The organism is Pedobacter terrae (assembly GCF_036946585.1).
Taxonomy (GTDB): domain Bacteria; phylum Bacteroidota; class Bacteroidia; order Sphingobacteriales; family Sphingobacteriaceae; genus Pedobacter; species Pedobacter terrae_C.
In genome coordinates this window covers 1-57,671 of record NZ_JAQIIV010000012.1, presented here as the reverse complement: position 1 = coordinate 57,671, position 57,671 = coordinate 1, and the positions used below count along the sequence as shown (strand labels likewise).

At 38.2% G+C, this 57,671-nt stretch carries 50 protein-coding genes; 19 read left to right on the top strand and 31 right to left on the bottom strand.

What is annotated here, in order from left to right; translation table 11 throughout:
• Positions 1 to 363 precede the first annotated feature (363 nt).
• From PGN18_RS15685 to PGN18_RS15665, 5 genes are all read right to left on the bottom strand, one after another.
• On the bottom strand, positions 364 to 1,203 hold the full coding sequence (locus tag PGN18_RS15685) for an energy transducer TonB (RefSeq protein WP_335320529.1): 840 nt from the start codon (positions 1,201 to 1,203) through the stop codon (positions 364 to 366).
• Positions 1,203 to 1,604 (bottom strand): ExbD/TolR family protein, encoded by a 402-nt coding sequence (locus PGN18_RS15680; protein WP_025144642.1) that lies wholly within the window; start codon positions 1,602 to 1,604, stop codon positions 1,203 to 1,205. Before PGN18_RS15680 ends, PGN18_RS15685 begins: the two co-directional genes overlap by 1 nt.
• Positions 1,604 to 2,308 (bottom strand): MotA/TolQ/ExbB proton channel family protein, encoded by a 705-nt coding sequence (locus PGN18_RS15675; protein ID WP_090504722.1) that lies wholly within the window; start codon positions 2,306 to 2,308, stop codon positions 1,604 to 1,606. Before PGN18_RS15675 ends, PGN18_RS15680 begins: the two co-directional genes overlap by 1 nt.
• Positions 2,308 to 4,128 (bottom strand): SPOR domain-containing protein, encoded by a 1,821-nt coding sequence (locus PGN18_RS15670; RefSeq protein ID WP_335320522.1) that lies wholly within the window; start codon positions 4,126 to 4,128, stop codon positions 2,308 to 2,310. Before PGN18_RS15670 ends, PGN18_RS15675 begins: the two co-directional genes overlap by 1 nt.
• Before the next feature lie 649 nt (positions 4,129 to 4,777).
• On the bottom strand, positions 4,778 to 5,680 hold the full coding sequence (locus PGN18_RS15665) for a class I SAM-dependent methyltransferase (protein ID WP_335320521.1): 903 nt from the start codon (positions 5,678 to 5,680) through the stop codon (positions 4,778 to 4,780).
• Between the two features lie 162 nt (positions 5,681 to 5,842).
• Here PGN18_RS15665 and PGN18_RS15660 point away from each other — a divergent pair, with 162 nt between their 5' ends.
• Entirely contained in the window at positions 5,843 to 6,418 is a 576-nt protein-coding gene (locus tag PGN18_RS15660; protein WP_335320520.1) for an RNA polymerase sigma factor, read from the top strand.
• A complete protein-coding gene (locus PGN18_RS15655) occupies positions 6,415 to 7,923 on the top strand; it encodes an outer membrane beta-barrel protein (RefSeq protein WP_335320519.1) in 1,509 nt (502 codons plus the stop codon). Before PGN18_RS15660 ends, PGN18_RS15655 begins: the two co-directional genes overlap by 4 nt.
• A gap of 176 nt (positions 7,924 to 8,099) precedes the next feature.
• Here the strand turns inward: PGN18_RS15655 and PGN18_RS15650 are convergent, their stop codons facing one another.
• The 5 genes from PGN18_RS15650 to map all read right to left on the bottom strand — a co-directional run bounded on the left by PGN18_RS15650 (position 8,100) and on the right by map (position 15,503).
• The gene (locus PGN18_RS15650) at positions 8,100 to 9,797 is read right to left on the bottom strand and encodes a hypothetical protein (RefSeq protein ID WP_335320518.1); all 1,698 of its coding nucleotides are present in this window, start codon (positions 9,795 to 9,797) and stop codon (positions 8,100 to 8,102) included.
• Between the two features lie 4 nt (positions 9,798 to 9,801).
• Positions 9,802 to 12,825: a tetratricopeptide repeat protein gene (locus tag PGN18_RS15645; protein ID WP_335320517.1), complete on the bottom strand. Its 3,024-nt coding sequence runs from the start codon at positions 12,823 to 12,825 to the stop codon at positions 9,802 to 9,804.
• Positions 12,826 to 13,187: 362 nt separating this feature from the next.
• Positions 13,188 to 14,117 carry an aspartate carbamoyltransferase catalytic subunit gene (locus PGN18_RS15640; RefSeq protein WP_335320516.1) on the bottom strand — a complete coding sequence of 310 codons (930 nt, stop codon included), beginning with the start codon at positions 14,115 to 14,117 and terminating at the stop codon, positions 13,188 to 13,190.
• A 2-nt stretch (positions 14,118 to 14,119) separates the two neighbouring features.
• A complete protein-coding gene (gene pyrR, locus PGN18_RS15635; RefSeq protein ID WP_335320515.1) occupies positions 14,120 to 14,668 on the bottom strand; it encodes a bifunctional pyr operon transcriptional regulator/uracil phosphoribosyltransferase PyrR in 549 nt (182 codons plus the stop codon).
• Between the two features lie 70 nt (positions 14,669 to 14,738).
• A complete protein-coding gene (map, locus tag PGN18_RS15630; protein WP_335320514.1) occupies positions 14,739 to 15,503 on the bottom strand; it encodes a type I methionyl aminopeptidase in 765 nt (254 codons plus the stop codon).
• Positions 15,504 to 15,569: 66 nt separating this feature from the next.
• Between map and PGN18_RS15625 the strand changes: the two genes are divergently transcribed.
• Positions 15,570 to 15,974, top strand: a complete 405-nt coding sequence (locus PGN18_RS15625; protein ID WP_335320513.1) for a thiol-disulfide oxidoreductase DCC family protein — start codon at positions 15,570 to 15,572, stop codon at positions 15,972 to 15,974.
• Here the strand turns inward: PGN18_RS15625 and PGN18_RS15620 are convergent.
• The 7 genes from PGN18_RS15620 to cmk all read right to left on the bottom strand — a co-directional run bounded on the left by PGN18_RS15620 (position 15,964) and on the right by cmk (position 25,299).
• Positions 15,964 to 16,176: a hypothetical protein gene (locus tag PGN18_RS15620; protein WP_335320512.1), complete on the bottom strand. Its 213-nt coding sequence runs from the start codon at positions 16,174 to 16,176 to the stop codon at positions 15,964 to 15,966. The genes PGN18_RS15625 and PGN18_RS15620 overlap by 11 nt on opposite strands.
• A gap of 103 nt (positions 16,177 to 16,279) precedes the next feature.
• Complete coding sequence (locus PGN18_RS15615; protein WP_335320510.1) at positions 16,280 to 17,941, bottom strand: beta-N-acetylhexosaminidase; 1,662 nt, start codon at positions 17,939 to 17,941, stop codon at positions 16,280 to 16,282.
• 375 nt (positions 17,942 to 18,316) lie between these two features.
• Positions 18,317 to 20,251, bottom strand: coding sequence for a 30S ribosomal protein S1 (rpsA, locus tag PGN18_RS15610; protein ID WP_039482263.1), 1,935 nt, complete (start codon positions 20,249 to 20,251; stop codon positions 18,317 to 18,319).
• Positions 20,252 to 20,845: 594 nt separating this feature from the next.
• Positions 20,846 to 21,826 carry an SH3 domain-containing protein gene (locus tag PGN18_RS15605; protein ID WP_335320506.1) on the bottom strand — a complete coding sequence of 327 codons (981 nt, stop codon included), beginning with the start codon at positions 21,824 to 21,826 and terminating at the stop codon, positions 20,846 to 20,848.
• A gap of 185 nt (positions 21,827 to 22,011) precedes the next feature.
• On the bottom strand, positions 22,012 to 23,508 hold the full coding sequence (locus PGN18_RS15600) for a TPM domain-containing protein (RefSeq protein WP_335320505.1): 1,497 nt from the start codon (positions 23,506 to 23,508) through the stop codon (positions 22,012 to 22,014).
• Between the two features lie 60 nt (positions 23,509 to 23,568).
• A complete protein-coding gene (locus tag PGN18_RS15595) occupies positions 23,569 to 24,399 on the bottom strand; it encodes a 3-keto-disaccharide hydrolase (protein ID WP_335320504.1) in 831 nt (276 codons plus the stop codon).
• Positions 24,400 to 24,618: 219 nt separating this feature from the next.
• Positions 24,619 to 25,299: a (d)CMP kinase gene (gene cmk / locus PGN18_RS15590; RefSeq protein ID WP_335320503.1), complete on the bottom strand. Its 681-nt coding sequence runs from the start codon at positions 25,297 to 25,299 to the stop codon at positions 24,619 to 24,621.
• 74 nt (positions 25,300 to 25,373) lie between these two features.
• Between cmk and arfB the strand changes: the two genes are divergently transcribed.
• Positions 25,374 to 25,781: an alternative ribosome rescue aminoacyl-tRNA hydrolase ArfB gene (gene arfB / locus PGN18_RS15585; RefSeq protein ID WP_335320501.1), complete on the top strand. Its 408-nt coding sequence runs from the start codon at positions 25,374 to 25,376 to the stop codon at positions 25,779 to 25,781.
• Between the two features lie 189 nt (positions 25,782 to 25,970).
• On the opposite strand, the gene PGN18_RS15580 is transcribed toward arfB, so the two are convergent.
• Together PGN18_RS15580 and lon are read right to left on the bottom strand one after the other, a co-directional pair.
• Positions 25,971 to 26,921, bottom strand: a complete 951-nt coding sequence (locus PGN18_RS15580; RefSeq protein WP_335320500.1) for a lipid A deacylase LpxR family protein — start codon at positions 26,919 to 26,921, stop codon at positions 25,971 to 25,973.
• 83 nt (positions 26,922 to 27,004) lie between these two features.
• Positions 27,005 to 29,476 carry an endopeptidase La gene (gene lon / locus PGN18_RS15575; protein WP_335320499.1) on the bottom strand — a complete coding sequence of 824 codons (2,472 nt, stop codon included), beginning with the start codon at positions 29,474 to 29,476 and terminating at the stop codon, positions 27,005 to 27,007.
• 321 nt (positions 29,477 to 29,797) lie between these two features.
• Here lon and PGN18_RS15570 point away from each other — a divergent pair, with 321 nt between their 5' ends.
• Complete coding sequence (locus PGN18_RS15570) at positions 29,798 to 30,418, top strand: tetratricopeptide repeat protein (protein ID WP_335320497.1); 621 nt, start codon at positions 29,798 to 29,800, stop codon at positions 30,416 to 30,418.
• Positions 30,419 to 30,468: 50 nt separating this feature from the next.
• Here the strand turns inward: PGN18_RS15570 and PGN18_RS15565 are convergent, their stop codons facing one another.
• Positions 30,469 to 30,999, bottom strand: coding sequence for a hypothetical protein (locus PGN18_RS15565; RefSeq protein WP_335320496.1), 531 nt, complete (start codon positions 30,997 to 30,999; stop codon positions 30,469 to 30,471).
• Positions 30,999 to 32,522, bottom strand: coding sequence for a 2,3-bisphosphoglycerate-independent phosphoglycerate mutase (gene gpmI, locus PGN18_RS15560; RefSeq protein WP_335320495.1), 1,524 nt, complete (start codon positions 32,520 to 32,522; stop codon positions 30,999 to 31,001). The genes PGN18_RS15565 and gpmI overlap by 1 nt, the downstream gene beginning before the upstream one ends.
• A 172-nt stretch (positions 32,523 to 32,694) precedes the next feature.
• On the opposite strand from gpmI, the gene PGN18_RS15555 reads away from it, so the two are divergent.
• The 4 genes from PGN18_RS15555 (at position 32,695) to PGN18_RS15540 (ending at position 35,662) form a co-directional block, all read left to right on the top strand.
• The gene (locus tag PGN18_RS15555; protein WP_335320494.1) at positions 32,695 to 33,093 is read left to right on the top strand and encodes a DUF4783 domain-containing protein; all 399 of its coding nucleotides are present in this window, start codon (positions 32,695 to 32,697) and stop codon (positions 33,091 to 33,093) included.
• 122 nt (positions 33,094 to 33,215) lie between these two features.
• On the top strand, positions 33,216 to 34,058 hold the full coding sequence (gene nadC, locus PGN18_RS15550; RefSeq protein WP_335320493.1) for a carboxylating nicotinate-nucleotide diphosphorylase: 843 nt from the start codon (positions 33,216 to 33,218) through the stop codon (positions 34,056 to 34,058).
• Positions 34,059 to 34,107: 49 nt separating this feature from the next.
• The gene (gene plsY, locus PGN18_RS15545; protein WP_335320492.1) at positions 34,108 to 34,755 is read left to right on the top strand and encodes a glycerol-3-phosphate 1-O-acyltransferase PlsY; all 648 of its coding nucleotides are present in this window, start codon (positions 34,108 to 34,110) and stop codon (positions 34,753 to 34,755) included.
• Between the two features lie 100 nt (positions 34,756 to 34,855).
• Complete coding sequence (locus PGN18_RS15540) at positions 34,856 to 35,662, top strand: M48 family metallopeptidase (RefSeq protein ID WP_335320491.1); 807 nt, start codon at positions 34,856 to 34,858, stop codon at positions 35,660 to 35,662.
• A gap of 426 nt (positions 35,663 to 36,088) precedes the next feature.
• Here the strand turns inward: PGN18_RS15540 and PGN18_RS15535 are convergent, their stop codons facing one another.
• The 4 genes from PGN18_RS15535 to PGN18_RS15520 form a co-directional block, all read right to left on the bottom strand.
• Positions 36,089 to 37,345, bottom strand: coding sequence for an anthranilate synthase component I family protein (locus PGN18_RS15535; protein ID WP_335320490.1), 1,257 nt, complete (start codon positions 37,343 to 37,345; stop codon positions 36,089 to 36,091).
• Between the two features lie 349 nt (positions 37,346 to 37,694).
• A complete protein-coding gene (locus tag PGN18_RS15530) occupies positions 37,695 to 38,975 on the bottom strand; it encodes an adenylosuccinate synthase (RefSeq protein ID WP_335320489.1) in 1,281 nt (426 codons plus the stop codon).
• Positions 38,976 to 39,013: 38 nt separating this feature from the next.
• Entirely contained in the window at positions 39,014 to 39,511 is a 498-nt protein-coding gene (locus PGN18_RS15525; RefSeq protein WP_335320487.1) for a Fur family transcriptional regulator, read from the bottom strand.
• A gap of 180 nt (positions 39,512 to 39,691) precedes the next feature.
• A complete protein-coding gene (locus PGN18_RS15520) occupies positions 39,692 to 41,899 on the bottom strand; it encodes a RelA/SpoT family protein (protein ID WP_335320486.1) in 2,208 nt (735 codons plus the stop codon).
• Between the two features lie 109 nt (positions 41,900 to 42,008).
• Here PGN18_RS15520 and PGN18_RS15515 point away from each other — a divergent pair, with 109 nt between their 5' ends.
• From PGN18_RS15515 to PGN18_RS15500, 4 genes are all read left to right on the top strand, one after another.
• Positions 42,009 to 42,623, top strand: a complete 615-nt coding sequence (locus PGN18_RS15515; protein WP_335320485.1) for a DUF4294 domain-containing protein — start codon at positions 42,009 to 42,011, stop codon at positions 42,621 to 42,623.
• Positions 42,624 to 42,629: 6 nt separating this feature from the next.
• Positions 42,630 to 43,142 carry a glutathione peroxidase gene (locus PGN18_RS15510; RefSeq protein ID WP_335320484.1) on the top strand — a complete coding sequence of 171 codons (513 nt, stop codon included), beginning with the start codon at positions 42,630 to 42,632 and terminating at the stop codon, positions 43,140 to 43,142.
• 108 nt (positions 43,143 to 43,250) lie between these two features.
• Positions 43,251 to 43,967 carry a bacillithiol biosynthesis deacetylase BshB1 gene (gene bshB1 / locus PGN18_RS15505; protein ID WP_335320483.1) on the top strand — a complete coding sequence of 239 codons (717 nt, stop codon included), beginning with the start codon at positions 43,251 to 43,253 and terminating at the stop codon, positions 43,965 to 43,967.
• Between the two features lie 172 nt (positions 43,968 to 44,139).
• Positions 44,140 to 45,501, top strand: a complete 1,362-nt coding sequence (locus tag PGN18_RS15500; protein ID WP_335320482.1) for an acyl-CoA dehydrogenase family protein — start codon at positions 44,140 to 44,142, stop codon at positions 45,499 to 45,501.
• A gap of 516 nt (positions 45,502 to 46,017) precedes the next feature.
• Here PGN18_RS15500 and PGN18_RS15495 read toward each other — a convergent pair.
• The 3 genes from PGN18_RS15495 to PGN18_RS15485 all read right to left on the bottom strand — a co-directional run bounded on the left by PGN18_RS15495 (position 46,018) and on the right by PGN18_RS15485 (position 48,518).
• Positions 46,018 to 46,419 (bottom strand): hypothetical protein, encoded by a 402-nt coding sequence (locus tag PGN18_RS15495; RefSeq protein WP_335320481.1) that lies wholly within the window; start codon positions 46,417 to 46,419, stop codon positions 46,018 to 46,020.
• 2 nt (positions 46,420 to 46,421) lie between these two features.
• On the bottom strand, positions 46,422 to 47,753 hold the full coding sequence (gene lat / locus PGN18_RS15490; RefSeq protein WP_335320480.1) for an L-lysine 6-transaminase: 1,332 nt from the start codon (positions 47,751 to 47,753) through the stop codon (positions 46,422 to 46,424).
• Positions 47,754 to 47,987: 234 nt separating this feature from the next.
• Complete coding sequence (locus PGN18_RS15485) at positions 47,988 to 48,518, bottom strand: NAD(P)H-dependent oxidoreductase (RefSeq protein WP_335320479.1); 531 nt, start codon at positions 48,516 to 48,518, stop codon at positions 47,988 to 47,990.
• A 96-nt stretch (positions 48,519 to 48,614) separates the two neighbouring features.
• On the opposite strand from PGN18_RS15485, the gene PGN18_RS15480 reads away from it, so the two are divergent.
• Positions 48,615 to 49,004, top strand: a complete 390-nt coding sequence (locus PGN18_RS15480; RefSeq protein ID WP_335320478.1) for a winged helix-turn-helix transcriptional regulator — start codon at positions 48,615 to 48,617, stop codon at positions 49,002 to 49,004.
• Between the two features lie 14 nt (positions 49,005 to 49,018).
• Here the strand turns inward: PGN18_RS15480 and PGN18_RS15475 are convergent, their stop codons facing one another.
• Both PGN18_RS15475 and PGN18_RS15470 read right to left on the bottom strand, forming a co-directional pair.
• Positions 49,019 to 49,888 carry a 1-aminocyclopropane-1-carboxylate deaminase/D-cysteine desulfhydrase gene (locus tag PGN18_RS15475; protein ID WP_335320477.1) on the bottom strand — a complete coding sequence of 290 codons (870 nt, stop codon included), beginning with the start codon at positions 49,886 to 49,888 and terminating at the stop codon, positions 49,019 to 49,021.
• 65 nt (positions 49,889 to 49,953) lie between these two features.
• Positions 49,954 to 50,985 carry a DUF6588 family protein gene (locus tag PGN18_RS15470; RefSeq protein WP_335320476.1) on the bottom strand — a complete coding sequence of 344 codons (1,032 nt, stop codon included), beginning with the start codon at positions 50,983 to 50,985 and terminating at the stop codon, positions 49,954 to 49,956.
• A gap of 104 nt (positions 50,986 to 51,089) precedes the next feature.
• Here PGN18_RS15470 and PGN18_RS15465 point away from each other — a divergent pair, with 104 nt between their 5' ends.
• Positions 51,090 to 52,118 (top strand): RluA family pseudouridine synthase, encoded by a 1,029-nt coding sequence (locus PGN18_RS15465; RefSeq protein ID WP_335320581.1) that lies wholly within the window; start codon positions 51,090 to 51,092, stop codon positions 52,116 to 52,118.
• A gap of 3 nt (positions 52,119 to 52,121) precedes the next feature.
• Positions 52,122 to 52,967, top strand: a complete 846-nt coding sequence (locus tag PGN18_RS15460; RefSeq protein WP_335320475.1) for an aminotransferase class IV — start codon at positions 52,122 to 52,124, stop codon at positions 52,965 to 52,967.
• Between the two features lie 331 nt (positions 52,968 to 53,298).
• Here the strand turns inward: PGN18_RS15460 and fmt are convergent, their stop codons facing one another.
• The gene (fmt, locus tag PGN18_RS15455; RefSeq protein WP_335320474.1) at positions 53,299 to 54,207 is read right to left on the bottom strand and encodes a methionyl-tRNA formyltransferase; all 909 of its coding nucleotides are present in this window, start codon (positions 54,205 to 54,207) and stop codon (positions 53,299 to 53,301) included.
• Between the two features lie 90 nt (positions 54,208 to 54,297).
• Between fmt and PGN18_RS15450 the strand changes: the two genes are divergently transcribed.
• From PGN18_RS15450 to PGN18_RS15440, 3 genes are read left to right on the top strand one after another with little or no spacing between them, the layout of a single operon-like run.
• Positions 54,298 to 55,341 carry a DNA topoisomerase IB gene (locus PGN18_RS15450; RefSeq protein WP_335320473.1) on the top strand — a complete coding sequence of 348 codons (1,044 nt, stop codon included), beginning with the start codon at positions 54,298 to 54,300 and terminating at the stop codon, positions 55,339 to 55,341.
• Between the two features lie 34 nt (positions 55,342 to 55,375).
• Entirely contained in the window at positions 55,376 to 56,605 is a 1,230-nt protein-coding gene (locus PGN18_RS15445) for a PAS domain-containing protein (RefSeq protein ID WP_335320472.1), read from the top strand.
• A 35-nt stretch (positions 56,606 to 56,640) separates the two neighbouring features.
• On the top strand, positions 56,641 to 57,225 hold the full coding sequence (locus PGN18_RS15440) for a sensor histidine kinase (protein ID WP_335320471.1): 585 nt from the start codon (positions 56,641 to 56,643) through the stop codon (positions 57,223 to 57,225).
• Positions 57,226 to 57,671 lie beyond the last annotated feature (446 nt).

Sequence of the window (57,671 nt, the reverse complement as noted above, 5' to 3'; positions counted from 1 at the left end):
TAAGTTCAAATGGGATTCACTTCCAACTTTGAAATTGCGATGGGTGAGGGAGAACTTTAGAAAGTGTAAGTGGCATTCTGTGAAGACACATGCCACAGATCAGAAGTGAGGTCAGATGTTTCATCTGACTTATAATTAGATGATACTAATGCATCATTAATCGTCGAGAAATCCTATCAAGCTTTGAACAAATTTCCAGTCAGATAGTAATACCTGACAGCACCATTAAATGGTCAACATCTTTCATACGATAAAGCCCATGAAATAAATGCAGGTGCCGGTAATAAAAATGGTCTGTGAGACACAGACCATTGTACTATTAAAAATCTTTTAGGGTAAAGACTTTGACGATTTAATATCTTTTTATTTCACTTTAAAATTAAACATCACAATTCCGGTTTGTACATCTGGAGCAGATTCTAATTTATTTAAACTTGCGCCTAATACGGCTTGTTCACATTTTCTCCAAAGGGCCAAATCAGATAGGGTTGTGCCTTTAGCTCCGGCACGGGCCTGAACAACTTTGCCATTTTTATCTACACGGATCTGAACAGCAATTTTTCCTGCGCTCTGTCCGTCATCCTGGATCCTGGGGATATCAATAAATTTTCTGCTGGCTAATGATAACTGTACGTTGCCGTTTCCAGAACCACCTTCACCATAATTAGATGCTAAAGGATCGCCATCTTTATCGCCCTGGTTTCCTGGCGTGTTTCCGGTACCATCTCCTTGTCCCTGACCAGTATTTTTTTTGCCTTTGTAAAGTGCATTTTGGTTAATTACTGGCTTTGCCGGTTTATCTTCTGTAACAGGAGTTGGTGCAGACGTAGTTGGTTTTGCGGGTTTGGTATTTACCGCAATGGCCTCTTCGGTATTTTGTGTCTGCACTTCTTTATCACTACTTTCAGTAGCGGTAGTTGGGGTAACCTTTTCTTCAGGCGTTACTTTTTCTGGCGGTTTGCCATTCGCATTCGGATCCGCAGATGGTTCTTCGATACTGGTATAATCATCGCCCATACCTTCTGCAGAAGTTCCATAATTAACCACCATGCCGCCCATACCCACTTCTTCAGGTGGTTGGAATGAGCCAATCACAATAAAAAAGCTGATCAATAACAAAAATCCCATAATACCGCTGGCTATAGCAATGGCTTTTGGATAATTGTTTTCCTCCTGAGGTACGTTTTGTGCTTTGTAGTTCATTATTTTTTAGGTTCAACGGCTACAACAAGTTTCAATTTCAGTTTATTGGCAATATCGTTCACTACAAATCCATCCTGATAAGTCACGTTACGTGATACATATAAAAGTATGGTCATATCTGGTGCCAACTTTTGGTAAGAGGCCAATGTAGGCTCAAGTTCCTCAATGCTAACTGGTTTCTTTTCAACGAAATATTTTAAATTTTCGTCTATGGTAACGGTAACTGCTTTTTTGGCGGTAGATTGCTGTCCGCTTGATGATTGTGGCAACAATAATTTTACTACTGTAGGATTAACTACCGCAGAGGCCAATAAGAAAAACAGCATCAGGAAGAACATAATATCATTCAACGCTGAAGTGTGTACTTCTACCGATCCTTTTGTTCTTTTGCGTAAATTCATTATTTGCCTGGTTCTTCTAGTAAATCAATAAAATCAATTGCATCGGTTTCCATTTTAAGAATGATTTTTTCGACCATGATATTTAAAATGTGATACAGTACATAAGCGATAATACCGATAATTAGTCCGGTTGCAGAAGTAATCATTTTGGTATATAAACCGCCAGAAATTGTTCCGATTTCGATAGCGCCTTTAATTGATACCTGGTGGAAAATGGTAATTACCCCTACAATTGTACCTACGAAACCAAGCATTGGTGCAATACCTGCCACAATACCTAATATACTGATATTCTTTTCTAATTTAGAAACCTCTAATTTACCGACATTTTCAATCGCCCCTTCAATATCTTTAATTGGGCGGCCAATGCGTTTTAAACCTTTTTGCAACATGCGCGAAAGAGGGGAGTTGTTATTTCTTAAAAGTGACATGGCGCCATCTAAATTCCCAGATTGGATATAAGACCTGGTTTGTGCCATGAGGTTAGCCTCATCTTTAGTTGCTTTTTTGATGGTTAAATAACGTTCAACAAAAATTATCAAAGCTAAAAATGCCAGAAAAGCCAATGGAATCATTACCCAGCCGCCTTTAAAAAGCAGATCGATAAAATGTAATTCTGGTTGTGGTTGTGTTACAGCTTGGTTGATTGCATTTGCTGTGTCTTGTAATGCTTGTGTGGTGTCCTGAATTAATAAAGTTATCATTATGGTTGTGTGTTGTGTTTTTGTTGTACGAAATACCCTTTACCTTTAAGTTTTTTCTCTAAAATATCTTTTTGTTCTTTAGCCTCTTTTTCCGTGCTAAAGCTAGCTATACTCACTTTTTTTAAACGGCCTGGTACTGATGCGATTTCAGCCTTTAAACCAATTTTTTCCATTTGCTTAATAAAAACAAGCGCCTTTTTCTCTGATTGGAAGGATGCTGCAATAACATAAAACGTAGAAGGACCAGTGTTTGGTACAACTTTATTTTCTTGAGGTGTTTCGGTAGCTGGTTTAACCGCAGGTTTGACTGTCTCCTTTGTTACCGTATCTGTTTTTTGCTGAACCTGGTTTGCTTTTAAAATGCTATCGGTTTTGGCTATTGAATCCTGTTTTGCTTTTAACGTATCAACAGGAACTTTAGGAGAATCGATGATTATTTGTGCAGGTTTCTCTGTAACTGTTGCTGCTCCAGTAAATAACTCGGGTTTAACTAAGAAGGTTATTGCGGCAACAACAAGCAAAGCTACAATGGCTATGGCAATCATTAACCAGGTAGACATGCCTTGTCTAGGTTCATCGCTATGATCAATCGGGTCATGTCCAAAACGGTTTGGATGCTCGGCATGTTGTTCTTTTATAAAAGCTGGTGCCTCAATTATAGGCTCTTCTTTTTTAACTTCGTCTTCTAAATTGATATATGTTTTTGGTTCATCAGCTTCTGAACGTAATGAAAAACGGCTCGAATATTCTTGTCTTGGTATAACCGATTCAGGAATTGCTGTTTCCAAAGGTTTTTTGGCATCTTCTGTTTCTGGCGTATGACCAAAACGATCAGGGTTTTCTTCGTGCTGCTCCAATATCGATTGTGGAACTCCAATCAGATTAACATCCTCAACCGGATTATCTGTCGCTGTATTTTCTACATGCTCATTTTTATCGATGTAACCGGCTTCAACAGCCTGATGCTCAGCCTCAATATTTGCTACCTCCGATTCCGGAGTGTGGCCGAAACGGTTTGGGTGTTCTTCATGCTGTATGATAACCGATTCAGGTACCTCTACTTCCTGAGTTGAATTTACTTCCTGTTTTCCAGCAGGTTCGGGGTCAATGGTGTGTTGCTCCGAAGTAACATGTTCTACTTCCGATTCTGGTGTATGACCAAAACGGTTTGGATGCGCTTCATGCTGTTCTTTGATAAACTCTGGTGCTTCAGTAACTGCTGATGCATCTGTTCCTGTATGTTTTAAGGTTTTTTTGAGATCATCCTTAACTTCATCCAATTCTACGTTTTCAATGATAGGCGCCTGGTATGACTTATTTTCAAAAAGAGATGGTGCAGTTGGGGCCTCCGCAATTTCATCGTAAATCTCTTCCTCTTCTGCGTTATTCGATAATTCAGTTTTTGTTTCCTCGATTACAGCTTCTGTCAATGATGGAAGCCCATAAAATTCGGAACCATAATTCATGTCTTTAACCGGTTCGAAAGCTAATCCTTGTTCTGTAAAAAATAAGCGGCCCATATTTTGAAGTTCGGCCTCATGGTCCAATTCCAGTTTTTGATTTACTTCTTCAACAAACTGCGAAATACGATTGAGAGCATCTTTATTCGTAATATCAGTTTTAGCAGAAATAAAGTTAGCCAAAGCTTCCTGTTCGGTTACTTCTTCAGAAAACTGGAGCGTATATCCTGGAGGTAAAAACGTTTGCTTTTCCTTATCGTATCTTCCAGGGTATTTTTTCTTATAAAAGGTGCCCAAGCCGGTAATACCAACTTCTTTGCGTTGCTGCAAGAGTGCCAACAGGTATGATAAGATATCCATTCGGGTAAAATTAAGCGTTTAAAATTAAAAATTATATTCTACCTTCAAATAGTGTCTATGGGTGCTATTATACATCTTATATCAAAAGGGGATAAAAACGGGTACAGTTTTGTTATTTTAACCATGAAATCACGTTCTTTAAAAAGTATAGCTGTATCCGTGCAAAGATAACGGTTACAAAGATAGAAATGGTATGCTAGTAAGCAAATGGCTTGACTAATATAATCGGGTAGTTACTCAATGTTGTAATGTAATGATAATAAAAAAGCAGGAGAACCGAAGGCCATCCTGCTCAAATGTTGGTAGCGGTAAAAATTATCCCGTTAAAATTACGCAACATAAAGATATCTGATCATTTAAATCAGCATTCTTGATTACAAGTATCTTACGTGTTTTTTTTCTTTTCTATAATTAATTGCCTTAATAGCCAGATATATACCCAGAAATAAAAGAATTGCCGCAATAAGCAGTCCAACTGCAATGGGTAAAAATATGCTAGCGGCAGAAAGAAAATCGCGCCAGTTTATGTCGGGATAAAAAAAGTAAGTCATCATTAAAAAGCTCACTAAAGCAAAAAAGGAGCAAGAATAAAGGGTTATTATTGTTGTTTTGGTTCTCATGCTTTTTAGGAATGGTTGAAAGTATAGGCTTAATTTAAATAAGGGTTTTCTGGGATGTAAACCAGATGGTATCCGTTTTTCTTAAGGAGTTTTTTTGTACACTCATCCGGTAACTGTTTAAAAATAATAGTAGCTAAAACCTGCGAGGGTATGGCTTTTATCCTAACAAGAACATCGAGGAGAAACTTCTTTAGTTTAATAAAAAGAAATTTTTTACTGTACCTTTCTGTTGAAATGAGATCTGCTCCTTTAAACCAGTAGTTTGGGTTAATCTTTTTAAAACCGATTAGAGGTAGGCCTAAACCAGCTGCCAACTTTTCAAATTCTCTTTCAGAAACTTTATACACAAAATTTCCGACGGGCTCGAATGAAAAGCGGTTATTCCATAATTTATCGAAAAAATGTACATTCCGGGCCAAAAGATTGCTTAACAGCAATAACAGTGGCATCTTTATTACCGGATCTTGTGGTTCTATAACAATCACACCCTGTTTCGCTACCCTGATCATTTCGTACATGGCAGCGTAAGGCCTTGGAAAATGGTGAAAGGATTCTTTACATAGTACAAAATCAAAACTATTGTCTTCTTGCGTAAGTTTTTCTGCATTCTCCGCGGCACAAGCATCAATAATCCGTTTTTTCAGGGCAATATTTAGAAAGTCTGTATTGAGATCGGTGGCCAATACCCTATTGCCTGTATTGAGGATGTACTGTGCATCAAATCCATAAGCATCACCTATGGTAAGCCAACGTTGGTGCTTTTTCTCAAGAAGTGGGTCTAGACAAGAAAAAAATAGTTTCTGAAGCCAATAAGCGATATTATTTTCACCTGCGGCTATGGCTTGTTCGTAAAAGTCTGTTTTAGCATTTTCAGATGGAAAATGTGTATTATACCATTCATTATGTCGATTGTAGCTATCGGTGTAGCGCATATAATAGGGTTTATAAGCTTATACGAAAGCATTATTATAAACGCTTGGTCGAAAATAAAATAGCTTAAAAAAAATAAATTAATTTTAACCCAGCGTTTTTCATATTCATTGCGTAATCTTCTTACAACACGATGAAGAAAAACCGCTTACCGACCCAAATGGATGAACCTTTTTTCTAAGCAAGATACTAAACTGATCAAAGGCTGCAGAGCTAACGAGCGGCAAGCACAGGAGGGTCTCTACAAACTTTACTATGCAGATATGCTGCGTATATGTTTGCGTTATTTAAAATCTGATGATCTGGCACATGATGCACTGAATACTGGCTTTTTAAAGATTTTTCAGCACATTCAAACCTTCGATGCAAAAAAAGGAGAATTTGGAACCTGGATCAGGACGGTAATGGTTAGATCATGTATTGATATTAGCAGACGAGAAGCCAAGTTTAATGAAACGGCCAGTCCGGATGAAATAGAAGATATCTTTATTCAACCATCAGTACTAGATAAGCTTTTTGTTGAGGATCTCCTAAAATTGATACGCCTGTTACCAACCGCTACACAGTTGGTTTTTAACCTTTCGGTTATAGATGGCTATTCGCATAAGGAAATCGGCGAACATTTGAATATTACCGAGAGTACCTCAAGATGGCATCTCTCTGAAGCGAAGAAACAGTTGAGGGAAATGTTAGCGTCCTCAGCTATTGATAAACCAACTGAAAAAACGAAAAAGAGATGAAAAATTCAGCATGGTATCATAAACTTTGGCGCAATAAATTTGATGATTTGCCTGTCAAGAATGCCGCTGATGGCTCATGGGCGGATATGCAGAAACTGCTTAATGAGCAAATGCCGATTGGTACGGGCGGTAGCCAAGGACCTCATTTATCAACAGGCACCAAACTATTAAAAGTAATTAAATTAATAGGATATACTTTCTCAGTAGCGGCTGCAGCTTCAACGGTGGGTTACTTCACACTTAAAAAAACGAAAAATAAGCAGAACGAACTGGAAAAGAAGGTGAAATCTATCTTTTCGGATTCGGTGCTTTTAGACAGCAATAAGGTGCTGAATTATAATGAAATAAATCATACAACAATAAATATAGATGGCCTTAATGACGCAAAGGACTCATTTAATTTAGTGGTGGAGCAAAATAAAACTGTTGACCATGATGCTGCTGCAGAGCTGGTAAAATCCACTCTGCGCATGGAGAACGTTGCTTCAACAACCTTAAAATCGAATGCAGTTACTCCTTTTACCAACAAATATGTTATTGAAAACGAACCTAATCGAGTTGAAACAATTGAAAACTCAAGTGAAGCAACCTTCAAATCTAATTCGAAAGTGGAGGGCATTAGCATTATTGATCTAAAGGAGGATAGCTTATTTAGTAAAGGCAGAATATCATTATCGTTGCCAAAGGGGTATCAACAAGGGGTGACATCTTATAATGATTTTTCCCTAAAAAATGAGAATATAGCAATACCGATATTTAAAACCAATGATTTTCAAAATTCATTAGGGAATAAAGATAACAAGAAAAGGCTGCATGATAAAAAAAATGACTACATTACTATTGGTAAGAACCAACGGGAAAGAAAGATCAGACTGCCTAAAATTAAAACAAATAAAACTAAACGGCAAGATGCTACCAAACCAACCTATAGTTATGGTTTAACATCGGGGATGAATGTACAAAAAGGCAATAGTAGTTTCTATATAGGTGTATTTGGTTCCTATACACTCAATAAAAACTGGCAACTTGCAGCTGGTTTAAATGCCAATAGCAATCAGAAAATTGCGGGAGAATTTTCACATCCGAGTTATTATAGGCCAGATTCGGTTCCGCCTTTCAAGATTGCGGCAACGCGAAAATTGACTGCAATAGATATCCCATTAACTGCTGCCTGTAAGGTATCCAAACATATCGATCTTAAAGCTGGCCCAATAATTAGTTTTGTAGCCAAGCAATCTACAATAAGTACTAAATTAAATCCGATAGCCAATCCGCGTGATACGTTATACCATAGTAAGCAAATTGACTCCATTTTGGTCAATACAAATACGTTAAACAACAGGATAAATATGGGAATTACAGGGGGCATCAGTATCCACTTCAAATCGTTTGATGTGAATGGCAGCTACCAATGGTTAACTCCATATAAATTAAATAATAGTTTAGGTTCCTTTAAACAGAGCAATCACTTTTTTAGGATAGGAATAGGATATCGCTTTAAGTAGAAGCAATTTTACAGTTACTGCTTGTACTTAAATTATAGTGGCGCAGAATTGATTTAAGTCTTCAGAGATCTTTCGCCTACGTTCAAGACGACATCTCTAGACTGTAACCCATAAAAAATGCCTCCGGTCTGTCGGAGGCATTCATTTATATGGTAGGTTCAATTTTCAGTTTTGTCTTAAAAAGAATAAGTCAATCCACCGAAAATATTAAATCCATTTGCCTGGTAGTATAAATACCTGCTATAATTGTTATTTAAAATGTTGTTTGCTTTAGCAAAAACAGAGAATTTATTATTGATTCTGTAATCTGCACCAACACCTAAGTCTACATAACCTTTAACGGTTTCAATCAGTTCTATACCTGTATTGGGGATTACATATTGCGAAGCAGGAACAGGAGTGCTGGTATAAACTTTAGCCTTAACATCGTCCTGAATCACGACACCAGCGTTAAAACTTAGTTTTTTGTTGAAAGTGTACATAAAGTTCGAGCTTACTTTTAAGCCTGGTTTAAACCAGGAGTAAGTTTCAGAAGCTGGCTTCCAATCATCCAGATTTAATTTACCGGTCCATTTTAAGGCATCGCTTACCTGAACAGAAATTTCGCCTTCCAAACCAGTCAATTTCGTTTTACCGAAATCGTAGATCACATCAAACTTATTAAAATCGGTAAAGTTGTTTACGAACAAAGGCAGGTCATCAAACTGTTTTACATAGATACGGGCTTTGTAACCAAAACCTGGTCCACCAGTACCCTTAACACCCGCACTAAAGCTTAATTTTTCAACCGTATTTTTCACCAGGATATTGCTGTTTAGCCAAGGATTTTCATCAGTAAAGCCTTTTAGTGAGTTTCTGTTTACATCCCCTTTAACCTCTCCAAAAACCTGTAAATAATCAGGAATCAGCGTAAAGTCGGCTGTAACTGCAGGAAACACTTTTGTGCTGCTATATGCACCAAATTCCTGAACAAAATTAACACCTGCGGTGATTTTAGCACCCTTGACCTGTAAGCGGATATAAGGATTTAAACGTAACAAATTGTTGCCAACACTTGTTAAAGCATCTTTAGTGTTTCCAAATTCGGTTGATGCCGCTAAACCAAGGTTTAAAGAATTAATACGTTTGTTAACATAACCGTTTAAGCTTAGGTAATTTTCTTTAGCGCTAAATTTATCGTTCCAGAGATAACCATTGGCTTTTAAAGCGTAGCTAAAAGCATCTTCATCTTCGGTAAAGTTTTTAACCAATTCGCCTTCTAATTCGATGGTAGTTAAAGCTTGTTTATCCGGATTAGGATTTAACGTAGGCCTATTGTTATCAATACCGTAAAAATAAGTACCGTTACGCTCAAAATTAATGCGCCCACTTACCGTATTTTCATCTAAAATGCTGCGCCCAAAAACGCTTAGCTGCTGGTTGCTGCTGTTCTGTTTGTTTAACTTTCCTTCCTGACTAAAGTGTTTAAAATAACCACCAACCTGTAATCCTTCATCTTTGCCGGTATTAAAATAGGCCTCGCCCAAAAGGGTAGCCAAAGAACCGAACGCTCCTTTTACATAATTGTTGACTAAAATGCTTTCTTTTTCTTCGGCAAGAGCTTGTGCCTGCAGTTTTTGGATATCACTGTTAAGTTCCAGCTTTCTATCCATAATGCTGTAGTTTAATTTTGCCTTATATGTTTTAACGTCATCCAAATTCGGACTTCGTCTCAACTTTACCGCTTCTGCCAGAATAGGTTTGTATGGGCGCACTACTTCAATCTCTTCATTTACGACCCCTTTTTCCTCTGTTTTTTTATCCTGCGCCTGTGCGGTCAGTAATCCGGCCGCTACAAAAAACAATGAACTATATATATATTTAATCGATTTCATAATGCTACTTCTTCTGGTTTAGTTTTTCTAGTTTCGCTTTGGCTGTAGGGATAATATCATCTTTGCCTTCGTAATTATCAATGATACTGAGAAGTGTACTTTTTGCCTGTAAATTGTCTTTTAGCGCCACATAATTATCAGATAAAAGGATAAAAGCTTTTGCTACCCAATAATCGTAAGAGCCCATATTGTTGATCAGATCAAAACAGGTTTTGGATGAGGTTTTGAAATCACCTTTGTTGTATTCCAATAAAGCTAAATTGTATTTGGCCTCGGCAGCAGCGACGGTTTTTGTTTTGGCCACTACATTTTTAAACTCTTTTATGGCTGTGGTGGTATCACCTTTTAATAGGTAAGCTTTACCAGAATATAAGCTGGAACTGTTTTTTTCTTCTTCTGAAGCTTTTTCAGACTCTTTTGTCAGCTGTGCATATTTAAGCATGTCATCAGGCATGTTCAGGGCGGTGTAAGCCTTTAACAAATTATTGATGGCAAAACTATAATGCGATTTATAATCGGTTGTTGTTTCCAATCTTTTCAGGTAAACAATCGCCTCATTGTATTTTTTCTGGTTTAAAAACAGCTGTGAGATACTTACCAATGAACGTTCGGTATAATCACTGGTCCAGTCGTTTAAGATAAATTCATAATCAGGAATAGCTTCATCCGGACGACCTAATTTAACCAACGATTCTGCCCTGATAAATTTAGCTTCTTTTTCATGGTTTGCTTTAGGGAATTTATCAAAGTATGCGTTTACGGCCTGAAACGCTCCATTGGCATCACCTTTTAAATAGGTATTATTAACAGCAGCAAAAACGATGTTGTCTTGCTCTGAACCAGAATAATTTCCCAGTGGAGTAGTGGCAGCATAAGCAATAAAACCATTCGCATCACCACGGTCTACGTAAATATTTTTGATCGATTCCATGGCCTGTTTAGCTTCGTCGGCAGTTGGATAATCGCGGATTACCTTTTTGAAAGATTCCAAAGCGGCATCATCCTGATCCTGGTTGTATTGAACCAAGCCGATAGTTACCAATGCTTTTGCCACATAACTGCTGCGTGGATATTTGGCTACCAAAGCAACAAGATCTGATTTAGATTTATCAAAATCGCCTTTGTTGAAATAGGTATAGGCAGTTTCAAAACCGGCATCATCTGCGTAGTTTGAGTTTGGAAAAGCCTTTAGTAAGTTCTGCATGGTGGCTATCTTTGCATCATATTGGTTTTCCAATCCCTGGATCATTCCTTTCTGGAACGTAGCATAGTCTTCTGAAGTGGTATGTCTGTTGATGATCTTATTGTAATTGGCCATCGCATCACCATAATTCTTATTTACAAAATACGAATCGGCTAAACGGATGGTCGCATCATCAACGGTTTTTTGGTCTTTATCATTACCAGCCAGAAATTTTTCAAAGTAGGTGGCTGCCTTGCTGTACTTCTCATCTTCGAATGCTGCATAAGCCAAAGCATAGTTAGCAAAATTGTATACACCTGTCTTATCAGCATCCGGCATCTTTAAGAATTTTTCGAAAGTAGTAACTGCCTCGCCATACTTACGCAGCTCATACATCGATTCTGCTTTCCAATACGTGTTTAAAGCATATATTTCATTGTCTTCCGGAAATTTGTCAGAACGCAAAAACATTGATAATGCATTGGGGAAAGCCCTTTCATTATAAAATTCTAAACCACGGAAATAGGTTACCTTTTGATAAGCTTCTTTAGCTTCCAGGTTTTTATCCGGAATAGGTTCTAAAATGTCTACAGCAGCCTGATAGTTTTTGGTGGTTAATAAAACCTCGCCCAGTAAAGTTTTCGCCTCGTTTATTTTGCGCGATTTAGGAAAAGTTTTTAGGAAACCCTGAGTAGCTTCCAGGGCTTGTTGGTGAAATTCTAACTCATAACTTAGTTTAGCGTAGTTTAACCAGGCTTCTTCTTGTATCCCCTTATCGAAACTTAAACGCGAAGCCCTGAAAAACGCACTTTGTGCTTTCTGTTTATTCCCCAATTGTATAAAAGCCTTACCCAACGTATGCATACCGTTTTGCAGGTAAATATCATCACTATTTAGTTTTTCTAAAACGGCAACAGACTCTTTATATTTTTTATTCTGGAACAAACTGTATCCATACTGATAAATAAAAAGGTTGTTTTTTGTTTCGCTTTTGTCTTTTGAATAATATTCTGCAAAATACTTTTCCGCATTTTTGAATTCAGATTTTGCAAAGTACGATGCTGCAACCAAACTCAACATCTCTGGTTCGAACTGCTGTTTGGTTTTTTGAATCGCTGCCAACGCATAGCTAATCACATCATCATAACGTTCATCAAGGTAATACATTGACGTGATGTAATATGGATAACTCGCCTCATAAGTAGGAGAGCCCTTTAGCTTTTCGAAATTAGATAAAGCTGTTTTATATTCTTTATTTAAGTAATTGATGTAAGCAAAATAATAGGTAGCACTTTCCTGAAAATCGCCTTCTTCTTTTTTTACTTTTTCAAATAAAGGTTCTGCCTTGTCGTAGTCTTTAAGTTCGAAATAAGCATAACCTTGCTTAAACTGGTATTCGTTTCTTTGTTTGGCCGAAAGTGTAGAAGGATCGGTTTTTTCGAACCATTCTAAAGCTTTTTTATAGTTTTTCTGGTTGAAATAAGTTTTTCCAACGTAAAAATAGGCCAGTTTAGTATTCGGATTTAACGGATAATCGCGGATGAAAGCCTGAAACAAACTCTCGGCATCGGCGTTGGTTAACTCCAGTGCGCAAACTGCTGCATAAAATTTTGCATTTTCTTTCAGTAAAGACAATTCGGCATTGCTTTCTGTTTGGGTAGAAGGTTTATAACGTTGCAGCTCAACGAGTTTAAACTGCTGCGCAGCTGCGGTGTATTTTTCTTTGTCTAATAATTCTAAGCCCGTTTGATAGTTTTTGTTGAGGTTTTGCACCGCGCTAACTTGGGCATAGGTGCTAAAACTTCCTGCTAAAATTAGCGGAATTAGTAGGTATCTTTTCTGCATTGGTTTCAAATATGGTTGGTACTAAATTAGAAATAGTATCAAAGCTTATCAACAGAAGTAATTAACATCTGTTAATAACACAAATTAACGAAAGGATTTTTGGTTTGGTATTAAGGGGTAAACGAATGTGGAAAAGTTGAAGCGTTCACTGGTTTAATTGCCTTAGTTTGTTTGGGATTACCATGTCTGTACTGTGATACGGTTTATTCAGCCAACACAACAATTTACAGCTAGGAAAGGCTAGCACAAAACTATGAAACTAGAGCGGAGGACTTAGTCTTTTGGTTAAATACTAGGTTGTGCACCCTGCATTAACGAACCATTGACCAATGGACTATTGACTAATGAACCATTGAACCAACCTAGCCCTGACTGGCCAACAAATAAAGCACTGCCATTCTCACGGCGACTCCGTTTTCTACCTGTTCTAAAATAATCGATTGTTTGCTGTCGGCCACATCGCTGGTAATCTCAACACCTCTGTTTATTGGTCCAGGGTGCATTACGATGATTTCTTTATCAAGATTATCTAAGATCTGTTTATTTAAGCCGTACATCATGGCATATTCCCTTAAAGATGGGAAGTATTTTATATCCTGACGCTCTAACTGGATACGCAGCATGTTGGCTACATCGCACCAATTCAGTGCTTTAAGTAAATTATGTTCAACTTTTACACCCAATTGATGAACGTGCTTTGGGATTAATGTTGTAGGGCCGCAAACCATTACTTCTGCTCCTAAACGTTGCAAGCAAAGGATGTTTGAAATGGCCACACGGGAGTGGAGGATATCGCCTACGATAACCACTTTTTTACCAGCTACATCACCCAATTTCTGGCGGATGGAAAAAGCATCAAGTAAGGCCTGTGTAGGGTGTTCATGTGCACCATCTCCGGCATTTACAATCTGTGCCTTTACATGTTTACTTAAAAACTGACCTGCCCCAGCATAAGGATGACGCATCACTACCATATCAACTTTCATTGATAAGATATTGTTTACCGTATCAATAAGGGTTTCGCCTTTGCTAACCGACGATGATGAGGCAGCAAAATTAACCACATCAGCTGACAGTCTTTTTTCAGCAAGTTCGAATGAAAGTTTGGTACGGGTAGAGTTTTCGAAAAAGATATTGGCAATCGTAATATCACGAAGTGAAGGAACCTTTTTAATCGGGCGGTTAATTACTTCCTTGAAATTATCTGCAGTTTCGAAAATCAATTCGATATCATTCCGGTTAATATCTTTAATGCCTAAAAGATGTCGGGTTGATAGTTTTTCTGCTGCCATTTTTATTTATTATTGTCTGATATTAAAATCACTTTATCTTCACTTCCTTCACTCGCCCAAGTTACTTTAACCTGTTGCGAATTTAAGCTATCTACCTGATGACCAATATAATCTGGTTCGATAGGTAAGTGCCTGCTAAACCTGCGGTCTATTAAAACAAGAAGCTCTACTTTCTCTGGCCGACCATAAGCAAGCAGGGCATCAAGCGCTGCCCTGATGGTTCTGCCGGTCCAAAGTACATCATCAATCAGGATTACTTTTTTACCCTCAATAATGAAATCCATCGAGTTGCTGCTTGCGGTAACCAATCCGTCTTTACGGCGGAAATCATCTCTAAAGAAAGTGATATCCAGGTTTCCCTTTAAAATTTTTTTATTTTTTAAGATCTGTTGAAGATCCTGATGGATGCGGTCAGCCAAAAAAATTCCCCTTGGCTGGATGCCAATTAAAACGGTATTTGTGAAATCGTCGTGGTTTTCAATTAATTGATGGCAAAGCCTCTTAATTGTAATCTGAATTTTTTGTCCGTCAAGAAGTGTTTTCTTTTGCATTGAAGAAGGATTGGGCAAATATAGAAAAATGTTTTAAGGTTGAAAAGTTGAATTTGAAAATAGCTGATTGTTAAATCCAGATGTCGTTTTCTGCAGTTAAAATCAATGGCTTATCGCCAGTAATTAATATCGTATGTTCGTGTTGGGCAACAAACCCGCCTTTGTTTCCGATAAGTGTCCAGCCATCTTCCTGGGTTTCCGTCATGGTGGAAGCTGTTGAAATGAATGTTTCTACTGCCACAGTAGTATTTTTTCTAAATCTTTCAAAATTATAACGATCGCAGAAATTGGCGATTTCATGAGGTGCTTCGTGCAGGCTCCTGCCTACGCCATGTCCGGTTAAATTTTTAATTATCCGAAATCCTGATTTTCTGGCTTCAGTTTCAATTAATCTACCGATTTCTGAAATTCTAACTCCCCCTGTTATCTGATTAATCGCTTTTTTAAGAATATTTTTGGAAGCATCTACTAATAATTGATGTTGGTGTAAATCTTTTCCCAAAACAAAAGAGCCACCATTATCAGACCAAAAACCATTTAATTCAGCAGATACATCTACATTCACTAAATCACCTTCCCTTAATATTTTATGAGTTGAGGGGATACCATGTGCTACTTCATTATTCACACTAATGCAAGTCCACCCCGGAAATTGATAGGTTAATCTGGGGGCAGATCTCGCCCCTAAATCTTGTAATATCCCACCACCAAAATCATCTAGTTGTTTTGTAGAAATACCCGGTTTCGCAAAATTGCGCATTTCTTTAAGCGTATAGGCAACAGCTTTACTTACGCGTTTCATTCCTAATAATTCCTCTTCTGTAGTGATTGACATGGGCTTATTTTTTGCTAAAAATAGTGTTTTAGCTTTTAGTTTAATAAATTGGATAGCTTTGTGACAATGATATCAAAAAATCCTGTAATTTTTTTTGATGGTGTTTGCAATCTCTGCAATGCATCTGTACAGTTTGTAATTGAACGCGATAATAAGAATATCTTTAGGTTCACCGCTTTACAGGGGGAATATGCAAAAAAGATTTTGCCGAAGTTTAATGTAGATTTAAAAAGAATTGATTCGATTGTTTTAGTTGAACGTGGAGCGCTCTACAGTAAATCATCAGCAGCATTGAGAATTGCACGCCGGTTGAGTGGATTGTGGCCAATGCTTTATGCTTTCATCATTATTCCAAAATTTATCAGAGATTGGGTTTATGATATCATTGCCAAAAATCGTTACAAATGGTGGGGAAAGCAGGAGAGTTGTTGGGTGCCAACACCCAAATTGAAAAATAAGTTTATGGCTTAATTTGACGATTGTTTTTCCTTCCACCCGGCGACCACAACCACAGTGATAATACAATTAATGGAATACAGATGCTCAATGAAATGACAATGAGAATAGGGCGCTGTTTAACCATATCTGCTTCCTGTGAAATAAAAACATATATTGCTTCTTTAATGGCAAATATGGTTATGATGGTAGAAAGGACGGCAAATAGTTTACGCATGGTTTAATTTTTATTGCAAAGATTGCATTAATTTTTAAAATAGAACAGTCAACAAGGGCTGTAATTAAATTTAAGTCAGAGGTGCAGATCAGCTGATCTATTACTACTCTGAATATCTTTTTGAATAAGTGATTCCCATCAAATCATAGCGTTTAAACTGTGTTTTTAGCCTTCTCTGAAAATCTGGGTAATTTCGTTTTTCTTTAGGGCTCCACAACACTTCGCTTAAAGCATCTAATCGGGGAAAAAGCTGGTACTGCACTTTTGCCGGGTTGGTAATGTATTCGCTCCACAAACAGCCCTCTGCACCCCAAATGTATTTTGACTGTTCCGCAGTGAGTTCTGCTGGTATGGGTTCATAGTTGTACACGTCAGCTAGTAGCGATGGTGTACTTGCGGTTAAACTATCTTCTTTTACAAACTGACCGTGGTTAAAGTATAATTTATTTTCTGGGGTCATAATGGCTTTATGGTTTTGCCTGGCCGCCTCAATACCACCTTTTTCTCCCTGCCAGCTCATTACCACTGCATTTGGTGCCAGGCCTCCCTGTAAAATCTCGTTCCAGCCGATAATGGTTTTACCCTTACTATTCACAAATTTCTCCATTTTGCGGATAAAGTAACTTTGCAGTTCACTTTCGTTTTTTAAACCATTGGTTTTCATGATCTGTTGAGAAACTGCCGATTGTTTCCACCATACTTTAGATGCTTCATCGCCACCAATGTGGATATACGGAGAGGGGAATAAGGTCATCACCTCCATTAAAATATTTTCCAGGAACTTAAAAGTAGTATCAGAAGCCTGGAGTACATTGTTGTATTTGTTCATCATTCCCCAGGTTTCAGCAACCGTATATTTTTTGTTGGGTTCCGTTCCTAATTCGGGATAGGCAGCCAATAAAGCCATGCTGTGTGCTGGCATTTCAATTTCGGGGATAATGGTGATGTAACGTTTGGCTGCATAGTCAACTACTTCTTTAATCTGCTCCTGTGTGTAATAGCCACCATGGCGAATGCCATCGGTTTTAATTAAGGCATCTTTTGGTGTAATTTTAATTTCGTTAGGCAGTACCTGGTATTTAATGTTTTCATTGCCTTTTCCGGGCCACAAGCCAATAATGCTACCGTTCCGCCATGCACCAATCTCAGTCAGTTTTGGATATTTTTTGATTTCAATTCGCCAGCCATGATCGTCGGTTAAATGCCAGTGGAAATAATTCATTTTGTGCAGCGCTAAGTAATCAAGGTATTGTTTGATGAAATTTACATCAAAAAAATGCCGGCTTACATCCAGATGCATGCCACGGTAAGCAAAACGTGGATAATCGGTAATTGTAACAGCTGGGACAGTTAATGAGCTGGTATTTGTAGTTGGTAGTAGTTGAATAAGTGTTTGGATGCCATAAAATGCAGCGGTATCAGATCCTGCCAATACGGTAACAGCGTTTTGATTTGCATTTAACTGGTATTCGTTCGTTTTAACTTTAGTTGGATCAATGATTAAATTAATCATGTTTTTGCGCTTAACATCTGGACTTTTAAACCATTTTAACTTTAAATTGTAGTTTTTGGTCAGGTATTCATCGAGGAAGTTGATGCTTGCGTTTCCTCCGAAGTCGGTGTATAAACTTGTAGTAATATTTAACTGAAAAGGTTTTTCCTTTTGATTGAATTGTAACGAAACAGGTTGAGGAATAATATTTATTTCCTGCGCTGGAAGTTTGAATGAAATTAAGATCAGAAACAAAACGATAATTTTTCTCATAATGAAAAGGCTGGGTTAAGCTTTTCAAAAGTAGTGATAATAGGAGGGATGAGCAGAATAAGTATATGAGAATGGATTATTTTGTTACATAAAAGAATGCCGTTGTTTCGAGCGAAGTGCAACGTAGTCGAGAACCCGAAGGCTCAGCGAAGCTAAATCTGTCTCGATAGATCTCTCCGTTTCGCTGGGCTTCAGTCGAGATGACGTTTCGAGGGAACTTCGTCACTACCAACGATTATTAAGAAAATTCCCCGAGCTCCGTGTTTCTTATGGAAGAAAAAAGCAATCCTGTAAGGTTTTAGAAACCTTACAGGATTGCGCAAAAAAAATCCCGATAACTTTCGCTATCGGGATTAAATATTCAGTTAAAAAGAACTAGCCTTTTTTAGCTTTGCTTTCTTCGCCTTCTAATTGCGATTTCAATTGAGCCAATACGTCTAAGTCTCCTAAAGTAGATTTCTCTACAGAATCTTTAACTTTTTTAACCGCAGTTACAGCAGCTTTAGCTTCTTTTTTCTTAGCATTTCTTTCTTCTGCTACAGCTTCAGCTTTAACCTCTTCCCAGATACGGGCGTGAGATACTACGATACGTTTTGCTTCTTTGTTGAATTCAATGATTTTGAAGTCATTGGTTTCTTCAGCCTTAACTGAAGTACCGTCTTCTTTAACCATGTGTTTAGTTGGTACGAAACCTTCTACACCATACGGTAAAGCAATAACAGCACCTTTGTCAGTTACTTTAACAACAGTACCCTGGTGAACCGAATCTAAAGTAAAGATCGTTTCAAAAGTATCCCAAGGGTTTTCTTCCAGTTGTTTGTGACCTAAGCTTAATTTACGGTTATCAACGTCTAATTCTAAAACAACTACGTCTAATACATCACCAACTTTAGTGAATTCATTAGGGTGGTTAACTTTTTTAGACCATGATAAGTCAGAGATGTGGATTAAACCATCGATACCTTCTTCGATTTCAACAAATACACCGAAGTTAGTCATGTTTTTAACCGTTGCTTTGTGCTTGCTTCCAACCGGGAATTTAGCCGCAACTTCTTGCCATGGATCGTTAGATAGTTGTTTAATACCTAAGCTCATTTTGCGCTCGTCTCTGTCTAAAGTTAAAACTTCAGCTTCGATCTCATCACCAACTTTTAAGAACTCTTGTGGGTTTCTTAAGTTTTGTGACCAGCTCATTTCAGAAACGTGGATTAAACCTTCAACACCTGGGATGATTTCTAAGAAAGCACCGTAATCTGCAACAGTTACGATTTTTCCTTTTACTTTAGAACCAACCTGAATGTCAGCACTTAAGTTTTCCCAAGGGTGTGGAGTTAATTGTTTTAGGCCTAAAGCGATACGTTTTTTCTCATCATCGAAATCTAAAACAACTACGTTGATCTTTTCATCTAATGATAATACTTCTTTTGGATGCTCTATGCGGCCCCAAGAAATATCAGTAATGTGAAGTAAACCATCAACACCACCTAAATCGATGAACACACCGAAATCAGTAATGTTTTTAACAGTACCTTCCAATACCTGACCTTTTTCTAATTTAGAAACGATCTCTACTTTTTGGCTTTCTAAATCGTCTTCAATTAACACTTTATGAGAAACAACTACGTTTTTAAACTCATGGTTAATTTTAACAACTTTAAATTCCATTGTTTTACCCACGTATACATCGTAATCGCGGATAGGTTTAATATCAATTTGCGATCCTGGTAAGAAAGCCTCAACGCCCATGATATCAACAATTAAACCACCTTTAGTACGGCTCTTAACGAAACCGTTGATGATTCTGTCGTTCTCAAGCGCCTCATTAATGGCCTCCCATGATCTTTGGGTTTTTGCTCTTTTGCGGGAAAGGATCAATTGACCGTTAGCATCTTCCGGTGCTTCAACGAATACGTCAACTGAATCGCCGATTTTTAGATCTGGTGTATCACGGAATTCTGAAGTAGAAACCAAACCGTCTGATTTGAAACCTACGTTTAATACTACATCTTTGTTGTTGATTGAAACAACGATACCGCTGATGATTTCACCTTTAGTGATCTGGTTGAATGTTCCGGCATACATATCTTCAAACTTTTTACGGTCTGCTTCATTGTAATTACCAAAAACTTTTTCATCTGCATCCCAGTCGAAATCTTCGCTTGGTGTTGCTAATGATGATTTGATCGATTCGATCGAAACTGAATCAGCTTCTGATTCAATAGTTTCTTTTTCAGTCAGGCGTCCGCCTTCTCCCTGAAGTTCAGCTGTTTTTGCTGCTAATTCTTTTTCTGCTACTTGTTTTTTAGCCATTAATTAATTGTCTCCTTTTTTCCCTATTTAGGGACTGCAAAGGTAAAAATATTTTAATTAATAGAAAAGTTTTTTCTAATAAATATGGCTGATTTTTAGCTGATTATAATATATCGTTCCGTCATCCTGAATTTATTTCAGGATCTAGGCGTAGAGATTTACAGCTTTACGAATGTTTTTCATAAGGATTTGGAAATGAGCGCTCCGTATTTCATCGGCAGCAGCAGTCCCGCTATCGCTTATAGTCCTCGCTGCGCTCCGGGCTATTCCGCTCCATCAGGTTTAGAAACAAAGGATTGTGTACAGTTTCAACCAAATATTTCCACAAAATAGTATAGCAATGGTAATTAGATATGAATGATTGTCCTGTTGGATAATTCCACATCTTTTAAAGAGGATGCTGGAACAAGTTACCATTAACAGACTTCAATAATATGGTCGTCCTCTCGACCGAAGCAACGCGTAGTGGAGAGATCTTTGAATTAAGTTATTGAATCAGATTTAAAAGATCTCTCCCCGCCTGTACGGGCAGGCGCTGCGGTCTAGATGACGTACCTCGCAGCCCACTATGGTAAGCAGCTTAAAGACAAAATTCTATTTTTTCGTGAAAGTCCCCCTTGTAAAGCCCTCTCCAATTAACGTCTTTTCATCCCTGATTAAAAGCATAATGGTATTTTGCTGGTCGTATAATTTAATCATATCGCCGTCAATTACATATTTGGAGGTAAAAACAGAATCGGTATAGGCATCGGTAACAGTTACTGAATCTTTAGATTTAAAATTAAACGATTTGTACTGTATATCTTCATTGCTGGCAAAGGTACCTGTTACCACTTTTGCCTGTATAAAAGTGATATAACACAAATACCCGATGACCAGAATCACAATTACTGAAAACCCAATCAAAAACTTATTGCCACTGGCATATTTAATCGAAAAGTATAATATGGTAATTAGTATTAAGGCTACCACTGCAAAAAAGATAATGTTTGTGTAATCTTGTTTTTCCCGAGGTACAGATGCTGTGACGTTCGTTTTTTCGACTTTCGCTTTTACAGGCGAAATCCTAACCAAAAATTCTTTGCTCACCCATCCTTCGCCATTGGTAACTTTAATTTTATAGAAACTAATATTAGAAGAATCGATAACGGCAACATTTTCATTTTTAGGCAGGTATCCAACAATTTTACTTTTTGGGTCAGCTTGTTGCCTAACCCTTAAATCGTCGGCAGTTACCCGATACATGTCGGTACTTGTTACCGTTTCAGGAGCCGTATTAGGCTGTGCAGCAGCTGCCTGTGAAGTTGCAGGTTTGGCTGCAGGTGCAATTTTTTCTACGAAATCTTTGCTTACCCAGCCTTCGCGGTTTTTAAATTTTACTTTGTAAAACCTGGCATCGCTGGCATCTAAAACCGTAATGTTTTCGTTTTGAGCTATATTTCCAATAACCTTGCTTTTCGGATTGCTGCTTTCCCTTATACGCAATTGGTCGGCCTTAACGCGATATACATCTTGTGCATTTAAACGGTTAGCAAAAAAAGAAAGAGCGATTAGGAGGAAGAAAATTCTAGTCATAAGTATAAGTTTTTGCGAACAGTTTAATAGGTAATCGCAAACACGCTATAAGCAAACACCGTGCTAAGTGTTTCAAAATTAGAAAATACTTTTAATAGGTAAGGATAAGTTTGAAAAAAGGGATTATCTTTCTTCAAATACATCTCTTATACAGGCTGATGTTCTCTTATAAAACGGTAAGCTAATTACCAGCTTCCTCCAGTGCCACCACCGCTGCTACTGCCACCGCCCCAGCTGCTTGATGATGAAGATGATGAACTTCCTCCGGATGAAGAGGAACCGGATGACGAACTCGATTCCACTAACATGGCTAAAGTAATCCATTTTATAAATTCTGTTTTTTTACAGAAGCTACACTCGTTTATTATTTTTGCTTGCCCTGCATGACTATATGTAGCCTTTTTAGTCGTTACTTGTTTGTTGAGCTGATAGGTACGAAAATAACAGTCTGGACATTCAGTGTAGTGGTTATAAGCTTCCGCAGGCCACGCTTTAATCAAATGCTCCTTGTGATCAACACTTTCCCAAATATCATAATCATAGGCTTTTACTATTTCCTCTCTGCGTTGGCCCTTTGTTAAAAAAGGCTCACCTTCAATATTGATATCCCTGTCCAGGCGCACCATTTCTTGTCCCTTACTGTCCAGTACAGCTTTAAAGCGGTTAATGTTCTTAACCCTTTTAAATAAATATATGAAAATGCTGATCAAAACAAGTGGAGAAAAAATGACCAGCCAAAAGTTCTTTTTGTGAAAGCTACTTACTGAATTGTAAAAGTTTTTATCGTCATGATGAATACTTCGTAATGCTGAAATGTGAAAAAGGTACCTGCCGAAAAGTATAAGCGATAAAATTACATATAAAATGATCGGGATGTCTTTTGAACTTATTTTTTCAACTAATCCAAAACCTCCAAAAAAGATAAATATAAAAACAACTACAAAAGTAACCATCATAGCCGCCGCACAGCCTTTTCCTATCTTTTCATTTTGGAAGCCGTCTGATTGAGGTTTGTCTTTCAATGCATTTTTAGCCTGCCGGTTTACAATTTTAAAGGCACCCCAAAAAAGTAGAATAATGATCCCGGTAGGCAGTAAAAAATTCTCAAAATCACTATTGCTTTTTTTCTGTGTGAACAATTGGTTCAGCTCTGATTTGTTTTCAGGTTTTAAAATAATCTCGCCGATGGTATTAATGGTATTGGTAATACCGGTGGCAAAATCATTTTCCCTAAAAGCCGGTAAAAGATGCTGTTCGGCAATATGTTTGAGCTTTACATCGGGCAAAACACCTTCGGCACCAGTGCCCGTTATAAACCTGTACTTTCGCCGCGCTTTCGAAATAAATAATAGCAAGCCATTGTTGCTGGTTTTTGAGCCGATTCCCCAGGTATTGAACAATTCGTAGGCAAAGTCGAAATCTTCTTTTTCATGATCAAAATCGTTAACCACAACTACAGCCACCTGAACATTGGTTTCACGCTCAAAATCAGCAATGGTATTGTTGAGTTGCGCCACTGCTCCGGCACCCAAAATTTTATCGGGGTCGCTAACGTAGCCTTCTCCATTTGTTTTTGGATCGGGAATATCCTTTACGTGATAGGCCGTTTGCGCAGCAGCAAAATTGCCTAAAAAAAGGAAAATGGAAAGGGCAACAGGTTTGATTAAATGTTTTATGAGCATCGTATAAATTTAGTTATAAAATTATAACGTCATCATTTAACAAACAGTTGCCGTTATGGTTTACTCCGTTAATATTTTTGCCAATACTTTATCCAATTTTGCTTGATCTTTTTGGTAAGGCTCCAAATTGTAAAGTTTGACTGTTTTAAATTCAATCGGATGGCTTTCGCTTTGTAACGATATATAACCCGATGTTAAGGCTTTACCATCTATTTTAACTTTTGGGTCGAAATTTGAAACATTACCGCCACCAATTTGAGGTTTGGTATATTCCAAAACTACTTCACCTTCAATAATATGTTTGATTACAGAATCGCCTAAAACTAAAAATTCTGCAGTTACCCATTGGTCACCAGCATAGGTTTTCGATTTAGAATCCAAACAATGGCCCGTAAACAATTTTCCATTATAATCGATTAATGTTCCCGGTGTACATACATTACTGGTATGGCGTTCATGTTCACCATCTCCGCCCAGAATTTGAGCCTCAATTGATATTGGAAAATCCTGGTCTTTTAACATGGTTGCAGGGTTCTGGCAATGCAACATGGCGCCGCTGTTGCGGGTAGCCCAACCTTCGCCACCTTTAGCCTGCTCGCCCACAAAACGATAGGTTACTTTTAAAAGATAGGCTGAAAAAGGTTTTTTATAGAAAATGTGCCCGTATTGTTGGTCAAATTCATTGTAGCCATCATAACTTACTTTCATTATGCCATTTTCTACGCGGAAAGTATTGGCATAATTCTCTTTGTATTCGTGTTTGGAAATTTTAATGTTCCAGTCTTTTAAATCTCTTCCATTGAACAGGTTGATCCAGCCTTTTTGGGCATTTGCATTTAAAATAAATAAGGATAGAGATAATACGGTAAGGTAAATTGATTTTAATTTCATAGCATCATTTGGGTTTTGTGCTAAAAATATAAATTTTTTCCCGAAGTCAATGGCTGATAAAGAGTTTTGGGGAGGGGATTTAAATGATCCGAATATCTGCGAAATAAATCTATCCCAATAGATCTCTCCATTGCGCTTCGCTACAGTCGAGATGACGACCATTCTATTAAAATTGGTCATCGGTAATGAACTAATGACCAATTACCAATGAACCAGTAACTAATGCACCAAAAAAGGATTCACTTTCTCCAGCGCAAAATCCAGTTGTTCTTGCTGTGTAAGGTCAGTATTGTCTAAAATAATGGCATCGTCAGCCCTAACCAACGGACTTTCTTTACGGGTGGTATCTGCATAATCGCGGTGGGCAAGGTTTTCGAAAACTTCTTCTAAAGTAGTTTCGTTATTGCCTTTACTTTCCAGCTCTTTAAATCTGCGCTCGGCCCTGATTTTGGGGTCGGCGGTCATGAAGAATTTTACAGGTGCATATGGAAAAACAGTGGTGCCGATATCGCGGCCATCCATGACGATGTTTTTTGATTTTCCCATGCGCTGTTGTTGTTTCACCATTTCGTGGCGAACAATTTTATGCGCAGAAATCTCGCTTACATTTTCAGAAACCGGCATCAAACGGATTTCGTCTGAAACTTCTTCACCGTTAAGGGTAATATGTGATTCATAATCGCGCGAATGAAAATTTAGTTCGATGTGTTGCAAAGCATCTTCAACCTGGGTATCGTTGCTTACATCTATGCTATTGCGCAAAAAATATAGGGTAACAGCGCGGTACATGGCCCCACTATCTACGTAAATGAAACCCAATTTTTTAGCCAGCGCTTTCGCTAATGTACTTTTCCCGCAAGATGAATAGCCATCGATAGCTATAACCAAGTTTTTCTTCATTCTGCTACAAAGGTAAAAAAAGCCGATGGGTTTGCTAACTTTTTTTAGATCGATATTCTTTATATTTTTGCCGTATGTTACCTAGCAGAGAAGAAATTTTACGATCAGCCATTTTTAAAACGTCACGTAGTGGCGGTAAAGGCGGCCAGAATGTAAATAAGGTTTCGAGTAAGGTAGAACTGGTTTTTGATATAGAAAACTTTGTGTATTTTACTGATGAGGAAAAAGCACTGCTAAAAGTAAAATTGCAAGGCCGCCTGGATAATGAAGGTTTAATACATATCGTTTCGCAAGAGGATAGGAGCCAACTGCTCAATAAGGAAAAGACCATTATTAAATTGATCGATCTGCTCAAAAAAGCATTGACGGTTCAGAAAAAGAGAAAACCGACCAAAATTCCTAAAGGTGTTATCGAAAAGAGATTAAAAAATAAGGCCTCAACAGCGGAGAAAAAGAAAAACCGGAAAATTACTGATTTTTAACTGTTTGAAAAGATTTGTCATCGTTTGACTTTTGGAGGATCTATAAGGTCAGATAGCAATATCTGACATCACAAAAACGAATCGTCACCTTGCATTTATTCAGGGTCTATAGGGGGGACGCTGAAATAATCCAATAGCTATATAAGCATGCTTGTATGTCTGTAAATAACTAGCAATAAAACAGTTCACCTAACTTTTTCCAAATCTATAATATAAACTCAAACCACCATAATTTTGTGCTTTGGCCACACTTTTAACTTCTTTTGTTTTAAATATCACGTTAAAATCGGCTGTAAATCTTTTTGAACTGTAATTCACTCCAAACTGTTGTTCAAAAACAATCGGTTTTACGCCAAACGTTACCGGACTATCGTTGTTGAAAAGACTGCCCTGTATAGTGGCATCGTAAGCTACGAAATTGAGCTGCGGTTTAACATAAAAGAAAAATTCGGAATTATTTAAGCTTTTGGTTTTTGAATTTCCAATTACTGCATTATGGTAAGCACTATTGAACAATTGATTGATTTTGCCGGCTCTGAAAAGCACCGATGTACCCAAACCTGAAAAAGTGGTACCCAGATTGGCATAACCCTGCGCACTGATATCTACAATTGGATCTTCAGGCCTAAAAAGTAATTTACTGTAATTGGCAGCCAGATTGACGGCCAGCTCATTTTTGATTTGGTATTCCCAACCTGCAGGGCTATAAAAGCCAACAGTTTTATGGAGAAAACGCTGTGCATCCTGAGCTAGTGAATTAGGACCCACTGTACCCAATTCTACACTGGTTTTTAAAACACTCTCATTTTTATAGAAAACTGAGTATGCACCTCCTAAGTAAAGATAACCTGCAAAAGGCCTGTCCTGATCCTCTTTTTTCGGTACCTGCCCCCAATAGGGTGTGTACATTTTTTGTCCGGCAGAAATTTCGTATGTTTTCTTTTCGATTTTATCCGATGATTTTTCGGTATTTAATGCCCTGCGGAAATAAATAAATAAGCCGTTGGTATAATAACGATCGTTTAGAGTAGCCAGATAGGCATCATTTTCGGTTTTAAAGCCAAATTCGTTTTTAAAAGATTGGGCGAAACCAGTTGATACGACCAAACTAAAAATAAGCGCAAATAAAAGTGATTTCATAAAAAAGTCCCGATCATTACCGGGACTATAAAAGTATTTATTGTATTTGGATTTTTGATTGTTCTCTGTTAAAAGATTATAAATTAGTTTACAATCGGCGCAATTTTAATACTTAAATCCAAAGGTTTTTTTACCTTATTTTTAGTTAATGCCAAATCAATCACTTCGCTCATTTCGGTTACATAATGAAACTTTAAATCCTTGATATAACTTTCCTTAATTTCTAAAATATCTTTGCGGTTGCTTTTACAAAGAATAATTTCTTTAATATTTGCCCTTTTGGCAGCCAGGATTTTCTCTTTGATACCACCCACAGGCAGCACTTTTCCACGTAAGGTGATTTCGCCGGTCATGGCCAGGTGCTGTTTAACTTTACGTTGGGTAAAAGCGGAGGTTAATGCAGTTAGCATGGTTACACCTGCCGAAGGGCCGTCTTTCGGCGTTGCGCCCGCAGGCACGTGTACGTGTACATCCCAGTTATCGAATAAGGTATAATCGATGCCAAATTCAGCCGCATGTGCGCGTAAATAAGCCAGCGCAATCACCGCCGATTCCTTCATTACATCTCCCAGGTTACCGGTTAAGGTTAATTTTCCTTTCCCCGGACTTAAACTCGATTCGATAAACAAAATATCGCCGCCAACACTTGTCCAGGCCAAACCTGTTACCACTCCAGCTACTTCATTGCCTTCGTACAAGTCCTTATCATAAATAGGAGCACCTAAAATCCGCTCCACATCGTCATTCCCCAAATTTGCATCATAGGTTTCTTCCATTGCGATTTTGGTAGCCACACCACGTACTAGAGAGCCGATTTTTTTCTCTAAACCACGTACGCCTGATTCTCTGGTGTAATCTTCAATTACCTTTTCGATCAGAGCAGGTTTAATGGAAATATCTTTGGTCTGCAAACCATGATTTTCTTTCTGTTTTGGCAACAGGTATTTTTTGGCAATCTCTATTTTTTCTTCAATGGTATATCCATTCACCTCAATAATCTCCATACGGTCTAACAAAGCAGGCTGTATGGTGCTTAAAGAGTTTGCTGTAGCAATAAACAGGATGTTCGATAAGTCATAATCCACCTCTACATAGTGATCATAAAAAGCATTGTTTTGTTCGGGATCTAAAACCTCCAGCAAAGCTGATGAGGGATCGCCACGGTGATCGGTACCTACTTTATCAATCTCATCCAGCACAAAAACAGGATTATCCGCCCCAGCTTTTTTAATGGATGAAATAATACGTCCTGGCATCGCACCGATATAAGTTTTACGATGACCACGGATTTCTGCCTCATCGCGGATACCACCTAAAGCCATACGTACATACTTCCGGCCTAATGCCTTTGCAATCGATTTTCCCAAAGATGTTTTACCCACTCCCGGAGGGCCAACCAAACATAAAATAGGCGCTTTCATATTGCGTTTCAGTTTTAGTACAGCTAGGTATTCAATTATACGTTGCTTTACTTTTTCTAAACCGAAATGGTCTTTATCTAAAATACGCTGTGCTCTTTTTAGGTCGAAATTATCTTTTGTAAATTCGTTCCAGGGTAAATCTAAAAGTAATTCCAGGTAGTTTAACTGTACCGAATAATCAGGCGCGGCAGGATTCATTCTACCTAACTTATCTATTTCTTTATCAAAATGATCAGCAACGGCCTGCGTCCATTTTTTCTTTTTAGCCCTTTCCTGTAACGCATCAAATTCTAAATCGGCAGCATTACCGCCAAGTTCTTCCTGTATGGTTTTTAGCTGCTGATTTAAGAAATAATCGCGTTGCTGTTTATCTAAATCGGTACGTACTTTCGATTGGATCTGGTTTCTCAATTCCAGCATCTGCAGTTCTACCATCAAAAGTTCCATAACTTTTTGCGCTCTTTCCTGCAATTTATCCATTTCAAGGATTTTTTGCTTATCAGCCATTTCGGCATTCATATTTGATGAAATGAAATTGATCAAAAATGAATTGCTCTCAATGTTCTTCAGTGCAATGCTGGCTTCGCTTGGAATATTTGGTGATAGTTGGATAATCTGTGCAGACATCTCCCGTATAGAAGCGATCAGGGCTTTGAACTCTTTATCTGCCTTGTGCTTTTGTTCTACGAATTTTTTGACAACGGCTTTAATGTAAGGTTCATTCTGCACTTCTTCAATCAAACTAAAGCGTTGTTTACCCTGGATAATGACAGTCGTATTACCATCAGGCATCTGCAATAGCTTTATAATATTGGCAACCGTACCAACGGTGTTAAGCTGCTCAAAAGTAGGATCTTCAATAGAAACATCTTTTTGAGAAACTACCCCAATAATCTTATTTCCTTTGTAAGCCTCCTTAATCAACTTAATCGATTTGTCTCTTCCTACGGTAATCGGAATAACCACTCCCGGAAATAAAACGGTATTTCGCAAAGGCAATATGGCCAGGGTTTCTGGTGTTTCCTCATTGTTCATTTCATCTTCGTCCTGTTGAGACATTAATGGAAAAAACTCTGTATCCTCATTTATAATTGGCATTGCTGTTTGGAAATCAAATATATCTTGTTTACTCATTATCACATTTTTCCGCTAACGACAAACTGGCAGTTTAGTCGTAGTCAATTTGTTTAAATTTAATATTCCCTTCATAAATTCAACTCCTGTGCCAAAGTGAAAATAATATTAATCGCATGTTAAAAAGGCAGAGTAATATAAATATTTTCGCCCATATCATATAATGCATTTTTTTGCGTTTAAGCTAGTGTTTGGGGTAAATGGTTTTTTACTGAAAGAAAAATTAAAAACTTTTAAATTATCAGAATAGGATTATATTGCAAAACATTTCTCCTATAAATTTGATTTGGGGGTTAGATTTGTTACACTTATTATTCATACATGGACTATTTTAAAAAGGCGATTTTAGGATTAATGATTTTCACATCAACAGGTAGTTTCGCGCAGAGCAATTACGAAAGAAGCATGCAGTCGATGATGAAAGGTGATTATAAAACAGCGGCTATGCAATTAGAAAAAGCTGATGCTAAAACGCCTGATAATGCACGCGTGCTCCAGATGCTTGGATATTCCTACTTCCAGAATCACGAATACGAGAAATGTATTGCCACTTACAGCCGTTTGTTAAATATCAAACCTACCGAGGTCTCGGCATATTATTATCGTGGGATAGCGAGGCTGAAAATTGCTAACGACCCTAAAGAATCGTTAAATACCATGCGCGAAAACTTTTATCAGGCATCTTTAAAGGATTTTACAAAAGCCATTGAAATCAATGGTGATGAAGATGCGCAAATGTTTCAAAACCGTGGCTTAGCCTACAAAGATTATGCAATTTTCAGATCTTTCAAAGCAAAGAAAAAAGAGGAAAAAGCAGCTTGCATTACATTATTCAATAATTCTATTGCCGATTTTCAAAAGGTATTAACCTTGCAGCCATTAAGAAAAGATATTGTTGATTGGGTAGCTTACGATAAGGCACAGATTGCAAGCCTAAAGTAATATAGCATTTAAATAAAAGAAGGGACTTGATGTATTTCAAGTCCCTTCTTTTATTTCAGTATTCCAACAACGGAATACCTTTTATCTTTTAATAGCTTAATTTTCTGGTGTTTTTTGATGCTGTATAAGCTGTCAGGATAATAAGTTAGCGTATCCTGCGATTGATAGAGGATATTTTTGTTATCAACAATGATCTCTATTTTACCTGCATTCTGACCTCTCCACATAATTGAGACTTTTTTAATAGGAATCTTTTTATGATCTGAAGTATAAATATCTACGCCATTTTTTACTTGTTTGTTAAAACTTCCTTTCCAGGATGTTTTATTGATGTCGGCATTAACAAAAATGGCAAGTTCCTTTGTCCAGTCAGCAATTTTTGAATCCTTGCTTTCTACATCCCCGTTTACTTTTACCGTTTTATTTACAATAGGGTTTAGCCTTTGCAAACGCGAAATTTCTTTTTCAAAATATCCTTTTATATCGAAATAGGCCAAATGAGTATTTGCTTGAGCTTCCTTTCGCTGGTTGCAGGAAGATAAGGCCAGGGCAAATACCGGGATAAAAAGTTTTTTGATCATTATACTAAAACGTTTCCTGTCATTTCTGCCGGAATAGCCACACCTAATATTTTTAGGATAGTAGGGGCAATGTCGCCTAATTTACCATCGGCAATGGTTTTGTAGTCTTTGTCTATTAAAATACAAGGAACCAGGTTGGTTGTATGTGCAGTGTTAACCGATCCATCGGCATTCACCATAAATTCGGAATTTCCATGATCTGCTAAAAGAATAAATGAATAACCATTTTCCAAACCTTTGTTCACTACGGCTTCAGCACATTTATCTGCCGTTTCTACTGCTTTAACCACGGCTTCAAAAACACCTGTATGTCCAACCATATCTGGATTGGCAAAATTTAAGCAGATGAAATCAGCCCATCCTGTCTCCATTTCCTTAGTAATCGCATCAGTAATGCCTGCAGCACTCATTTCCGGTTGAAGGTCGTAAGTTGCTACTTTTGGTGATGGGATCAAAATGCGCTTTTCATTGGCAAATTCAGCTTCTCTACCGCCGGAAAAGAAAAACGTAACGTGAGGATATTTTTCGGTTTCGGCAATACGGATCTGATTTTTATTATTGTTAGCCAATACTTCGCCGATGGTTTGGGTTAAATCATCTTTAGTGAAGATTACATTTACCTTTTCAAAACTTTCATCGTAAGTAGTCATGGTAACATAATACAATGGCAGTTTATGCATTTGCTGCTCTGGGAAATCTTTTTGCGTTAAAGCTGTGGTAATCTCACGTCCTCTGTCGGTACGGAAGTTGAAACAGATCACCACATCATCATTTTGGATAGTGGCTACAGGAGAACCATTATCTTGTGTTAAAACGATTGGTTTTAAAAACTCATCTGTAATTCCGTCTGCATACGATTTTTTGATCGCGGCTAATGCATCCGGGGTTTTTTCTCCAATACCGTTAACCATTACATCATAAGCTTGCTTCACGCGTTCCCAACGGTTATCACGGTCCATGGCGTAGTAACGACCAACCATGGTTGCCAATCTACTATTAGAATTTTGTATGTGATTTTCGAGGTCAGAAATAAAACCCAGACCAGAGTTTGGATCTGTATCACGGCCATCTAAAAAAGCGTGGACAAAAGAGTTTGGTACGTTTGCTTCATTTGCGGCATCGCATAAGGCTTTCAAATGTTCGATGTGTGCATGTACACCACCATTTGAAACCAGACCGATAAAATGAACTGCTTTATTATGCTGTTTGGCATAATCAAATGCACTTACTAATACCGGATTGTTGTGCAATTCCCTGTCGGTTATAGCTTTATTAATTCTTCCAAGCTCCTGGTAAACTACCCTGCCTGCACCTAAGTTCATGTGTCCAACTTCTGAATTGCCCATCTGGCCGGCAGGTAAGCCTACTGCTTCGCCAGATGCCTCAAGCTTGGAATTTGGGTATTTCTGTAATAACGAATCGAAAAAAGGAGTGTTGGCAGCATATGCAGCATCAGAATTATCTTGTTTCCCATAACCCCAACCATCCAGGATTATAAGTGCGAGTTTTTTATCGTTTACCATTTTTATTGAAAAATTTATTGATCTATATCAAAACATTTTCACGTATAACATGTTTACTGTTTTGTTTGCATGGCAAATATAACTTTATTGAAGCGTATACAAATGAAGAAATCCTTTTTTTGATATGCTAATGGCATAATTTTAGCTATAGGGTTCTGTATAAAATACAGAAATGATCCGGAGCTTATTTTTACTCATAATTAGTTTATCATCATTATATCATCCAAATGCCTTTCAGGCCGATATAATTGATGATTTATCGTCGTATTTTAAGGCTGGCAACGCTAAAGAAATTGCTAAAGATTTTGCGTCAACTATCGAACTGATCATTATTGATGAAGAAGATGTATACTCTAAAGCACAGGGTGAACAGATTTTGAGAGATTTCTTTATTAAACATCCTCCAATAAAAGCGAGTATTTTTCATAAAATCAATACCAATCCAAATTATCGTTTTGGTGTAATCATGTTAAGCACTGCCAAAGAAACCTTCAGGGTTTCCATCACCATGAAAAAATTCAATACCAGCTTTTCTATTACCGAATTGCGGATAGAGCCCGCGAAAGATTAAGGTAGTAAGTAAACTTTTTAATTTGATAAGCTCTTCCAATCTGAAGCTAAATTTAGATTAACCGCTCAGGAAATTGCCTGCTAATAAATAATTCTTATTTTTGAGGCATTAAAATCTATATTTTGGATATTCAGCTTATACGTCAATTCATAAAAAATGCCCTTACCGAAGATGTTGGTGACGGAGATCATACTTCACTTGCTACCATTCCGAAAGGCACAGAGGGGAAAGCGAAACTCATCATCAAAGAAGATGGTATTTTAGCTGGAATTGACCTGGCTATTGAAATATTTAAGGAAGTTGATCCCAACCTGAAAGTTGATGTTTTGCTACAAGATGGTGTCGCTGTTAAATTTGGCGATATCGCCTTAACCGTTGCCGGAAGTACACATGCTATTTTAATTGCCGAGCGATTGGTATTAAACTGCTTGCAGCGCATGAGTGGCATTGCTACAAAAACGCATCGTATTGTTTCCCTATTAAAAACAACCAGAACCAAGATTCTAGATACCCGTAAAACCACCCCGGGTTTACGTTATCTTGAGAAATGGGCGGTAAGGATTGGTGGAGGGGTAAATCACCGTATAGGTTTATATGATATGATCCTGATCAAGGATAACCATGTAGATTATGCAGGAGGGATTTCAAATGCCATCACAGCTGCTCAAAAATATCTGACAGATCAAAATAAATCACTTCAAATCGAAATCGAGGTACGGAACCTGGAAGAGTTAAGGCAGGTTTTGGCTGTTGGTGGTGTAGACCGGATTATGCTTGACAATTTCAGTTTTGAAAACTTAAAGGCCGCAGTTGCCTTAATCAACGGCAAATTTATTACGGAGGCTTCGGGAGGGATTACTGAAGAGAATGTAGCAGCATATGCCGCCTGCGGAGTAGATTTTATATCGATGGGTGCGCTTACACATTCTGTGAAAAGCCTGGATATGAGTTTAAAAGCATATTAAGTTGATTTGCTATAAAATTAAAGGCTTATTTTTTGTAACATTGTAGGCTATGGTTACGGTTTATTCTCTCAGCGCGTTAATAATTGCTTACCTTTTCGGATCTATCCCGACAGCTGTATGGCTGGGTCAGGCCTTTTATGGCGTTGACGTTAGGGAATATGGAAGTGGCAATGCGGGGGCAACCAATACTTTTAGGGTATTGGGCAAAAAAGCTGGGATTGCCGTGATGATCATTGATATTGCAAAGGGCTACACCGCAACCAATCTGGCCTATCTGATCGGCATGTCGGTAACCGGGCCACAAAATTCAGTTGTTTTTGTTAACTATCAGCTCGCCTTGGGAGTAACTGCAGTAATGGGGCATTTGTTTCCTGTTTTTGCCGGTTTTAGAGGCGGTAAAGGTGTAGCTACACTTTTTGGAATGATTTTGGCAGTTAACTTCGAAGCATCTATGCTTTGCGTTCTGGTTTTTGTGGTGGTATTGCTTTTAACTAAATACGTTTCGTTAAGTTCCATTTGTGCAGGATTTACGTTTCCTCTAAGTGTTGTTTTCCTGTTTCAGGTTTCCATTAAATCTGAAGTACTTTACGGGATGGTAGTTTGTATTTTAATTTTGGTTACGCACCAGAAAAATCTCGAAAGGTTGTTGAAAGGCAAAGAATCAAAAGTGTATTTGTTTAGAAAGAAAACGAATTAACTAACAAAACACATTTCCTTAAAACTTATTTACAGACTTGCTGTTTAATCAACGGCTTTTGCTTATCAGTTTTACGAATCATTTAAAAAAAATCGCATTTATGAAAAAAATATTTTTAGCAGCCAGTGTTGCTGGGATTTTATTATTTAACTCATGTTCTACTGTTCCTTTAACAGGCCGTAGTCGATTTGATCTGGTAAGTAACGACCAGGTTTTGCCAATGGCATTCCAAGCTTATAATACCTTTTTAACAGAAAATAAATCAGCCGTTTTACCTGCTTCAAATGCTCAGGCCCTGAAAGTTAAAACAGTTGGAAACCGATTGATTACTGCAGTAAAGTCATATATGAACAGCAATAACTATGGTAACCTGATTGCGGATTATCAATGGGAAGTTAACGTAGTACAGAATAATGAAAAAAATGCCTGGTGTATGCCTGGTGGTAAAATTGTAGTTTATACCGGTATCCTACCGATTACCCAGGATGATGCGGGTTTAGCTACTGTTATGGGACATGAGATTGCCCATGCCATTGCGGGCCATTCAGCAGAACGGATGTCGCAAGAGATGGTAGCCCAGGGTATTGGGGCCGCTGCAGGTGTGGCGCTGTCTAAAAATCCGAAAACACAATCTATCTTTAATACATTATATGGAGTAGGTACACCTGTTGCGATGTTGAAATTCAGCCGTAACCAAGAGTTGGAAGCTGACCGCTTAGGCTTGATTTTTATGGCCATGGCTGGATATAATCCACAAAATGCTACTGCCTTCTGGAATAGGATGTCAGCAGCTTCTGCTGGCGCACAAAAACCTGCTGAATTTTTAAGTACCCACCCGAGTGATGCTACACGTATAGCACAGATTCAAAAATACTTGCCTGAAGCGAAGCAGTATTATAAGAGGTAAGGTTTAGGGTTTAAAATTTATCCTGAATCGAAAAATCTGATTTTTTCAAAAATATCTGGTCTTAGCATCCCGCTAAGACCTTTTTGTTGAATGGTGTTTGTAAATATTCTTAGCTGACTATAAATATTTTCGTTGCTGTAAAGACCCTGCAATAAATTACCATCGGTGAGCTCGCCAAGGCCTGGTTCAGGGTGACGAATTGTTGCTAAATGAATATATCTGGTCTTGGCGTCTCGCTCAGACGTTTTGATTGAATAATGTATTAGGAAATCACATCGTTAAGTCGTAGCGAGACGCTACAACCAGTATTATTTAAATTGTAGTGAGATGTTTTAACTTGATAGCAAGAGGATCCTGAAATAAATTCAGGATGACAGATCGCTGGGGATAATTGAACTAATGACTAATGAACAAATGGCTAATGAATTAACCGCCTAACACCTTTAGAATTGCACTCGCTTTTAACAAACATTCCTCGTATTCTGAAATGGCCTTACTTTCGTAGGTAATGGCACCTCCAACCTGAAAAGATAGGTATTTGGATTCGGCGTTATATAAGATGCTCCGGATTACTACGTTGAAATCGAAATCTCCATGTGGATTAATGCAGCCAAAAGAACCAGAATATATGCCTCTTTTGCTCACTTCGTATTCTTCAATCAATTCCATGGCTTTAACCTTTGGGGCGCCAGTCATGGAGCCCATTGGAAATGTGTTTTTAATGGCATCGATAAAGTGGATTTCTGGATTTAATTCACAGCTAATGGTCGAGATCATTTGATGGACTTGTGGGAAACTGTAGATGCCAAATAATTCATCAACGGTAACAGAACCTTTAACTGCAGATTTAGTGAGATCATGACGTACCAAATCAACAATCATTACATTTTCTGCCTGTTCTTTAATGCTATTTCGGAGCTGTACTTTTATAGCAATATCTTTTTCAGGATCCGAACTTCGTTTTGCCGTGCCCTTGATAGGTTGTGAAATAAGTTTTGATCCGCGTTTGCACAAAAATCTTTCTGGTGTGGCAGATAAGATATATTTATCATAAACTTTAAAATAACCTGCAAATGGCGTTGGAGAGACATGATTTAAGGCTTCAAAGGTATGAACAGGATCTATTTCGGCATTTTCAGCAAAAAACTCCTGGCAGAAATTAATTTCATAAATATCGCCTCTTTGGATGTGTTTCCTTAAAGCCTCAACTTTAGCCAGGTATTGCTCTTGAGATAATCTTTGTAAAATCTGTATGGCTTTAGATTGTTTTTTATGTTCAAAAGCTGCAGATTCGATCTCTTCTAAAACAGACTGATCACCAATAAGCACCTCGGCGCTACCATTTTTAAAAGCAATGAGGTATTTTGGAACAAAAAAATACAAATCAGCAAAATTTAAACCATCAGCATGATGAGATCGAAGTACTTCTATTTCGTTTTTTAAATCATAGCTGAAATAACCGAAAACCCATTGTTTGTGCTTGGCATAAAAACTTTTTAACTGATCAAAACTATTGCCTGTTGAGCACTTTAGTTCGTCATATACATCTGCAGCGATAATGAAATCGTAAACGGAATAAGCGTCTTTATAATCGTTTGAATCCAAAAAGCAACAGACTTCGAACTGGTTGGCCCAGTGTAATGCTTTTTGTTTAAAATCGGATATGTTTTGAATGGTTTTCAAGCTGCCGCAAAGGTAAAAATCGCGGCGATAATTGTAAGAAATTAATTTTATCTTTTGGAAGTGCGTGATTTGCAATATAGTCCTCGGTTGTAACCAATGTGCCAGCGACACATTTGGAATGTGAGGTGATGGGAAAACAACTATTGAAATCAATTTACCAAATTAATTGGCAAAGAGTTGTCAACTTTCTAGCGCTATTGCTAATAAAGTTGACGACTCTGAAACGAAAAAAGCAACCCAATTACGGATTGCTTTCTTATATCTGTCGTCATGCTGAATTTATTTCAGGGTCTATCAATTTATGAACGATATAGATGCTGAAATGAATTCAGGGTAACGAAAATTGTATTTAATGTAGCTCTAAAGTTTGTGCCCGGTCCGGTCCTACAGAAAGGAATTTGATCGGCACTTCCAGTTCTTTTTCCAAGAATGCGATGTATTCAGTCAATTTAGCTGGAATTTCATCTACAGAAGTGATTTTAGTTACATCTGTAGCCCAACCATCAATTGCTTTCAATACCGGTTTTGGTTCAATAGAGATGATGTCATAAGGCATGTAATCGATGGTTTCACCATTGTACTCGTAGTGGGTACAGGCAAAAATGGTATCGAATGTGTCTAAAACATCGGCTTTCATCATAATTAATTCGGTTACACCGTTTAACATGATGGCATACTTTAAAGCAGGAAGATCAATCCAGCCACAACGGCGAGCACGACCTGTAGTTGCACCAAATTCGTGACCTAATGCGCGTAAGTTTTCACCAACCTCATTATCTAATTCGGTAGGGAAGGGGCCGCCACCAACACGTGTGCAATATGCTTTGAAGATACCATAAACAGCACCTACTTTATTAGGCGCAATACCTAAACCGGTACAGGCACCTGCAGTCGTGGTGTTGCTTGACGTTACGAAAGGATATGAACCAAAATCAACATCTAATAATGTGCCTTGCGCACCTTCCGCTAGAACGGCTTTTCCCTCTTTTAAGAAACCATTAACATAATGTTCGCTATCTACATGAGGAATGGTTTTTAAGAATTCGATGGCCTCGAAAAATGATGCTTCTTTCTCTGCTAATTCATATTCAAAACCTTCATAATGCGAAAGAATTTCGGTATGTTTTTCTACCAGTTTGGCATAACGCTCTTTAAAATCTGGTAGTGTGGTATCGCCAACACGTAAGCCGTTACGGCCGGTTTTATCCATGTAAGTTGGGCCGATACCTTTTAAGGTTGATCCAATTTTATTTTTACCCATGCGCGCTTCGTTAGCTGCATCCAATAACTGGTGGGTTGGTAAAATTAAATGTGCTTTACGGGCAATCACCAGTTTACCATCGGCAATCGGGTCATGACCAGCTTTTTTTAAATTATCTAACTCTCTTTTTAGGATAATAGGGTCGATTACCACACCGTTACCAATAAGATTCATGGTTTTTTCGTTAAAAATTCCTGATGGGATGGTATTTAAAACGAATTTTTTGCCATCAAACTCTAAAGTATGGCCGGCATTTGGGCCACCCTGAAAACGGGCGATAAGATCATATTTTGGACTTAGTACATCAACGATTTTTCCCTTTCCTTCATCGCCCCATTGCAGGCCGAGAAGTACATCTACTTGCGTCATTATTTAATAAATTAAGCTGGTTTTATTTGTATTGTGATTTAATTTTGTTCAATTTTTTCGGCTGTTGCTGCACTTTCACTTACTTTCCTGGCCATGCTGCAATCAGAGCAGAAGCCATAAAGATTTAAGGAATGGTGTTTTACATCAAATTTTAAAAGATCACCAACCATGGTTTGGATCTGGTGGATACGGGGATCGCAGAATTCTACAACTTTACCGCATTCGATACAGATCACGTGATCATGTTGGCGGTAACCGTACGATTTTTCGAATTGTGCCATGTTTTTACCAAACTGGTGCTTGGTAACTAAGTCGCATGAAACCAATAATTCCAGCGTATTGTAAACCGTAGCACGGCTTACGCGGTACTTTTGGTTTTTCATGTGGATATACAGGGTTTCTACATCAAAGTGGTCGTTTCTTGAATATATTTCTTCCAATATAGCGAAACGCTCTGGTGTTTTACGTAGATTTTTGTTTTCTAAATAAGCCTCAAAAATCTTGCGAACGAGCTCATTTGTTTTTTGTTCAGACATAGTTTTTAAACTCCATTCAAAGGTAGGTAATTAGTTTGATTGTTCGAGGGTTAGATTGTTTAAATGTTGTAATAAGTCGGAGGTCTGAGGTCAGGAGTCAGAAGTTGAAAAATCGCAAAACTTCTGACTTAGACTCAAAACCCTTACATCCGACTCCGGACTCCCGACTTTCGGACTCGTTTAGGCATCAAACCTCGTTACCCCGGTTACGCCCCGTACTTTTAATAAATTTTTAATCAGGTTTTCCAGGTGTTCGGTATCATTTACAAAAATCATAATCGAACCATCAAAAATCCCTTCATTGGTATCCACCGTGATCGATCTCATATTTACCTTAAAGTCGGTTGAGATGACCCTTGTAATATTATTGATTAAGCCTACATCATCAATACCTACAATACGTAAGCCGGTTAAGAAAGTTAATTCCTGTTGTTTATTCCATTTGGCTTTAACCACCCGGTAGCCATAATTGGCCATTAGTTGTGCTGCATTTGGGCAGTTGGTGCGGTGTATCTTGATGCCCTCGCTCACGGTAATGAATCCGAAAACGTCATCGCCAGGTATGGGGTTACAACAAGCTGCCAACGTATAATCAATACGCTGCATATCTTCGCCAATGAGTAAAATATCAGATTCTCCACCTTTGATTTTACTCTTTATTCCATCAACAGAAAGATTTTCAGGTCGCTCCGGATTACGGTTTTCAACTTCTTTTCCATTTGATAGGTACTCTTTAATATCTTTTAGTTCTATTTTCCCGAGGGCAACATTTACAAATAGCTCCTGGGTGGAAGGTAGCTTAAAGAAATAACTCAGTTTTTGGATGTTTTCGGTATTGTAAGTGATTTTAAGCGACTTTAGTTTTCTTTCTAAAATCTCCTTACCATTTTCGGCAATTTTCCGCTTTTCTTCTTTTAAAGATGATTTAATTTTCGATTTGGCTTTAGCGGTAACCACCACGTTGAGCCAATCTTCTTTAGGGGTTTGTTTGCTTGAGGTGATAATTTCTACCTGATCGCCATTTTGAAGTTTGTAGGAGATGGGAACCAGCTTGTGGTTAACCTTGGCACCAATACAGGTTGCGCCTACATCTGTATGGATCTCGAAAGCAAAATCCAATGCTGTAGCGCCTAGCGGCAACTGGATCAAAGCACCTTTTGGCGTGAAAATAAAAATCTCATCCGAGAAAAGATTCATTTTAAAATCATCGAGAAAATCTAAAGCATTGGCTTCAGGATTACTCAACATTTCGCGTACTTTCTGGATCCACTGGTCGAGACCGTTATCGTTGCTCGACTCTTTGTATTTCCAATGCGCAGCGAAACCTTTTTCTGCAATCTCATTCATGCGTTGCGTACGGATCTGCACTTCCACCCATTGTCCGCGTGGTCCCATTACCGTGGTGTGTAAGCTTTCGTAGCCATTTCCTTTTGGGGATGAAACCCAGTCGCGTAAACGATCCGGATTGGGACGGTATAAATCGGTTACGATGGAATATGCTTTCCAGCAATCGGCTTTTTCATTTTCCGGAGCCGAATCCAAAATAATCCGGATGGCAAAAAGATCATAAACTTCCTCAAAAGGAATGTTTTTCTTTTTCATCTTGTTCCAGATGGAGTGGATTGACTTTGGCCGGCCATAAACATCGGCTACCAACCCTTGCTCATGTACAATTTCATCAATAGGTTCTACAAATTTTTTGATGAAAAGTGCACGTTCTGCCTTTTTCTCATTTAACTTTTTTGCAATGAATTTATAGGTATCAGGATCGAGATATTTCATCGAAAGATCTTCTAATTCTGATTTTATGGCATATAAGCCTAAACGGTGGGCAAGGGGGGCGTATAAATAAATGGTTTCTGAAGCGATTTTAAGCTGCTTGTGGCGGGGCATAAAATCCATTGTACGCATATTGTGCAAACGATCGGCGAGTTTGATCAGAATAACGCGCACATCATCAGCAAGGGTAAGCAGCATTTTACGGAAATTCTCAGCCTGCAATGAACTATTGGTATCAAATACCCCCGAAATTTTGGTTAATCCATCAATAATTTTAGCGGTTTTTTTGCCAAATTCACGTTCAATATCTTCTAAAGTGATGTCTGTATCCTCAACCACATCGTGTAATAAAGCACACACAATGGAGGTTGTTCCCAAGCCAATTTCTTCGGCAGCAATTTGTGCTACGGCAATAGGGTGATAAATATAGGGTTCGCCCGATTTACGGCGCATATCTTTATGGCTCTCGAGAGCCATATCAAAAGCTTTCCGGATTTCTTTTTTATCACCTTTCTGTAAGGTAGATTTACTCGCCCGAAGTAATGCCCTATATCTTTTTAGAATCTCTTGCTTTTCCGCCTCTAAATCAATCACTAACTCTGTTTTCATTTGTATTTTTTGCGTAAAAATTGCGTCTTATTTATGAATAAAACTTATATTAGTTCTGTGAAACAACTAATATATGAAATAACACCTAACTTTGTAAAAGTATAAATTTATGAAATTTAAAGGGCTATTTTTTCTTTGTATTGTAATGATTTATGGTGTTTCACTGCAGGCGCAGGAACCAACCGCCCCTGTATTCCCTAAATTAGGTAAAAGTGATACCATAAGAGTAGCCTCAACAAACGATAACGGAGTGATGATTCCATGGATGCAACTGAACGAGGTGAACATTTATGCCGCCAGGATCTGGAAATCGCCGGCAGAACAGGCCGCCTATAACCGTTTGCGGTATAATGTGTTAAAGGTAATGCCTTACGCTTTGTTTGCCAAACGCCGTTACGAACAGCTGGAGCAGGATTTATCTAAAACGGCGGAAAAAAAAGAACAGAAACAATTGGTTAAACAATGTGATAAGGAAATAAAAGACATGTTTAACCGCGAAATAAAAGAATTGACGATTACTCAAGGTCAGATTTTAACGAAACTCATCGACCGTGAAGTGGGCAGAACAACCTATGATATTGTAAAGCAAACCAAAGGCGGTTTTGCGGCATTTTCTTATCAGATTGTTGCCCGTGTGGTAGGACACAATTTAAAAAGCACTTACGATCCGAATACAGATAGGGATATAGAATCTATTATCCGTACTTCAGGATTTTATCAATAACACATCATGCAGGATAGCATCCCCAATATTTATTCATTTAAGGTAAAGAAGGTTAGTGGTGAAGAACAGCCATTATCTGTTTATCAAAACAAAGTTGTTTTAATCGTTAATACCGCATCGGGGTGTGGTTTAACGCCACAGTTAACGGAATTACAGCAACTTAAAGACGAGATTAACCATCCTGATTTTGAAATTCTGGGCTTCCCCTCTAATGATTTTGGAAAGCAGGAACCTTTGGAGGGATCTGATATTACCTCTTTCTGTGAGATTAACCATGGTGTAAAATTTCCGGTTTTTGATAAAATTATCGTTCGCGGGGAAAATGCTCACCCACTTTATCAGTTCCTGAGCAATAAAAAACAAAATGCCAAATTAAGTTCGAAGCCACGATGGAACTTTCATAAATACCTCGTGAACAAAAATGGCGAGCTGGAAGATTATTTCTTACCGATCACCAAGCCATTAAATTCGAAAATCAAAAAGAAAATTCAGCAGTTGCTGAACCAAAATGCCCGATAATTAAATCAATGAAACCGACATTATTAAAATCATCATTAAGCCAGATGGATAATGATTATTTTAATGATCAAAGGTTACATCTGACGATTAAAAAACTCAAAAACACAGATGAACTTAGATATTTTAGTAATAGCCGTGCATCCTGATGATGCAGAGCTTTGCTGTTCAGGTACTATTTTAAAACATATTGCCCTGGGTAAAAAAGTAGGTATTGTAGACTTAACCAGAGGTGAACTCGGTACAAGGGGCACAGCCGAAACAAGAGACGAAGAAGCGGCAGATTCTGCTAAAATTTTAGGCTTGCATATCCGCGAAAATCTGAGATTGAGGGATGGATTTTTTCAGAACGATGAATTTCACCGTTTAGAAATCATTAAAGTTATCAGGAAATACCAACCAGAAATTATTTTAAGCAATGCGTTGGAAGACCGCCACCCCGATCATGGAAGGGCAGGCGACTTGGTTTACGATTCAGTTTTTTTATCGGGTTTACCAAAAATAGAAACATCAATCGAAGGGATTAAGCAAGAAGCACATCGCCCCAGATTGTTATTGCAGTTTATTCAAGATCGGTATTTAAAGCCTGATATTATCGTAGATATCTCTGATCATATGGATAAAAAGATCGAATCGATCCAGGCTTTTAAAACACAGTTTTATAATCCAGATGTAGAAGGTCAGCAAACCTATATCTCCTCACCTGAGTTTTTCGAAAGTGTAATTGGCCGTGCAAGAGAATTTGGAAAAAGTATTGGCGCCACTTTTGGCGAAGGCTTTACTTCAAGGAAATTGCTAGGCGTGGATAATTTGTTTGATTTAAGGTAGTCTTAGTGTAAAGCGTATCTTTTTTTGATCGTCATGCTGAATTTATTTTAGCATCTTTTTGGCAATTAATTTTATTATAAGACCGTGAAATAAATTCAGGGTGACGATAGGATAGGAAAGTCTGTAGTCCAACAAAACTAACCTTCATTTGTTATTCTCAAAACGAATAATAATGGCGAATATGTTTTCTTCTCTCAAAAACGCTTATAATCTTTTTAAACATGTAGATTTCGGTAAGTTAGAAGCTTTATCGAAAAAGGTTGATTTACCCAAAATGGTCGAAACAATATCAAGCCTGGATGATAAACAGATTCAGGGGATGATGAAAATGATGGGCGGATCTGGCAAAAAGAAAGAATTGCCGCCTATTGAGGGCGACTTTTATCATTTGGGCGATGAAGCGCTCAAAGATGAAGACCGTGAATTGCAATTAAAGGTACGTGCTTTTTTGGAAAAAGAAGTGAAGCCTATTGTTAACCATTATTGGAACAAAGCAGAATTTCCTTTTGAAATTATTCCCAAACTTGCTGAATTGAATATTTGTGGTTTAACCTATAAAGGGTATGGCTGTCCGGGGAAATCGAATTTGATGGAAGGTATTTTAGCGATGGAGATGGCCAGGATCGATACTTCCATATCTACTTTTTTTGGTGTACAGAGCGGCCTGGCCATGGGTTCGATTTACTTATGCGGATCGGAGGAACAAAAACAGCAGTGGCTGCCGCTCATGCAGCAGTTTAAAATTATCGGGGCATTTGGGCTAACAGAGCCTGAAGTAGGTTCTGCTGCTGCCGGTGGACTAACCACAACATGCAAAAAAGTAAATGACAAATGGATATTAAACGGTCAGAAAAAATGGATTGGTAATGCCACCTTTGCCGATATCTTAATTATCTGGGCGCGAGATGAAGAAGATGGGGAAGTTAAGGGATTTATTGTAAAGAAAGATAATCCGGGTTTTGCCGTTGAGAAAATGCAGAACAAAATGGCCTTACGGATTGTGCAAAACGGAATAATTACCTTAACCGATTGCGAGGTAGAGGAAGCTGATCGCCTGCAAAATGCCAATTCATTTAAAGACACTGCAAAGGTTTTGCAAATGACAAGAGCGGGAGTAGCCTGGCAGGCAGTAGGTTGTGCCCGAGGTGCTTATGAAAATGCCCTGGAATATACCCGTACCCGAAAACAGTTTGGTAAACCCATCGCATCATTTCAGTTGATTCAAAATCACCTGGTAGAGATGTTGTCGAATTTAACGGCGATGCAAACACTTTGTTTCCGTCTTTCACAATTACAAGATCAAGGTTTATTAAAAGATGAACATGCTTCATTGGCCAAGGTTTTCTGTTCGTTAAGAACCCGTGATGTGGTAAGCAAAGCAAGAGAAGTGATGGGTGGAAATGGTATTTTACTTGAATATAATGTAGCCCGTTTTGTGGCGGATGCTGAAGCGATTTATTCCTATGAAGGTACCAAAGAAATTAACACGTTGATTGTGGGAAGGGCAATAACGGGCTTTTCAGCTTTTGTTTAGGCGGAACTCAGAAGTTTAAAAGGATAGGAGCGGTTTGGAAACCTCATTAGTTTTGAGCTCTTGTGATTAGCAGTTGTCAGTCTGGATATAGTTGAAGACTGATGTAGTATGATAAATAGCAGGATTTTTAGGGTTAGGAAATGAATGTTAGCATTTCATAGGTGCTTTAGCCCTGCCATTCGCTTCAATCTTTTAGCACATCTGCATATTCAAAGGCAATGCAAGCAAAAACGATTTTCGCTGCTGTCAGGTTTATCGACAATGGTGAATTGACTGGACGACTAATAAGTATATTTTGCCTGTTCCGTTCTGTGCGGACACAGACCGGGCGGATTAGTAGAGTTTGTTCTCCGTGGTATAAAACTTGGTATATAAACCCGATTGGAACGGATGCCAATTTCCTTCAAATTGGCAGGAGGGAAAGCGGGACTGAAAATGCCAAATGCCCAGAACCCTTCATTTCCAAATCACAAGAATAATCTATTTTATAATCAACGCTTTGAGGTTTAGATTCCTTTAATACGGATGCTTATTAAATGCCACCTGACTCATCGCACTTTTTTCATATAAAGCAATACAATCTTTGTTGAATGCCGGATCGAAATTTACCGTTCCAGGCTGTAAGCTTTGAGGAATATTTGCATGGTGCATAAAAAAATACACTTTGGTATTACCATATTTCGTATGTGGCATTAGGTTACCATAATCTTCCATTTCTTTCCAGATCGAATCTTTAACTGTCACCACATAAACCCGTTGTATTGGACCTGTATTATTATCATTTCTATATTTGATCACTTCTTTAAAGCCAGCTTTCATATCATTAATTCCTGGCTGATCAAAAATATCTTTAACCATAAAAAATATCAATACTAAAACTCCTGCAACCAGGAAATAAACCGACGATTTGCTGTTCATGCCTACAATAAAGGCAATATTTTTTCCATAACGGTCAGGCCTTCGTCAATATGTTTTTGCTCAATACAGAGTGCCGGACGGAAACGGATGGTCTTTTCACCACAACCTAAAAACATCACATTGTTTTCCAGTCCTTTACTAATAAATGCATTGCGCATTTCTTTTGTTGGGAAATCGAAAGAACATAACAAACCTCTTCCCCGCACATTGCTCATCTGATCAAATTTATGCGATAGATTTTCTAATTGACTTTTCAAGTACAGACCTACTTTCGCAGCGTTTTCGCATAGTTTATCTTCTTCTACTATCTGTAAAATCTGGGAAGAACGCACCATATCCACCAGGTTGCCTCCCCATGTTGAGTTAATCCGGCTGGGTACTTTAAAAACATTGGTTTCAATTTCATCTACCTTATTGCCAACAAGTATACCACAAACCTGCATTTTTTTACCAAAAGCAATAATATCCGGCCGGGCTTTTTCGCTAAAGTGCTGGTGGCACCAGAACTTACCTGTTAATCCTACGCCAGTTTGTACTTCATCATAAATTAAAAAGGCATCATTTTCATCAGCTAAAGCTTTAAGCTGGATTAAAAACTCTTTGCGTAGGTGGTTATCCCCACCTTCTGATTGGATCGGTTCGATGATGATGGCACAGATCTCATCCTTATTTTCTGCAAAGGCTTTTTTAATCTGTGCCAGCGACGCCTCTTCAGTTGCAATAGCTTGATTTAAATGATCTCCGGAAAGTGGGAATTTAACTTCGGGAACAGCCACCCTAGGCCAATCAAACTTGGCAAACCATTTTGTTTTATCGGGTAGGGTATTGGTCAAACTAAGTGTGTAACCTGTACGGCCATGAAAAGCCCTTTCAAAGTGCAACACTTTAAAACCTTTTTCTTCAGTATATCCTTTTGCAAAGTTTTTCTGGACTTTCCAGTCCATGGCAACCTTAATGGCATTTTCAACCGCTAAGCCTCCACCTGCGATAAAAAAAGCATGAGGAAGATAATCGGGAATACCAATTTTAGAGAATGTTTCCAGGAACTGCGCATACTGCTGGGTATAAACATCGGAGTTTGATGGATTAGCCAAAGCTGCCAATAACAGATTCTTTTTAAAAGCTTCATCATTAACCATTTTAGGGTGGTTGTAACCTAAAGGAACCGAAGCAAAACAAGTGAAAAAATCGAGTAAAGTCCTATTGTATTTCGAGTCGTAGATGTAAGCACCATTACTTTTTTCCATATCATAGGTAAGGTCGAAACCGTCGGCCAAAATGTGCTTACTTAACGATTCGTTAACGCGATCTGCAGGTACTGTTAATTGATACATAAACTTGGTTTTGGTACAACCCAAATTTAGTTAAATGTGCCTAAAATCAAAATTTAAGCACTTTTTCTGCATTTTATGTAAAAAATAGGTTTAAACAGTTTAAAGTATGATTATAGACAAAAACCGATTTTGGACTTTGCAGATGTGGAAAACTTTTTAGGTAAGATCCAATCTAATCAATACTTTTTTGACGATTTAGCCTACGCCAGCTTAACGCTTATTGCTAAATTATACCTACAATTTTTCAAGAAAATCCAGATACAGTGGAACGCTTTTCTCAACCCATTCTTTTGACGTGTTATGCTCAATTCCATAGTATGCAAAAAATGGTCGATAATCGGCCTTTACATATTCAAAAGAAAGTTCAAAAGGGCGTAAAAGCTCTACAAGCGGATATTTGTAAACACCAGAAAAACCGAGTTCGTCTTGATCCACACCTAATGAAATGGCCAGTGCAATTTTTTTTCCAGCAACTTTGTAACCGCTTTTGCTTCCATAAGCCCAGCCATGTGTAAGTACTTCATCTAACCAATTTTTGAAAAAAGCAGGGCAATTAAACCAGTAATAAGGAAACTGGAAAACAATCTTTTCATATTTTTCAATCAATTTCTGTTCGGCAGGCACATTAATTTTTCCGTCAGGGTAAACTTCATGCAATTGATGCACATGGAATTTATCAGGGAATTTGTGCAGTTCTCTAATCCATCTTTTGTTCACTACAGAGTTTTGGATATCAGGATGAATGACAATAACGAGTGTTTTCATTTTAGTAATATTAATTATCAAATGCAAAAATAAGGTAACATGCCTGGAATATGTATATTAGCTACCAATTGTATGGTACTATAAAAAATGTAAGTAATGTCTAAAATCAAGGAAACATCGACCAATTTCGCTAATAAACAGGCATTAGCAGAGGAATGCCCGGAAGTTTATGCGGCCAACATTATCGGAGGTCAGTGGGCTTTGGTTATTTGTTCCTGGTTAATTAATGGCAAACTCAGATTTGGAGAACTGAAAAAATTGTTACCTAATATTACCGAACGCATGTTAACGCTTCAGCTTCGAAAACTAGAAGAGAACAAAGTTATCAAACGTACTATTTATGCAGAAGTGCCACCACGCGTAGAGTACGAACTCACCCCAATAGGATACGAATTAAAAGGTATTATAAAACAACTGGAAAGTTGGGGAGATAAACACAAAGCATTGAATGCTAGAAACAGCTCAAACGCTGCCAAAACTAATTAAGCAAAAAATATCATCTAAAACTTATCTTTCATACCAAAAAGGCCTGTTAGCCCTCCGGTATGGATAGCCAACACTTTTTCATCTTTGCCTATAATGCCTTGTTTTGCCAAATCCTGGATGGCATAAAACATTTTTGATGTGTAAACAGGGTCTAAAAGCAGTCCAGTTTTTGACGTAAAGGTTTTGATAAAGTTAATCAGTTCAGGAGTGGTTTTGGCATAGCCTCCAAAATGATAATCAAGATGAAGTTCGAGATGTTTGGTTACAGTTGTATATTGTGCAATTTCTTCCTGAATAAATGAAGCTCCCTTTAATACAGGGATGATATGTAACCTGGTATCTAATCGGTGTTGCTGAATTCCGAGCAGCAGCCCTGCGGCGGTGGTTCCTGTCCCGGCAGCGCAGAAAATGTGGTCGTATGAGGTTGTTAATTCGTTGATTATTTCTGCACAACCGATAGTGGCTTCTATAGAGGCCCCACCCTCATTTACAAAATAAGCGTGGTTATCGGATGCGAAATTTGAATCAAACAATTGATACTTATCCCGATAACTTTCACGGTCGGTAAAAATGAGTTTCATTCCAAATAAACGGCAAAGCAATAACATCTCATTTTTTACTTCTTCTCCACGTACAAAGGCGGTTGATTTCAGTCCCGAGCGTGACGCAGCAGCGGCTGTAGCGACGAGATGATTGGAGTAAGCACCACCAAATGTAACCAGATGCGTTTTGTTTTCCTTCTTTGCCTTCACTAAAATATATTTGAGTTTGCGCCATTTATTGCCCGAAATGTAAGGATCAATAAGATCATCCCTTTTCACAAACAGATTATTTAAAGGTGCAAATGCTATTTGCTGTACCGGGCTATATATTTCTTCGAACACGCGTAAAAATAAAAAACACCTGAATATTTCAGATGTTTTTAAACATAATTGTAGCTGTAAGTTTTCTATTTACCTAGGCCTAAACCAATACCTGCATTAACCATGCTATATTTTGCCTGAGTGTAAGAACCATAAAACTTAAAGAAACCAAACTTCAGCTGAAAACCTAAGCTTCCTCTTACCCCATTGATATCTCTTTGATTCACCGCAATTGGGTCGGTATAGTTTACCGATTGGCCGTTACCCGTATCAAAAGAGTAGGTACCCAATGCCTTTAAATCCGTGTTAGAAGTTTGATACCCCAAACTAGCAAATGGCGTAAAAAATAAAATTTGTTTTGATACAATTGCGTCAAAATTTACACCGTTAAACCTGGCATCAATATGTTGATTAGATCCTGTTGAATTATTGATATTTAAAGGTAATGTGTATTTATACTGTGTAAAACCACCAGCCACAGCAATATCAACTGGAATAAGTTTTTCGGTCGTATTCCCCACGAATAGTGGCAGCAATTCTACTTTCGCTCCGAAGCCAATCATTGATAAACTACCCAGGTCGCTACCGAGTTTTATTTTAGGCATCGCTCTTAATGTAACATCAATGTTTTTAGGCAGACCTAAGGTAGCCTGTAACTGTACAGCAGGTACAACATGGAAACCTAAACCTTTTGGAAGATTAAAAAATGATGTTGTAGGCTGTCCGTTACTGGTATAGATCTGCATTTTTCCACCAACTTCATCGTTACCAAAAGCGGTAGGACCTATAGATGATGAACCAATTGCAGGTTTGATGTTACTTAAACCTAATGTATTTACATCATAGCTTCGGGCTGATTGTGGTACAAAGGCGCCTGAAACTGAAAAGCGAACATCGAACTTTAACAAACCTTTAGATTTTGCAGTATTACTCCATCCATCGGTTAAGCCAATGCCCAAACCTTTGTACAAAGGATCGAAATAAGCATTGACTAACTTGGTCGCGTCATCCGGACCAGACTTAAAAAGGTCGCCAACATTCTGTTGGGCACTTGCTTTTTGAGCAAATGCAAATAAAAATAAGGCGCATATTGCCTTTAAAGGGTAGCAATTTTTCATATCAGATAATTTAGAGTATTTTGATTATAAGTAAATATAATGCTGTTTTTGCGAAAACTGCAATCATTGAAAAAATCTTGAAGTTAAAAGTTTATTTTTGCGCCATGGAAAATGTGGTCGGATTGCAGGAATCAGAAGAACAGGAGTTATACGAACATTTAAAAATCATTGTTGATAAAGGGCAGTCTTTGCTGCGGATCGATAAATTTTTGATGGTGCGCGTAGAAAATGCCTCGAGAAACCGTATTCAGAACGCAATTGATGCAGGAAATGTATTGGTTAACCAAAAACAGATAAAAGCCAGTTACAAAGTTAAGCCTTACGACGAAATATCTATCGTATTACCTCATCCACCACGAGATACAGAAGTTTATCCAGAAGATATCCCATTAGATATTATATACGAAGACGGTGATTTACTGGTCGTTAATAAGCCTGCCGGTATGGTTGTACACCCCGGTTTTAATAATTATACCGGAACATTGGTTAATGCTTTGGCATTCCACTTTGAACAACTTCCCCAACTGCCCGGCAATGATGGCAGACCAGGCCTTGTACATCGTATTGATAAGGATACCTCTGGTTTATTGCTGATTAGTAAAAATGAAAAGTCCATCACACACCTTGCACGCCAGTTTTTCGATCACAGCATTACCCGTAAATACATTGCATTGGTTTGGGGCGATATTGAAAATGATGGCACCGTTACGGGCTATATTGGCCGTAGCGTAAAGGATCGCCGTGTAATGGATATTTACAACGATGAAGAGAAAGGCAAATGGTCTGTAACGCATTATAAAGTATTAAAGCGATTGGGTTATGTTACTTTAATCAGTTGCGAACTCGAAACCGGCCGTACGCACCAGATTAGGGCACACATGCAACATATTGGCCATCCGTTGTTTAACGATGCCATGTATGGTGGCGATAAGATTTTAAAAGGTACTACGTTTAATAAATACAAACAGTTTGTAGATAATTGTTTCGAATTGCTGCCACGTCAGGCTTTACATGCACAAAGTCTGGGTTTTATCCACCCCACAACGAAAGAATATATGTATTTTGAGTCGCCATTGCCACCTGATTTTAAAGCTGGATTGACCAAATGGGAAAGTTATATTGCAACATCATAAAATATGCTTCAGGAGTACCTCTTATTTAATGATGAATTCCAGGTGGTTGATGCCCCGGTTTTAACGGCCTCTAACCGAAGTTTCAAATTTGGCGATGGACTGTTTGAAAGTATGCGCATGATCAATAATAAGCTGCAATTTGCAGACTTACATGCTGATCGGTTAGCAGCGGGCATGAAAGCGCTTAAAATCGATGGCCATGCTTTAATGGACGATTATTTTTTGCGTCAAAAAACTGCCGATCTGGCAAAAAGAAACAAGTGGAACGGCAATGTTAGGTTCCGCCTTTCTATTTATAGGGGTGGGGCAGGGGTTTACACCCCCGAAATCAACAAAGCCGGTTATATTTTAGAGGGTGTTCCGTTAAAAGCATCTACATATGAGTTAAACAGCAAAGGTTTGATTATTGATGTTTTTGATGAGATGACCAAACCGGTTAATAAACTTTCGAATTTTAAAACAGCCAATGCCTTGCTTTACGTTATGGCCGGACTTTTTAAAACTCAGCATCGTTTGGATGAAGCCATGATCTTAAATCAATATGGCTTTCTCTGTGAAAGTATCAGTGCCAATGTTTTTGTGGTATACCAGAAACAGATTTATACACCTTCCCTTGCTGAAGGTTGTGTTAGTGGTGTAATGCGTACGGTTATTATGCAATTGTGCAAAATGAATGATATGCCATTAATCGAGGCGCAAATCAATCCTGAAATATTAAAAGAAGCCGAAGAAGTTTTTATAACCAATGCTACTCAAGGCATACAGTGGGTAATGGGCTATGGAAGGAAACGTTATTTTAACGAGGTTTCGAAGTTTTTGTCGGAGAAATTGAATACTAATAATTTATAGGTTCACTAATCATTATTTTGTGTGGTAGCTTAGGTATCGAACTATTGATTATTATTCGGTGTCATTTCGACCGCAGTCCCCGAAATCTTTTAAACCAGGTTTTAATAACTCGGTTGAAAAGATCTCTCCATTTCAATGCATTACAGTCGAAACGATTTGCTAAGAGTCTGTCAATGGAAGTGTGATAAATCTTTTGCTGATGACGGGCTATTACCTTCATTTATAGATCCTTCATTGCATTCAAGGATGACATAAAAAATCACCGCTGTTTATTAGACGTTAAATTCCGTACTCAAGACTTCGGACTCAAGGCTACGGACTTCAGACTAACTCACAGCCGCATTCCCCTTAAAAAATCTTCAATCGGCATTCGTTTTTTGCCTTCGTACTGGATATCCAACAATTTGATAAAACCATCTTTAGCGGCAAATTTTAAATAGGTTTTGCCATCAGTTAAAAATCCGCCAGCAACAATGCCTGGTTCTTTATTTTCGATTTCTGCTTTAAATACCTTTAGGGTTTTATCGTTTAAAAAAGTAAAGGCTGTAGGGTATGGACTTAATCCGCGGATTAAGTTATAGATCTTCTGTACAGGATTGTTCCAGTCTATTTTGCAATCCTCTTTGAAAATTTTTGGTGCATGTTTTAAGTCGCCGCTTTGTGGCTGCGGTTGTTCGCTAACGTCACCAGCCTCAATGGCTTTAAGTGTTTTTACCAGCAAACTCGCACCAATATGCATCAGCTTATCGTGCAGGTCGCCAGCAGTTTCATCATCGGCAATAGGGGTATTTTCGCTAAGGATAATATTACCCGTATCGATTTCATGCGTGAGGAAAAAAGTGGTTACACCGCTTTCTTTTTCTCCATTTATAATGGCATGGTTGATCGGAGCGGCACCACGATATTGTGGTAAAAGCGACCCGTGGAGGTTAATGGTTCCTTTGGGCGGCATATTCCATACCACTTCTGGTAACATTCTAAAAGCTACAACTACTTGTAAATCGGCTTTATAGCTGGCCAGGGTTTCTATAAATTCAGGACTCTTTAACTTTTCAGGTTGCAGAACAGGAATCTCTTTTTCTGCCGCGTATTTTTTTACGGCACTTTCATTCAGTTTTTGGCCACGTCCGGCAGGCTTGTCTGGCGCGGTAACCACTGCAACAACATCAAAATTGGCTTGTACTAAGGCATCTAAAGAGGCTACCGCAAAATCCGGTGTACCCATAAAAACTATTTTCATATGAAAGTGTTGTGTTTCTAAATTAACGTGGCTGGCCACGCTTAAGTTTTGCAAAATAACTAAAAATAAACCCATACTTATAGGCAAAAAATGGTGCAAGGTAAAGATGTTGTAAAAGCAAGTGGATTGGTGTACGTAACTGATGCCATGCCTGGTATTTACCGTAAAGGAGAACCAGGAAAATTTTATTATGTAGATAAAGACGATAATAAAATTACAGATGATAAACACCTGGACCGGATCAAAGCCTTGGTTATTCCGCCTGCATGGCAAAATGTATGGATTGCCAATAAGGCCAATGCTTATTTGCAGGTTACGGGAATTGATGCCGCAGGACGTAAACAATACAAGTACCACACAAAATGGACCAGCCGACGTGCTGAAGATAAATATTTTCGCTTACTTGAGTTCGGAAGAGCCCTTCCTAGAGCCAGGAAAAACTTACAGAAAGACCTGAGGCGGAAAGATTTTGACGAACGTAAGGTACTGGCCATTTCGGTTGATGTACTCCAAAAAACATTGATCAGGGTAGGAAATGAAAGTTACAAGCAGCTATATGGCTCTTTCGGTCTTACCACATTACGTGATAAGCATGTAAAAATAAATGGAAGTAAAATTACCATGGATTTTGTGGGTAAAAAAGGCGTTCAACAGAAATTAGAGCTTAATGATCGCTCGCTGGCTAAATTGGTTAAAAAATGCCGTGATATTCCGGGCCAGGAGCTCTTCCAGTTTTATACCAAGGATGGCGAGCATAAAAGCATTGATTCGGGTAAAATAAATGCCTATATCAAAGAAATTACGGGTGATGATTTCACGGCAAAAGATTTCAGGACCTGGGGTGGTACGCTCGAAGCGCTCCGGCAGTTTGCCCAATGCCAGGTGAATGAACATGCGGGTTTAAACAGTAAAAAACAAATTGTTGCCGTTTTGGATTGTGTAGCCAAAAAATTGGGGAATACAAGGGCAGTATGTAAAAGTTCCTATGTTTACCCACTTTTGCTAACGGCTTATGAGAACAATCAGTTAGACAAATACCTGAAAAAGTTGAATAATCATTCGCTTAAAGGTAAAGTGAGTTTAGAACATAATGAAAAGGTATTATTGTCTTTTCTAAAGTCAGGTAGCAAGTAAAAATAAGTAATTCAATTTGTCCGTTTATCCTATTATGCAAATTAACCTCGACGATAAGGCCGGTATTTTTATTACGCTTATAGAGGAGTCTCCAATGCCAATTGCGCTTTATACCGGAGAAAATATGGTTATTGAAGTGGCTAATAAGGCAATGCTTAAAGCCTGGGGCAGAGATGCATCAGTAATCGGTAAAGAACTGGCCCTGGCACTGCCAGAGTTAAAAGATCAACCCTTTCTTGATATCCTTGAGCAGGTAAGAAGCACCGGTATGCCTTACGAAGCCAAAGAAGATAAAGCAGTGCTCTTAAATGATGATGTACTCCAAACTTTCTATTTCGATTTTACATATAAACCGCTACTTGATCAAGAAGGTAAGGTTTGGGGTATTTTAAATAATGCTACCGATGTGACTGAACTGGTAAATGCCAAGTTTAAAGTGGAGCAAAGCGAAGCCCTTTTTAGGCAGATGATTTACGATGCACCTGTAGCCATTGGTATTTTAAGGGGCAGAGATCTTGTTGTCGAAGATGCCAATGATGAGCTATTAAAAATATGGAGGAAAAGTAAAGCTGTAATCGGTTTAAAACTTTTAGATGGATTGCCCGAAATTATCGACCAGCCTTTCCCAGAACTTTTGTTACAGGTTTATGATAGCGGAGTTGCCCATTATGGTTATGAAACCAAGGCCCGATTGGAGCACAATGGGGTTGAAAGCGATTGTTATTTCAACTTTGTTTACGATCCTATTTTTGGTCAGAATGGAGAGGTTACACGCATTATGGTAGTGGCTAATGAAATTACCTTACAGGTGGTGTCAAAAATGGAGGCTGCCAAAAGCGAAGAACGTTTTCGTAATTTTATGTACGATGTACCGATGGCTACAGCTTACTATGAAACAGAAGATATCGTGATCAGCCTTGCTAATGATGAAATGCTCCGGTTCTGGGGCAAGGATAAAAGTGTAATCGGTAAAACCGTTGCCGAAGCTATACCTGAATTAAATTTACAGCCATCCGTCGAAATTTTAAAGGCGGTATACCAAACAGGAGTAACTTACCATGCTGATCAGGAAGAATTTCAGGTGGTTATTGATGGTAAAGAAGAGAAACGTTGGTTCAGTTTTACCTATAAACCGATAAAAGATTCGAATGGACAAGTGTATGCCATTATCCAAGCGGCGATGGATGTGACTAAGCTGGTACGGCTACAGCAACAGAAGGATGAATTTTTAGGAATTGCCAGTCACGAATTAAAACCCCGGTAACCAGTATTAAAGCCTACGTTCAGGTACTAGAGCGTATGATCCGGAATGAAGGTGATGAAAAAAAGGTTACCATGGTGCGTAAAATGGATAGGCAGTTGAACCGGTTAACGGGCTTGATTGGCGATTTGCTTGATGTAACCAAAATTCAATCTGGGAAAATGACTTTTAATCCCATTGAATTTGATTTTGATGCTGCTGTTGATGAAATTTCGGATGAAATGCAGCACATCAGTTCTAAACATAAGATCATTTGTAATCTAAAAAGCAATGCAGTTATTTATGCAGATAAAGAACGCATTGGGCAGGTGATAACCAATTTCTTATCTAATGCAATTAAATACTCCAATGAGGTCGATAAAATAGAGGTTAACTCATTTATCCAGGACGGCGAAGTGATATTAAGCGTTAAAGATTACGGTATAGGTATTTCCGAGGATTCACAACACCTGGTTTTCGATCAGTTTTATCGTGTAGATGGCAGTTTGCAGCATACCTATCCGGGTTTAGGTTTAGGCCTTTACATCTCGGCCGAAATTATAAAAAATGAAGGAGGAAGGATTTGGGTAAATAGTGCAGTTGGAGAAGGTGCTACTTTTTTCTTTGCTTTAAAAATAATATAATCGTTCAGATCCTACAACTTGGTGCAGTCTGAACGATTGATTAGGCTTTCGGTGCCTTTTTAATCGGATGTACAGGTTGCTCCTCGTTTTCACGCTGTTTGGCCGGATTATTTGTGCGAACAGGTTTATTAGGGTGTACTGTCATTTTCTTGTCTTACTGTTTTATGGTCAACAGGTTCCCTGCCTTTTGGCACCTCTTTCTCGTAATTGCTTCCAGGTTTATCACTTTTAACTTTTGGACCGCTCATGATTAACTGATTAAATTTTAATTAATTGAATAAAGAAAATCTTCATCCCTATAAATCATAACAAATCAGCATAGGTTAAGTTTAAAAATCTTTTAAAGTTTATCCATTCTCTCATTCAGTCATTCTCTCATTCAATCGTTAATTATAAAGCAAGTATTTCTTACGCATGGTTTTATATGCACTTAAACCGGGCTCCCA

Bases quoted from the DNA above. Each gene is read 5' to 3' on its own strand.
- map (WP_335320514.1), bottom strand. From the start codon at position 15,503: ATGTCAATCACTACAGAAGAGGAATTATTAGGAATGAAACGCGTAAGT.
- PGN18_RS15520 (WP_335320486.1), bottom strand. From the start codon at position 41,899: ATGAAAACAGAGTTAGTGATTGATTTAGAGGCGGAAAAGCAAGAGATT.
- plsY (WP_335320492.1), top strand. From the start codon at position 34,108: ATGGTTACGGTTTATTCTCTCAGCGCGTTAATAATTGCTTACCTTTTC.
- PGN18_RS15675 (WP_090504722.1), bottom strand. From the start codon at position 2,308: ATGATAACTTTATTAATTCAGGACACCACACAAGCATTACAAGACACA.
- arfB (WP_335320501.1), top strand. From the start codon at position 25,374: ATGTTACCTAGCAGAGAAGAAATTTTACGATCAGCCATTTTTAAAACG.
- PGN18_RS15600 (WP_335320505.1), bottom strand. From the start codon at position 23,508: ATGCTCATAAAACATTTAATCAAACCTGTTGCCCTTTCCATTTTCCTT.
- PGN18_RS15555 (WP_335320494.1), top strand. From the start codon at position 32,695: ATGATCCGGAGCTTATTTTTACTCATAATTAGTTTATCATCATTATAT.
- fmt (WP_335320474.1), bottom strand. From the start codon at position 54,207: ATGAAAATAGTTTTTATGGGTACACCGGATTTTGCGGTAGCCTCTTTA.
- cmk (WP_335320503.1), bottom strand. From the start codon at position 25,299: ATGAAGAAAAACTTGGTTATAGCTATCGATGGCTATTCATCTTGCGGG.
- PGN18_RS15440 (WP_335320471.1), top strand. From the start codon at position 56,641: ATGATCCGGAATGAAGGTGATGAAAAAAAGGTTACCATGGTGCGTAAA.
- PGN18_RS15640 (WP_335320516.1), bottom strand. From the start codon at position 14,117: ATGGCAGCAGAAAAACTATCAACCCGACATCTTTTAGGCATTAAAGAT.
- PGN18_RS15625 (WP_335320513.1), top strand. From the start codon at position 15,570: ATGATATCAAAAAATCCTGTAATTTTTTTTGATGGTGTTTGCAATCTC.
- PGN18_RS15495 (WP_335320481.1), bottom strand. From the start codon at position 46,419: ATGAACAGCAAATCGTCGGTTTATTTCCTGGTTGCAGGAGTTTTAGTA.
- PGN18_RS15655 (WP_335320519.1), top strand. From the start codon at position 6,415: ATGAAAAATTCAGCATGGTATCATAAACTTTGGCGCAATAAATTTGAT.
- PGN18_RS15500 (WP_335320482.1), top strand. From the start codon at position 44,140: ATGGCGAATATGTTTTCTTCTCTCAAAAACGCTTATAATCTTTTTAAA.
- PGN18_RS15465 (WP_335320581.1), top strand. From the start codon at position 51,090: ATGGAAAATGTGGTCGGATTGCAGGAATCAGAAGAACAGGAGTTATAC.
- PGN18_RS15525 (WP_335320487.1), bottom strand. From the start codon at position 39,511: ATGTCTGAACAAAAAACAAATGAGCTCGTTCGCAAGATTTTTGAGGCT.
- PGN18_RS15665 (WP_335320521.1), bottom strand. From the start codon at position 5,680: ATGCGCTACACCGATAGCTACAATCGACATAATGAATGGTATAATACA.
- PGN18_RS15580 (WP_335320500.1), bottom strand. From the start codon at position 26,921: ATGAAATCACTTTTATTTGCGCTTATTTTTAGTTTGGTCGTATCAACT.
- gpmI (WP_335320495.1), bottom strand. From the start codon at position 32,522: ATGGTAAACGATAAAAAACTCGCACTTATAATCCTGGATGGTTGGGGT.
- PGN18_RS15615 (WP_335320510.1), bottom strand. From the start codon at position 17,941: ATGAGAAAAATTATCGTTTTGTTTCTGATCTTAATTTCATTCAAACTT.
- PGN18_RS15670 (WP_335320522.1), bottom strand. From the start codon at position 4,128: ATGGATATCTTATCATACCTGTTGGCACTCTTGCAGCAACGCAAAGAA.
- PGN18_RS15540 (WP_335320491.1), top strand. From the start codon at position 34,856: ATGAAAAAAATATTTTTAGCAGCCAGTGTTGCTGGGATTTTATTATTT.
- PGN18_RS15450 (WP_335320473.1), top strand. From the start codon at position 54,298: ATGGTGCAAGGTAAAGATGTTGTAAAAGCAAGTGGATTGGTGTACGTA.
- PGN18_RS15510 (WP_335320484.1), top strand. From the start codon at position 42,630: ATGCAGGATAGCATCCCCAATATTTATTCATTTAAGGTAAAGAAGGTT.
- lat (WP_335320480.1), bottom strand. From the start codon at position 47,753: ATGTATCAATTAACAGTACCTGCAGATCGCGTTAACGAATCGTTAAGT.
- PGN18_RS15650 (WP_335320518.1), bottom strand. From the start codon at position 9,797: ATGAAATCGATTAAATATATATATAGTTCATTGTTTTTTGTAGCGGCC.
- PGN18_RS15480 (WP_335320478.1), top strand. From the start codon at position 48,615: ATGTCTAAAATCAAGGAAACATCGACCAATTTCGCTAATAAACAGGCA.
- PGN18_RS15685 (WP_335320529.1), bottom strand. From the start codon at position 1,203: ATGAACTACAAAGCACAAAACGTACCTCAGGAGGAAAACAATTATCCA.
- pyrR (WP_335320515.1), bottom strand. From the start codon at position 14,668: ATGCAAAAGAAAACACTTCTTGACGGACAAAAAATTCAGATTACAATT.
- rpsA (WP_039482263.1), bottom strand. From the start codon at position 20,251: ATGGCTAAAAAACAAGTAGCAGAAAAAGAATTAGCAGCAAAAACAGCT.
- PGN18_RS15445 (WP_335320472.1), top strand. From the start codon at position 55,376: ATGCAAATTAACCTCGACGATAAGGCCGGTATTTTTATTACGCTTATA.
- PGN18_RS15645 (WP_335320517.1), bottom strand. From the start codon at position 12,825: ATGCAGAAAAGATACCTACTAATTCCGCTAATTTTAGCAGGAAGTTTT.
- PGN18_RS15595 (WP_335320504.1), bottom strand. From the start codon at position 24,399: ATGAAATTAAAATCAATTTACCTTACCGTATTATCTCTATCCTTATTT.
- bshB1 (WP_335320483.1), top strand. From the start codon at position 43,251: ATGAACTTAGATATTTTAGTAATAGCCGTGCATCCTGATGATGCAGAG.
- PGN18_RS15515 (WP_335320485.1), top strand. From the start codon at position 42,009: ATGAAATTTAAAGGGCTATTTTTTCTTTGTATTGTAATGATTTATGGT.
- PGN18_RS15605 (WP_335320506.1), bottom strand. From the start codon at position 21,826: ATGACTAGAATTTTCTTCCTCCTAATCGCTCTTTCTTTTTTTGCTAAC.
- PGN18_RS15470 (WP_335320476.1), bottom strand. From the start codon at position 50,985: ATGAAAAATTGCTACCCTTTAAAGGCAATATGCGCCTTATTTTTATTT.
- PGN18_RS15570 (WP_335320497.1), top strand. From the start codon at position 29,798: ATGGACTATTTTAAAAAGGCGATTTTAGGATTAATGATTTTCACATCA.
- PGN18_RS15620 (WP_335320512.1), bottom strand. From the start codon at position 16,176: ATGCGTAAACTATTTGCCGTCCTTTCTACCATCATAACCATATTTGCC.
- lon (WP_335320499.1), bottom strand. From the start codon at position 29,476: ATGAGTAAACAAGATATATTTGATTTCCAAACAGCAATGCCAATTATA.
- PGN18_RS15460 (WP_335320475.1), top strand. From the start codon at position 52,122: ATGCTTCAGGAGTACCTCTTATTTAATGATGAATTCCAGGTGGTTGAT.
- PGN18_RS15485 (WP_335320479.1), bottom strand. From the start codon at position 48,518: ATGAAAACACTCGTTATTGTCATTCATCCTGATATCCAAAACTCTGTA.
- PGN18_RS15565 (WP_335320496.1), bottom strand. From the start codon at position 30,999: ATGATCAAAAAACTTTTTATCCCGGTATTTGCCCTGGCCTTATCTTCC.
- PGN18_RS15660 (WP_335320520.1), top strand. From the start codon at position 5,843: ATGAACCTTTTTTCTAAGCAAGATACTAAACTGATCAAAGGCTGCAGA.
- PGN18_RS15680 (WP_025144642.1), bottom strand. From the start codon at position 1,604: ATGAATTTACGCAAAAGAACAAAAGGATCGGTAGAAGTACACACTTCA.
- PGN18_RS15530 (WP_335320489.1), bottom strand. From the start codon at position 38,975: ATGACGCAAGTAGATGTACTTCTCGGCCTGCAATGGGGCGATGAAGGA.